Origin of the sequence: Bacillus sp. K2I17, assembly GCF_002209985.1 — a bacterium.
GTDB classification, from domain to species: Bacteria; Bacillota; Bacilli; order Bacillales; family Bacillaceae_G; genus Bacillus_A; species Bacillus_A wiedmannii.
The window spans coordinates 1-57,671 of sequence record NZ_NJGF01000018.1; the positions used below are offsets into that span (position 1 = coordinate 1).

At 33.9% G+C, this 57,671-nt stretch carries 61 protein-coding genes and 3 pseudogenes (1 of these 64 running past the window's edge); 51 read left to right on the forward strand and 13 right to left on the reverse strand.

Features of this window, described 5'->3' with window-relative positions; genetic code table 11:
- Positions 1 to 165: 165 nt before the first annotated feature.
- The 8 genes from CER22_RS19390 to CER22_RS19425 all read left to right on the forward strand — a co-directional run bounded on the left by CER22_RS19390 (position 166) and on the right by CER22_RS19425 (position 9,901).
- The gene (locus tag CER22_RS19390; protein ID WP_088063268.1) at positions 166 to 723 is read left to right on the forward strand and encodes a YdcF family protein; all 558 of its coding nucleotides are present in this window, start codon (positions 166 to 168) and stop codon (positions 721 to 723) included.
- Positions 724 to 823: 100 nt separating this feature from the next.
- On the forward strand, positions 824 to 1,771 hold the full coding sequence (locus CER22_RS19395; RefSeq protein WP_048546583.1) for an ABC transporter ATP-binding protein: 948 nt from the start codon (positions 824 to 826) through the stop codon (positions 1,769 to 1,771).
- Positions 1,772 to 1,774: 3 nt separating this feature from the next.
- Positions 1,775 to 3,286: an ABC transporter permease/substrate-binding protein gene (locus tag CER22_RS19400; protein ID WP_000129146.1), complete on the forward strand. Its 1,512-nt coding sequence runs from the start codon at positions 1,775 to 1,777 to the stop codon at positions 3,284 to 3,286.
- A gap of 213 nt (positions 3,287 to 3,499) precedes the next feature.
- A complete protein-coding gene (locus tag CER22_RS19405) occupies positions 3,500 to 4,927 on the forward strand; it encodes a basic amino acid/polyamine antiporter (RefSeq protein WP_000129474.1) in 1,428 nt (475 codons plus the stop codon).
- A 75-nt stretch (positions 4,928 to 5,002) separates the two neighbouring features.
- Positions 5,003 to 5,263 carry a hypothetical protein gene (locus CER22_RS19410; RefSeq protein ID WP_000391452.1) on the forward strand — a complete coding sequence of 87 codons (261 nt, stop codon included), beginning with the start codon at positions 5,003 to 5,005 and terminating at the stop codon, positions 5,261 to 5,263.
- Between the two features lie 106 nt (positions 5,264 to 5,369).
- Positions 5,370 to 7,190, forward strand: a complete 1,821-nt coding sequence (locus tag CER22_RS19415; protein ID WP_142293513.1) for an AAA family ATPase — start codon at positions 5,370 to 5,372, stop codon at positions 7,188 to 7,190.
- Complete coding sequence (locus CER22_RS19420; RefSeq protein WP_088609388.1) at positions 7,180 to 9,030, forward strand: hypothetical protein; 1,851 nt, start codon at positions 7,180 to 7,182, stop codon at positions 9,028 to 9,030. Before CER22_RS19415 ends, CER22_RS19420 begins: the two co-directional genes overlap by 11 nt.
- A 274-nt stretch (positions 9,031 to 9,304) precedes the next feature.
- Positions 9,305 to 9,901, forward strand: coding sequence for a hypothetical protein (locus tag CER22_RS19425; RefSeq protein ID WP_000487799.1), 597 nt, complete (start codon positions 9,305 to 9,307; stop codon positions 9,899 to 9,901).
- Positions 9,902 to 9,997: 96 nt separating this feature from the next.
- On the opposite strand, the gene racA is transcribed toward CER22_RS19425, so the two are convergent.
- Positions 9,998 to 10,540, reverse strand: coding sequence for a chromosome-anchoring protein RacA (gene racA / locus CER22_RS19430; RefSeq protein ID WP_088609389.1), 543 nt, complete (start codon positions 10,538 to 10,540; stop codon positions 9,998 to 10,000).
- Between the two features lie 353 nt (positions 10,541 to 10,893).
- Between racA and CER22_RS19435 the strand changes: the two genes are divergently transcribed.
- The gene (locus CER22_RS19435) at positions 10,894 to 12,249 is read left to right on the forward strand and encodes a hemolysin family protein (RefSeq protein WP_088609390.1); all 1,356 of its coding nucleotides are present in this window, start codon (positions 10,894 to 10,896) and stop codon (positions 12,247 to 12,249) included.
- Between the two features lie 132 nt (positions 12,250 to 12,381).
- On the forward strand, positions 12,382 to 13,806 hold the full coding sequence (locus CER22_RS19440) for an aldehyde dehydrogenase family protein (protein ID WP_088609391.1): 1,425 nt from the start codon (positions 12,382 to 12,384) through the stop codon (positions 13,804 to 13,806).
- Positions 13,807 to 13,927: 121 nt separating this feature from the next.
- On the opposite strand, the gene CER22_RS19445 is transcribed toward CER22_RS19440, so the two are convergent.
- A complete protein-coding gene (locus CER22_RS19445) occupies positions 13,928 to 14,320 on the reverse strand; it encodes a YueI family protein (protein ID WP_000247570.1) in 393 nt (130 codons plus the stop codon).
- 233 nt (positions 14,321 to 14,553) lie between these two features.
- On the opposite strand from CER22_RS19445, the gene CER22_RS19450 reads away from it, so the two are divergent.
- Positions 14,554 to 15,687: a BA2291 family sporulation histidine kinase gene (locus CER22_RS19450; RefSeq protein WP_000425101.1), complete on the forward strand. Its 1,134-nt coding sequence runs from the start codon at positions 14,554 to 14,556 to the stop codon at positions 15,685 to 15,687.
- A gap of 33 nt (positions 15,688 to 15,720) precedes the next feature.
- On the opposite strand, the gene CER22_RS19455 is transcribed toward CER22_RS19450, so the two are convergent.
- Positions 15,721 to 16,470 carry a DUF4397 domain-containing protein gene (locus tag CER22_RS19455; protein WP_088063273.1) on the reverse strand — a complete coding sequence of 250 codons (750 nt, stop codon included), beginning with the start codon at positions 16,468 to 16,470 and terminating at the stop codon, positions 15,721 to 15,723.
- 1,002 nt (positions 16,471 to 17,472) lie between these two features.
- On the opposite strand from CER22_RS19455, the gene CER22_RS19465 reads away from it, so the two are divergent.
- The 10 genes from CER22_RS19465 (at position 17,473) to CER22_RS19510 (ending at position 26,778) form a co-directional block, all read left to right on the forward strand.
- Entirely contained in the window at positions 17,473 to 18,783 is a 1,311-nt protein-coding gene (locus tag CER22_RS19465) for an aspartate aminotransferase family protein (RefSeq protein ID WP_001205889.1), read from the forward strand.
- Entirely contained in the window at positions 18,780 to 19,478 is a 699-nt protein-coding gene (gene atoD / locus CER22_RS19470) for an acetate CoA-transferase subunit alpha (protein WP_088609392.1), read from the forward strand. Before CER22_RS19465 ends, atoD begins: the two co-directional genes overlap by 4 nt.
- On the forward strand, positions 19,463 to 20,125 hold the full coding sequence (locus CER22_RS19475) for a CoA transferase subunit B (protein WP_000525267.1): 663 nt from the start codon (positions 19,463 to 19,465) through the stop codon (positions 20,123 to 20,125). Before atoD ends, CER22_RS19475 begins: the two co-directional genes overlap by 16 nt.
- 15 nt (positions 20,126 to 20,140) lie before the next feature.
- Complete coding sequence (locus tag CER22_RS19480; protein WP_088063274.1) at positions 20,141 to 21,409, forward strand: peptidase; 1,269 nt, start codon at positions 20,141 to 20,143, stop codon at positions 21,407 to 21,409.
- Positions 21,406 to 22,251, forward strand: a complete 846-nt coding sequence (gene ablB / locus CER22_RS19485; RefSeq protein ID WP_088609393.1) for a putative beta-lysine N-acetyltransferase — start codon at positions 21,406 to 21,408, stop codon at positions 22,249 to 22,251. Before CER22_RS19480 ends, ablB begins: the two co-directional genes overlap by 4 nt.
- Positions 22,252 to 22,350: 99 nt before the next feature.
- Positions 22,351 to 23,736: an arginine utilization transcriptional regulator RocR gene (rocR, locus tag CER22_RS19490; RefSeq protein WP_088609394.1), complete on the forward strand. Its 1,386-nt coding sequence runs from the start codon at positions 22,351 to 22,353 to the stop codon at positions 23,734 to 23,736.
- A 210-nt stretch (positions 23,737 to 23,946) separates the two neighbouring features.
- On the forward strand, positions 23,947 to 25,368 hold the full coding sequence (gene ablA, locus CER22_RS19495; RefSeq protein ID WP_088609395.1) for a lysine 2,3-aminomutase: 1,422 nt from the start codon (positions 23,947 to 23,949) through the stop codon (positions 25,366 to 25,368).
- A complete protein-coding gene (locus tag CER22_RS19500; protein ID WP_000995761.1) occupies positions 25,365 to 25,637 on the forward strand; it encodes a YokU family protein in 273 nt (90 codons plus the stop codon). Before ablA ends, CER22_RS19500 begins: the two co-directional genes overlap by 4 nt.
- Positions 25,638 to 25,709: 72 nt before the next feature.
- Positions 25,710 to 25,925, forward strand: coding sequence for a YozE family protein (locus tag CER22_RS19505; protein ID WP_000750728.1), 216 nt, complete (start codon positions 25,710 to 25,712; stop codon positions 25,923 to 25,925).
- A 190-nt stretch (positions 25,926 to 26,115) separates the two neighbouring features.
- Positions 26,116 to 26,778, forward strand: a complete 663-nt coding sequence (locus CER22_RS19510; RefSeq protein WP_000101496.1) for a hypothetical protein — start codon at positions 26,116 to 26,118, stop codon at positions 26,776 to 26,778.
- Positions 26,779 to 26,782: 4 nt separating this feature from the next.
- Here the strand turns inward: CER22_RS19510 and CER22_RS19515 are convergent, their stop codons facing one another.
- Positions 26,783 to 26,950 (reverse strand): DUF3930 family protein, encoded by a 168-nt coding sequence (locus CER22_RS19515; RefSeq protein ID WP_000456535.1) that lies wholly within the window; start codon positions 26,948 to 26,950, stop codon positions 26,783 to 26,785.
- A 150-nt stretch (positions 26,951 to 27,100) separates the two neighbouring features.
- Here CER22_RS19515 and CER22_RS19520 point away from each other — a divergent pair, with 150 nt between their 5' ends.
- The 5 genes from CER22_RS19520 (at position 27,101) to CER22_RS19540 (ending at position 29,844) form a co-directional block, all read left to right on the forward strand.
- Positions 27,101 to 27,280 carry a YozD family protein gene (locus tag CER22_RS19520; protein ID WP_087982478.1) on the forward strand — a complete coding sequence of 60 codons (180 nt, stop codon included), beginning with the start codon at positions 27,101 to 27,103 and terminating at the stop codon, positions 27,278 to 27,280.
- Between the two features lie 110 nt (positions 27,281 to 27,390).
- On the forward strand, positions 27,391 to 27,573 hold the full coding sequence (locus CER22_RS19525; RefSeq protein ID WP_000473373.1) for a hypothetical protein: 183 nt from the start codon (positions 27,391 to 27,393) through the stop codon (positions 27,571 to 27,573).
- Positions 27,573 to 28,394 (forward strand): serine/threonine protein kinase, encoded by an 822-nt coding sequence (locus CER22_RS19530; RefSeq protein ID WP_088609396.1) that lies wholly within the window; start codon positions 27,573 to 27,575, stop codon positions 28,392 to 28,394. Before CER22_RS19525 ends, CER22_RS19530 begins: the two co-directional genes overlap by 1 nt.
- The gene (locus CER22_RS19535; protein WP_088609397.1) at positions 28,376 to 29,134 is read left to right on the forward strand and encodes a sporulation protein; all 759 of its coding nucleotides are present in this window, start codon (positions 28,376 to 28,378) and stop codon (positions 29,132 to 29,134) included. Before CER22_RS19530 ends, CER22_RS19535 begins: the two co-directional genes overlap by 19 nt.
- Before the next feature lie 74 nt (positions 29,135 to 29,208).
- The gene (locus CER22_RS19540; RefSeq protein WP_142293514.1) at positions 29,209 to 29,844 is read left to right on the forward strand and encodes a phosphatase PAP2 family protein; all 636 of its coding nucleotides are present in this window, start codon (positions 29,209 to 29,211) and stop codon (positions 29,842 to 29,844) included.
- Here CER22_RS19540 and CER22_RS19545 read toward each other — a convergent pair.
- A complete protein-coding gene (locus CER22_RS19545) occupies positions 29,834 to 30,715 on the reverse strand; it encodes a cation diffusion facilitator family transporter (protein ID WP_142293515.1) in 882 nt (293 codons plus the stop codon). The genes CER22_RS19540 and CER22_RS19545 overlap by 11 nt on opposite strands.
- A 295-nt stretch (positions 30,716 to 31,010) precedes the next feature.
- Complete coding sequence (locus CER22_RS19550; RefSeq protein ID WP_000658777.1) at positions 31,011 to 31,325, reverse strand: thioredoxin family protein; 315 nt, start codon at positions 31,323 to 31,325, stop codon at positions 31,011 to 31,013.
- 589 nt (positions 31,326 to 31,914) lie between these two features.
- Here CER22_RS19550 and CER22_RS33130 point away from each other — a divergent pair.
- Positions 31,915 to 32,088, forward strand: a complete 174-nt coding sequence (locus tag CER22_RS33130) for a hypothetical protein (RefSeq protein ID WP_170968428.1) — start codon at positions 31,915 to 31,917, stop codon at positions 32,086 to 32,088.
- Here CER22_RS33130 and CER22_RS19555 read toward each other — a convergent pair.
- Complete coding sequence (locus CER22_RS19555) at positions 32,067 to 32,675, reverse strand: hypothetical protein (RefSeq protein WP_088063281.1); 609 nt, start codon at positions 32,673 to 32,675, stop codon at positions 32,067 to 32,069. The two genes, CER22_RS33130 and CER22_RS19555, sit on opposite strands and share 22 nt — an antisense overlap.
- Positions 32,676 to 32,923: 248 nt before the next feature.
- On the opposite strand from CER22_RS19555, the gene CER22_RS33700 reads away from it, so the two are divergent.
- Together CER22_RS33700 and CER22_RS19560 are read left to right on the forward strand one after the other, a co-directional pair.
- Positions 32,924 to 33,049, forward strand: a complete 126-nt coding sequence (locus tag CER22_RS33700) for a hypothetical protein (RefSeq protein ID WP_255288454.1) — start codon at positions 32,924 to 32,926, stop codon at positions 33,047 to 33,049.
- Between the two features lie 574 nt (positions 33,050 to 33,623).
- The gene (locus CER22_RS19560) at positions 33,624 to 33,977 is read left to right on the forward strand and encodes a hypothetical protein (RefSeq protein WP_088063282.1); all 354 of its coding nucleotides are present in this window, start codon (positions 33,624 to 33,626) and stop codon (positions 33,975 to 33,977) included.
- 219 nt (positions 33,978 to 34,196) lie between these two features.
- Here CER22_RS19560 and CER22_RS19565 read toward each other — a convergent pair whose 3' ends face one another.
- Entirely contained in the window at positions 34,197 to 36,188 is a 1,992-nt protein-coding gene (locus CER22_RS19565) for a collagen-like repeat preface domain-containing protein (RefSeq protein WP_088609399.1), read from the reverse strand.
- Positions 36,189 to 36,503: 315 nt separating this feature from the next.
- Here CER22_RS19565 and CER22_RS34305 point away from each other — a divergent pair.
- Together CER22_RS34305 and CER22_RS19575 are read left to right on the forward strand one after the other, a co-directional pair.
- Positions 36,504 to 36,673, forward strand: a pseudogene (locus CER22_RS34305) (DUF6944 family repetitive protein); the annotation flags it as partial.
- Between the two features lie 236 nt (positions 36,674 to 36,909).
- Complete coding sequence (locus tag CER22_RS19575; RefSeq protein ID WP_000539238.1) at positions 36,910 to 37,188, forward strand: hypothetical protein; 279 nt, start codon at positions 36,910 to 36,912, stop codon at positions 37,186 to 37,188.
- A 121-nt stretch (positions 37,189 to 37,309) separates the two neighbouring features.
- On the opposite strand, the gene CER22_RS19580 is transcribed toward CER22_RS19575, so the two are convergent.
- Complete coding sequence (locus CER22_RS19580; RefSeq protein ID WP_000443219.1) at positions 37,310 to 37,447, reverse strand: DUF3956 family protein; 138 nt, start codon at positions 37,445 to 37,447, stop codon at positions 37,310 to 37,312.
- 201 nt (positions 37,448 to 37,648) lie between these two features.
- Between CER22_RS19580 and CER22_RS19585 the strand changes: the two genes are divergently transcribed.
- The 6 genes from CER22_RS19585 (at position 37,649) to CER22_RS19615 (ending at position 41,832) form a co-directional block, all read left to right on the forward strand.
- The gene (locus tag CER22_RS19585) at positions 37,649 to 38,047 is read left to right on the forward strand and encodes a CHRD domain-containing protein (protein ID WP_000464548.1); all 399 of its coding nucleotides are present in this window, start codon (positions 37,649 to 37,651) and stop codon (positions 38,045 to 38,047) included.
- A gap of 341 nt (positions 38,048 to 38,388) precedes the next feature.
- The gene (locus CER22_RS19590) at positions 38,389 to 38,640 is read left to right on the forward strand and encodes a DUF3947 family protein (RefSeq protein WP_033656336.1); all 252 of its coding nucleotides are present in this window, start codon (positions 38,389 to 38,391) and stop codon (positions 38,638 to 38,640) included.
- 614 nt (positions 38,641 to 39,254) lie between these two features.
- Complete coding sequence (locus CER22_RS19595; RefSeq protein ID WP_088609400.1) at positions 39,255 to 39,755, forward strand: sigma-70 family RNA polymerase sigma factor; 501 nt, start codon at positions 39,255 to 39,257, stop codon at positions 39,753 to 39,755.
- The gene (locus CER22_RS19600) at positions 39,745 to 40,767 is read left to right on the forward strand and encodes an anti-sigma factor (protein WP_088609401.1); all 1,023 of its coding nucleotides are present in this window, start codon (positions 39,745 to 39,747) and stop codon (positions 40,765 to 40,767) included. Before CER22_RS19595 ends, CER22_RS19600 begins: the two co-directional genes overlap by 11 nt.
- Positions 40,749 to 41,060, forward strand: a complete 312-nt coding sequence (locus CER22_RS19605) for a hypothetical protein (protein ID WP_088063285.1) — start codon at positions 40,749 to 40,751, stop codon at positions 41,058 to 41,060. Before CER22_RS19600 ends, CER22_RS19605 begins: the two co-directional genes overlap by 19 nt.
- Before the next feature lie 235 nt (positions 41,061 to 41,295).
- A complete protein-coding gene (locus CER22_RS19615; RefSeq protein WP_088082425.1) occupies positions 41,296 to 41,832 on the forward strand; it encodes a C1q-like domain-containing protein in 537 nt (178 codons plus the stop codon).
- 907 nt (positions 41,833 to 42,739) lie between these two features.
- Here CER22_RS19615 and CER22_RS19620 read toward each other — a convergent pair.
- Entirely contained in the window at positions 42,740 to 42,934 is a 195-nt protein-coding gene (locus tag CER22_RS19620; protein ID WP_060488666.1) for a hypothetical protein, read from the reverse strand.
- Between the two features lie 275 nt (positions 42,935 to 43,209).
- Between CER22_RS19620 and CER22_RS19625 the strand changes: the two genes are divergently transcribed.
- The 6 genes and pseudogenes from CER22_RS19625 (at position 43,210) to CER22_RS19650 (ending at position 48,550) form a co-directional block, all read left to right on the forward strand.
- The gene (locus CER22_RS19625) at positions 43,210 to 43,800 is read left to right on the forward strand and encodes a hypothetical protein (protein ID WP_088609402.1); all 591 of its coding nucleotides are present in this window, start codon (positions 43,210 to 43,212) and stop codon (positions 43,798 to 43,800) included.
- Between the two features lie 555 nt (positions 43,801 to 44,355).
- Positions 44,356 to 45,369 (forward strand): glycoside hydrolase family 25 protein, encoded by a 1,014-nt coding sequence (locus tag CER22_RS19630; protein WP_088609403.1) that lies wholly within the window; start codon positions 44,356 to 44,358, stop codon positions 45,367 to 45,369.
- A 177-nt stretch (positions 45,370 to 45,546) separates the two neighbouring features.
- On the forward strand, positions 45,547 to 46,398 hold the full coding sequence (locus tag CER22_RS19635) for a peptidylprolyl isomerase PrsA (protein WP_088063290.1): 852 nt from the start codon (positions 45,547 to 45,549) through the stop codon (positions 46,396 to 46,398).
- Positions 46,399 to 46,855: 457 nt separating this feature from the next.
- Positions 46,856 to 47,074, forward strand: coding sequence for a hypothetical protein (locus CER22_RS19640; protein WP_087980343.1), 219 nt, complete (start codon positions 46,856 to 46,858; stop codon positions 47,072 to 47,074).
- Between the two features lie 277 nt (positions 47,075 to 47,351).
- Positions 47,352 to 47,757, forward strand: a pseudogene (locus tag CER22_RS34115) (hypothetical protein).
- Positions 47,758 to 48,214: 457 nt separating this feature from the next.
- Positions 48,215 to 48,550, forward strand: a complete 336-nt coding sequence (locus CER22_RS19650) for a YolD-like family protein (RefSeq protein WP_088063291.1) — start codon at positions 48,215 to 48,217, stop codon at positions 48,548 to 48,550.
- A 217-nt stretch (positions 48,551 to 48,767) separates the two neighbouring features.
- Here the strand turns inward: CER22_RS19650 and gerPF are convergent, their stop codons facing one another.
- A complete protein-coding gene (gene gerPF / locus CER22_RS19655; RefSeq protein ID WP_001141565.1) occupies positions 48,768 to 48,983 on the reverse strand; it encodes a spore germination protein GerPF in 216 nt (71 codons plus the stop codon).
- A 209-nt stretch (positions 48,984 to 49,192) separates the two neighbouring features.
- On the opposite strand from gerPF, the gene CER22_RS19660 reads away from it, so the two are divergent.
- The 5 genes and pseudogenes from CER22_RS19660 to CER22_RS19680 all read left to right on the forward strand — a co-directional run bounded on the left by CER22_RS19660 (position 49,193) and on the right by CER22_RS19680 (position 51,893).
- Positions 49,193 to 49,528, forward strand: coding sequence for a hypothetical protein (locus CER22_RS19660; RefSeq protein ID WP_001066867.1), 336 nt, complete (start codon positions 49,193 to 49,195; stop codon positions 49,526 to 49,528).
- Between the two features lie 41 nt (positions 49,529 to 49,569).
- A pseudogene (locus CER22_RS19665) lies at positions 49,570 to 49,763 on the forward strand (hypothetical protein).
- A gap of 132 nt (positions 49,764 to 49,895) precedes the next feature.
- Positions 49,896 to 50,603: an SDR family oxidoreductase gene (locus CER22_RS19670; RefSeq protein WP_088063292.1), complete on the forward strand. Its 708-nt coding sequence runs from the start codon at positions 49,896 to 49,898 to the stop codon at positions 50,601 to 50,603.
- A gap of 209 nt (positions 50,604 to 50,812) precedes the next feature.
- A complete protein-coding gene (locus CER22_RS19675; RefSeq protein ID WP_088063293.1) occupies positions 50,813 to 51,472 on the forward strand; it encodes a DUF6944 family repetitive protein in 660 nt (219 codons plus the stop codon).
- Positions 51,473 to 51,680: 208 nt separating this feature from the next.
- Positions 51,681 to 51,893, forward strand: a complete 213-nt coding sequence (locus CER22_RS19680; RefSeq protein ID WP_000990228.1) for a YqaE/Pmp3 family membrane protein — start codon at positions 51,681 to 51,683, stop codon at positions 51,891 to 51,893.
- Positions 51,894 to 51,961: 68 nt separating this feature from the next.
- Here CER22_RS19680 and CER22_RS19685 read toward each other — a convergent pair whose 3' ends face one another.
- Positions 51,962 to 52,171, reverse strand: a complete 210-nt coding sequence (locus CER22_RS19685) for a KTSC domain-containing protein (protein WP_131933606.1) — start codon at positions 52,169 to 52,171, stop codon at positions 51,962 to 51,964.
- 466 nt (positions 52,172 to 52,637) lie between these two features.
- Between CER22_RS19685 and CER22_RS19690 the strand changes: the two genes are divergently transcribed.
- A complete protein-coding gene (locus CER22_RS19690; RefSeq protein WP_088609404.1) occupies positions 52,638 to 55,166 on the forward strand; it encodes a PBP1A family penicillin-binding protein in 2,529 nt (842 codons plus the stop codon).
- Between the two features lie 78 nt (positions 55,167 to 55,244).
- Here CER22_RS19690 and CER22_RS19695 read toward each other — a convergent pair whose 3' ends face one another.
- Entirely contained in the window at positions 55,245 to 55,526 is a 282-nt protein-coding gene (locus tag CER22_RS19695; RefSeq protein ID WP_060488674.1) for a hypothetical protein, read from the reverse strand.
- Positions 55,527 to 55,763: 237 nt separating this feature from the next.
- Here CER22_RS19695 and CER22_RS19700 point away from each other — a divergent pair, with 237 nt between their 5' ends.
- A complete protein-coding gene (locus CER22_RS19700) occupies positions 55,764 to 56,909 on the forward strand; it encodes an MFS transporter (protein ID WP_088609405.1) in 1,146 nt (381 codons plus the stop codon).
- 634 nt (positions 56,910 to 57,543) lie between these two features.
- Positions 57,544 to 57,671 carry the 5' end (the start) of a citrate synthase gene (gene mmgD / locus CER22_RS19705; RefSeq protein ID WP_137036222.1) on the forward strand. Its footprint extends 994 nt past the window's final position, so only the first 128 of its 1,122 coding nucleotides appear in the window; its start codon is at positions 57,544 to 57,546; its stop codon lies off the right edge, out of view.

A 57,671-nucleotide genomic window follows, 5' to 3' on the forward strand; every position in this document is an offset into this window, starting at 1 on the left:
AAAATAAATGCTTGATAATAGGAGGTAACGATACTGCCTCGTGTGGAGTGTTATACCCCTCGTCCCTTCGGGGTTGCGAGAACACGATGAAGCACTAACTCGTGTAAATTTGATTGAATTGTATAGATTTAGTTAAGTTTATCGTATCGGAGTGCAAACTTATTTATGAACAAATGGATCTTGCTTATAATCTTATTATTTCCACCACTGTACATTCTTTATATGACGTTTCGAATGAAGAAAGTTGCTCGTGAAAAATTGAGTAATCACTCTCCGTACGTTCTTATTTTAGGCGCAAAGTTATTTGGAGATAGACCGTCTTTATCTCTTCAAAACCGTTTGGATGTAGCGTTGGAATATTTACATTCCCATCCTGAAGCGAAAGTAATTGTTTCAGGTGGTCAAGGGGAAGATGAAGATATACCGGAAGCTCATAGTATGAGAAACTATTTAATGGTACATGGTATAGATGAGAGTCGTATTTTAATAGAAGATCAATCTACAAATACGTATGAGAATTTAAAGTTTAGTATGGATTTATATGACGTGAAACATGCGGTAGTTGTAAGTAATACGTATCATTTGTATAGGACCAAAATAATTGCAAAGCGTTTAGGCATGAAGATGGAGGCACTAGCTGCTGAAACACCAATGCGCTCTAAGAAAAAAATGTATGTACGTGAATATGCTGCAATAATGAAAACGATATTGTTCGACCGTTAGAGCTCAAATTTGAGCTCTTTTTTAATTATAAAGCGTATCATTTGAAATGAATGCCGTATTCCATCAAAATAAAGGAAACAACATTAAAGGAGTTGTATTTGTGATTCAATTTAATCATGTGTCAAAAGCGTATGAAGATGGCATGAAAGCAGTGGATTCATTGCATTTAGAAATTAAAAAGGGAGAATTTTTTGTTCTCATTGGTCCGAGTGGTTGCGGGAAAACAACGACAATGAAAATGATTAACCGTTTAATTGAAACGACTGAAGGATCTATTTTAATCGATGGAAAAGATATTCAACAATATAATATTAATGAATTGCGTTGGAATATAGGATACGTATTGCAGCAAATCGCTTTGTTTCCGCATATGACAATTGCAGAAAATATTGCAGTTGTTCCTGAAATGAGAAAATGGAGCAAAGAAAAAATAAAAGCTCGTGTCGATGAGTTGCTACAGATGGTCGGGCTAGACCCAGACGTATATCGCGATCGTATGCCTGATGAATTGTCAGGAGGGCAAAAGCAGCGCGTTGGTGTCGTAAGAGCATTAGCCGCAAACCCGAAAATCGTTCTTATGGATGAACCGTTTAGTGCGTTAGATCCATTAAGTAGGGAACAGCTTCAAAAGGATATTGTACAATTGCAAAAGAAGATTCAAAAAACAATTGTATTCGTAACACATGATATGCAAGAAGCATTATCACTTGGAGATCGTATTTGTATTATGAAAGAAGGAAAAGTAGTTCAATTAGATACACCAGAAGGTATTATACATAATCCGAAAAATGAGTTTGTAGAAGAGTTCATTGGAAATCGTGGACAACCTTGGTATGAGGGGAAAAGTATAGAAGATGTATTGCCACTTGATGAAAGTATACGGGTAGAAGGGGATGCATTATCATTGCATTCTTCTTTACAAGAAGCATTAGTTCGTGTACGAGCTGACGAAGTCGTTCCAGTTGAAGAAAATGGTCAATATGTTGGAGCTTTAACAAGTCGTCATATTGTTAATTACATTGTTGAACAAATGAAGGAAAGAGGCTAAACAGTGACTGATTTTATACAAACGTTCCAAGAGCGAAAAATAGAATTACTAACTGCATTAAGTGAGCATTTACAAATATCGCTTATTTCACTATTTTTTGCAGTAATTATTGCGGTGCCACTTGGCATTTTATTAACGAGAAAACAACGAATGGCTGAATTTATAATAGGAACTTCTGCGGTTATGCAGACAGTGCCATCACTTGCATTACTCGGACTTTTAATTCCGTTAGTAGGAATTGGAAAACTCCCAGCCATTATTGCATTAGTTGTGTATGCACTATTACCTATTTTACGAAACACATATACAGGAATAAGGGAGTTAGATGAATCTTTAATCGAAGCAGCGAGAGCTATGGGGATGAATAGCTGGAGAAGACTGTGGAAGGTAGAGCTTCCTCTTGCATTACCAATTATTATGGCCGGTATTCGTACGGCGATGGTATTAATTGTTGGAACAGCTACATTAGCAGCTCTTATAGGTGCTGGTGGGCTCGGAAAACTCATATTACTTGGTATCGATCGAAATGATCATGCGCTTATCATTTTAGGGGCCGTACCAGCCGCGTTACTCGCTTTATTCTTTGATGTAGTACTTCGAGTGCTTGAGAGTCCAAAACGCTCTTCTAAGCGTATTATATTGACGATATGTATTACTTGTATAATGATTGCTTCTCCCTTTCTTTGGAACACACAAAAGAAAGATATTGTTATTGCCGGAAAACTTGGATCAGAACCTGAAATTTTAATTCAAATGTATAAGCAGCTTATTGAACAGGATACCGATTTACACGTAGAATTAAAACCAGGTCTTGGAAAAACAGCATTTGTATTTGAAGCATTGAAATCAGGAGAAGTAGATATATACCCTGAGTTTTCGGGAACAGCTTTATCTACTTTTGTGAAAGAAGAGCCAAAAAGCACAAATCGGGATGAAGTATATGAGCAGGCTCGCATTGGAATGGAAAAGAAATATAATATGGTTATGTTGAAGCCGATGGAGTATAACAATACATATGCACTAGCTATGCCGAAAAAAATAGCAGATCAAAATAATATAAATACAATTTCTGATTTAGGAAAAATGGCACAGGATGCTAAAGTAGGATTCACATTAGAATTTGCTGATCGTGAAGACGGTTATAAAGGAATGCAAAAATTATATAACTATAAGTTTTTAAATGTGAAAACGATGGAACCGAAACTACGTTATAGTGCAATTCAATCAGGGGATGTTAACGTAATCGATGCATATTCAACTGATAGTGAACTTGAGCAGTATGGACTGAAAGTGCTAAAAGATGATAAAGGGTTATTCCCACCGTACCAAGGTGCACCATTATTAAGAAAAGAGACGTTACAGAAATATCCTGAACTTGAAAAAGTATTAAATACATTATCTGGGAAGATTACAGATGAAGAAATGCGAAAAATGAATTATGAAGTAAATGTGAATGGAAAAAGTAGTGAAGAAGTTGCGAAACAATTTTTACAAAAAGAGAATTTACTTCGTTAATTTTACAAGAAATATACAAATTTATATGTATGAAATGACCGTTCATTACAAAATGAACGGTTTTTTTGTGCATACTTATACATTTTTTCAAAAAAGTATTCCATTTTTCTTCATTTTCTTTTAGAATAAGTAATGTTTTCCTGAAAAAATATAAGAGAAACGTCTATTAGAGAAAAAGGTGACTTTAATAGTTGAACGAACATAACACCTAGAATGACAGATGGGGTGGTACAAATAGAAAAGAAGTTAGGGTTTTTTCCATTAATTGCATTAGTAGTCGGAACGATGGTTGGTGGCGGTGTTTTTAGTTTACCGCATGATTTAGCAGTAGGAGCAAATAGCGGCTCTATAATAATTGGTTGGTGTATTACAGCGATGGGAATGATTCCACTCGCGCTCGTATATCAAACGTTAGCAAGACAAAAACCGGAGCTTGAGGGCGGAATTTATAGTTATGCACGTGCTGGTTTCGGAGAATATATCGGATTTAACAGTGCTTGGGGATATTGGCTAGCAGGAATTTTAGGAAACGTTGCAACAATCATGTTACTGTTTAGTACATTAGGTTATTTCTTCCCCATTTTTAAAGGTGGAAATAATGTTGCGTCTATCGTTGGTGCATCACTTTTATTATGGACACTTCATTTTCTAATTTTATTTGGAATTCGTGAAGCATCTATTATGAATGTTATTGCAACGATAGGGAAATTAGTTCCAATCGTATTATTTATTGTTGTAATGGTAACAGCGTTTCGCTGGGATACATTTACACATGATTTTTGGGGAGAAGGAACTATATCAGTTTCCTCTATACTTGGTCAGGTGAAAAATACAATGCTTGTAACTCTTTGGGTTTTCATTGGGGTTGAAGGAGCGGTTGTATTATCTGGTAGAGCGAAAAATAGCCGAGATGTTGGTAAAGCGACAGTACTTGGACTTATTTTAGTAATGTCTATTTATATTTTAATTTCTGTCTTGTCTATGGGAGCGATGACAAGAGGAGAGCTTTCCGTGTTAGAAACCCCGTCAATGGGACATGTATTAGAACATGTTGTTGGGACATGGGGCGCCGTTGCGATTAACATTGGGTTAGTTGCTTCACTTGTAGGTACATTAATAGGCTGGTTTTTACTTGTTTCTGAAATTTCCCACGTAGCAGGAAAAGATGGCGTGTTTCCGAAAGTCTTTACGAAAACAAATAAAAAACAAACGCCACATATGGCATTATGGATCTCAAATGGCGTTGCCCAAATTATATTTATAATCGTTCTGTTTTCAGAATCAACATATCAAATTATGTATTTTATTGCTTCAACATCAATTTTAGTACCATATTTATTATCAGCGTTATTCCAATTTAAATTAGTTATTACAAACGAACTAAAAGATGCAAAAGTAAAAAACGGTTCGTTAGCTTTAATTGCTTCTACTTATTCTGTATGGCTTCTATATGCAGCAGGTTTGAAAAATTTATTACTTGTTTCAATCGTGTATGGAATTGGGATTATTGTTTACATGTATGCAAGAAAAGAAAAAGGAAATCGTTGTTTTAAAGGTATTGAGAGATATGTAATGTGGGCAATTGTTATCGCAGCTATCACATCACTTTATATGTTATTAACTGGAAATATAAAAATGTAAAAGTCCTTTTAAATAAAGGGCTTTTTTCTTTGTCTAGAGAATATTTAATACATAAGATATTCAGGAGGGATGAAAATGGAAGAAAAAGAACAGTTAACCAGAATTGTTGATTTAGCGAGTGAAGTAAGGAAAGTATTAGTGCAAGAATCCTTTTTTAATCATCATCCTGAACTACGAGGAGTGATTGAAAATTTAGCGAGTGCTGTAGAGAATTTGGCGGAATTACAGCAAAATACAGATGAAAACGCTGAAGATCGATTACGATATGTACTTGCTAAAATGAAAATTGCTCATAATGCCATTTTACAAGAGAAAAAAGCATTTCCATCTCATTAATATACGTTTTAATTTTGAACCTGGCGGATAACGTCAGGTTTTTTGTTTCTAGTTTTTCGTTTCTTTCATACACTAAGAATAGTATGAAAAAAAGAAGGTGACGAAGGTGAGATTACATAAAGCTCTTCAGCCAAGTTTTATAAAAAGAATGTACTATATGAGGTTTATCGGAAAGTTTACAAAAGTAGAGAGAGAGAAGAATGGAGAGAACTTCTTTGTACAATGCCTATCGCCAATACCATTCACGTTACAAGAGCAATTAAAAAATGAACCATACGTATTTGAAGGTTTATGTAGCAATAAAAAGAATGAAAAAGTCTTTTCGGAATTAAAGAAAAGAAAATTAGAAAAGCAATTGGTTATGTTTCGTCTCTATTATGAAAGAGGGCATATATACGTGGAGTTAATTTGTGCAGAAGAACCACGAGAAATGGCCAATGGCTATAAAATGATTCCAGTACCTAAAGTTTCCGAATACAAAAAAGGAGAGTCTTTAGAAAGAAAACTTGGAAATGGCTATTTGTCATTTCTAATGCCAAAATATCCGAAAGACTTTGAGCCTCCCGAATTATTGTGGCACGATGGAAGGTTATATGGAAATATATCTTTAAAGTCATCATCAATTAGTTCAATCGCATATTTTGAACAGCAGCGGGAATGTAAGTATATAGACTTAAATGACTGGATGAAGTATGTGGAAATAGCGGTAGAAGATCAATTGTATTTTGTAAGCAATCACATGTATGAGCAATTAAAAAAACGAATGACTGAAGAAGGTAAGCATGTAGAAGTAGAGGAAATAAAAGTGCACAAGGATGAATGGGAATGGGATGAGCGTGAATCCGTCTTTTTACAGTATGTAAAAAGTTTTGTACGTAATAAAGGGCTATATTTGGATGAAACGGACATTTATAATTTCCATATAAGTGCGAAAACAAATATGTTGACGATTCTAGGTGGTATACCAGGCGCTGGGAAATCCCGATTTGTGCAAGCTTATGCAGAAGCACTTGGATTACAGTATGGGGAAGAATTGGTTTGGATTCCGATTTCACCATCGTATCAAGAACCACATGATTTACTTGGTTACCTTCACCCAAATGGTACTTTTATTGAAAGTGAAACAAAATTAGTTAGGGCGTTAATGAAGGCAAAAGAAAATCAAAATCAACTATATATAATCGTTTTTGATGAAATGAATATGTCACATATTGAGCATTGGTTTACTCCATTTCTATCTGTTCTTCAACTTGAAAAGCAAAACCGTATTCTAAATTTATATGAAGGTGTACAAGAAAAAGAAAATCCAATTCCATCAACAATTGAAATTGGTGAAAATATTATATTTGTAGGTACAGTAAATTTTGATGAAACAACGAAAGAACTCTCAGATCGATTATTAGATCGGACGAATTTAATAACGTTACAAAAGATTCCGTTTTGTGAGATGTGTATGGAACAAGAGAAAATTGTATTACAACCACCTCTGAAAGTAACTGCAGGAGAATTTCGTATAAGCTGGGTCAGGAATAAAGCGATGATTGAGGTGTTTTCTGAAGAAGAGTTAGAACTATTAGATAAGTTACATGTTGTATTGTCATCACATGATATGTCAAAGGGAATTTCATTTCGATGTGCAAACGCAATCGCTACTTACTTGCAAAATATACCGTTCCAAAATAATCATTCCTATATGATCAGTAGAGAAGAGGGATTTGATTTACAAATCAAGCAACGTGTATTGACGAAAATAAGAGGTACTGAAATGATGGTTGGGTCTTTACTTTCTGAAGACGTAAAAAGGGGGGCGACATTACTACCTCTTTTGCAATCGCCACTTGCAAACAGAGTATCTACATTTGAACACTCTTTAGCATATATAAGAGAAAAGCGTAGAGAACTGGAGCTGTATGGCTATGCAAAATGAAGGGCGATATGAAACAGAAATCGTTGATACGAAAGAAACACTCCCTTTTGTATTAAAGTTAATCATTGGAACTGAGGCAAAGGGGGAATATATTTTATTAAATCGTCTTTGTACATCTACTACAGCATTAGTTCAATGTATTTATAAAGTACAAGAATTAAAACCAATTAGATTGCATTACCATTATGAAAATCCAATGAATATTACTTTTATATGGAATAAAGTATATGAGGGACAGAAAAATATAAAAGAGTCAAAATATGAAATAAATGAAAAAAAACAAAAGGTATTAATATATGAACATGGAAAAACGGAATTCTTTTATCCATGGCGTTGTGGATTATATCATTTTGAAGTGAATATAGAAGATAGAACGTATTATGGCGCATTTCAAATCGTTCCCAAAAATTTTTTTGATGATCAATTTGAAATGATTCAAAACTATGTAAAGTCAATTTTGAATGAGTTGATTTTAGATAGAGGTTATTATAAAAAGACTTTCTCTGCACTTAGTGATATTGAAGATTCTTCTTATTTAGTGTTACTTAGAAAGTTGCCGCAAAAAATGAAAAAGATAAAGCAAATTTTTAAGAAAATAGAATCGAGTTCAAAATTTATACATGAATATAAATGGGAAGAAAAAGAGCGGAAAGCAACGAGAAAAGGAGCCATAGTGGCGGAAAGAAAACCGTATGCAAAATATTATAATCGTAAGTTTATAGAACAAAAAAATAGTAAGGAAAATGCATTTCTTAAATTTAAAGCGATGCAATTTTATTTCTATTTACTTGAAGCTGAAAGTTTTTTGCGCCAAACAATTGAAATATTAGAAAGAGCAAAAAGGAAGAAATCAGAAGAATTTCAAGCTGTAAAAACGATTATACAAACAATTGAGCGTAATGGATCAGTGACCGATAGAGAGAAACAAAAATATAAAAATATTCATTTACTAAAAGAGGCGGATTTGCGAAAAAGCTCTATGAAGATACAAGAATATAAAATATTAGCGCACTTTGTACATGAAAGTGTACAATACTTTCAAACTTTAATGCATTCTCCATTTTGGAGAGAAGTTTCCGAAACAGGTAACATGTACTCACATAATTTACCGATACCACATCAACAACTACTACAGCATTTAGATGTACTTCCACAATATACAGAACAATCTCCATCTTTATTATTTGTTTATAAACCAACATTTTTAGTGTATGAATATTACGCTTTTTTTATCGTTATTTCCATGTTAGCGCAAATTGGTTTTGAGGCTAGAAATTCCATTCGTGAACAAATTCAAGAACATTTTTATGTAGATGGATTACAGGATGGAACGACAGTAGTTTTACACCGAGATGATATTAGAGTACATGTCGCATTTAATGATTTAATTGAAACTCATCCCCTTATTGCATTAAGTAAAGGGAGTAATTTTTATAATGGAGAAGATACGAAGAAGCCAGACATTCGCTTAGACTGTTATGTAAAGGAAGAAGGAAAATACGTATATCAATCTTCTATTATTATTGAAGTGAAGTATAGCCCAATGTACAACATTTTTCAGCACGTTGGAAATACGAAGGCAACTGAGCAAATGTATAAGTACTGGTCTATAAAATATGTAGAAGAACAGGATGGAAAGAGAGTCTATTATCGAAGGGCCATTTATGAAGTTATTTGTGTATATCCAGGAAGTCATATGCATAGTAAAAAAATTGAGTCTGGATGTGGTGTGTTCTTGCAATTATATCCATATAAAACGAAACAAGGGGAAGAGAAATTAGCCGGAAAACATGGAATGGTACAAATTTTTGAGAAGTGGTTAAAAAGCATGAAGAAGTAAAAAAATCCTTTTTTATAAAGGATTTTTTTAGATTAAGAAGAAATATATGCTGTATGGAAGACAGCTTTATACGATTTGAATTTGAAAGTAATATAAATATATTGTTAGAAGAACGGTACATGAGGGATAAAAGACGATTAAGATGGAATTTAATTCGTTTTGCAGAATATAATAAGTCATAAATATTTTTAGTTGCATACGAAGATTTGTTCTTATATGATAGATAGTGAAAGCGTTATCAAAAACAGAGCGGCGATGGGAAAGGCGGGTAAATATGTTCCAGCGTGTTCAAACAAAAGAAGAACATTTTTGGTTCGAGCAACTATGGGGAGATTTTTGTGAAGAAAGAAACTTAATGTTCGTAGAACGTAATTTAAATCCATCACGATTTTTATTAATAGAAGATGAACATCATATTGGTACAGTAGAATGTATTAAGTATACGGAACCAGAGCAATCGAATTCTGAGTTTTTCTATCCGTTTTCTAAAAATGATTTAGTGAAAGATTTAAAAAATGTGTATGAAATAGGCAAGTTGAGTATTGCGAAAACGTCTCGTGGGAGAGGACACTTCAAAAGACTAACAGCTATTTTATTTATGCATGCATTAGAAACGAAAGCAGAATGGTATATTGCAGCAGTGACAAAAAGAATGTATATGTATTTATTAACACTCGGTTTCCCAATTGAACCGGTAGATAAGCCATTTCAGTTTCATGATACTTTACAAGGTGTACCAGTGCGAATTCATGCCCGAAAAGGGGCTACGCATTTGTATTCTTTAAAAGAATTTCGAGATGTGATTCAAGGGAATGCTCATGCACAGGCATTAATCGCAGAATACAGTAAGAATATTATGTTAACAAAATAAAGCGAAATGAATATATATAATAAAAAGAATACTATTTTAATATGAAGTCATTCTTCATGAAAAAAGACCCTTATTATTTTAATAAGGGTCTAAAAATTATAATCCAAATATACTAAAAATCATTTTGCGGCGCTTCGGCTTCTTTTCTCGTTCATATGTTGGTTTTGAATCGGGAGTAATATATATTGGTTCTTCTTTCTTGAGGGAAGCTTCTAGCTTTTGAATTCGCTCTAACATTTCCTCCATTTCACGGCGATGTTGTAAAAGTTGGTACGTAACAACATCATTTGCCTTATCTTGCATTTGTTCTTCCATTCGATCTAGCCTTCTCGTAATAGTGTTTAATTGAGCTGCTAATTGCTCAAATTCATGTGATGATTTGTTTTGAACGATTGTATTTACTGGAGTTTTTAATTCTTCAACATCATTTGATGATGTTTTTTGAGTAGGGTGAGAGTTTTGAGACTGCTCTATTTGTGAAAGATGGAATTCTAACATTTGATCTAAATCTTCTTGTGTGAAAATAAAGTGACCATATTTATTTTTTTCTATCGTAAGATCTAATTGTTGTGCAATCCGGACAACAGCCTTTGGGCTAACACCTAATTTTTTTGCGATAAATGGTGTTTTATATTCCAAAATAATCCCTCCTATATATATCCTGTTGAATGATTTCGATCTATGAAGGAAGTTCCCTTCTAGTGTGACAAAAGAAGTGTGGAATCGGCAAAGAAAGTGTTTTTTCACGAAATGAACCTGTGAAGAATATATCGTTTATATAAAATGTTTTATCTTAAGATTTAGAACTATTTGACTAAGGGAAATGAATTAGATTATCATAATGATAAATATCTTTTTTATGTATGCATATAATATATAAAAAGGTGGTTGCTAATGTAGAATTTTTTTAGAGTATTAGAATGCTTACTTCACTTGAATAAAATTAAGTAGGAGGTGGCTTCCTTGCTTACAATGTAAGTAAGGAGAAGTATTTGGACATATATAGTATAAGTATAGTGATTGTTTTAATTGCCTTAACGGCATTTTTCGTCGCAGCAGAATTTGCAATTGTTAAAGTGCGAAGTTCACGAATTGACTATTTAATTGCAGAAGGAAATAATCGCGCAACATCTGTCAAAACAGTCATTACAAACTTAGACGAATATTTATCTGCTTGTCAGCTAGGAATAACAGTTACAGCTCTGGGGATTGGGTGGTTTGGTAAACCGGCGTTAAAGCAAATGTTTGAAACGCTTTTTGTAAATTTGAACATTTCTACTCAACTAGCAGACATTTTTGCTGTAATTTTAGTGTTTTTGTTTATTACATTTTTACATGTTGTAATAGGGGAATTGGCCCCAAAAACATTCGCGATTCAAAAAGCTGAACAAGTGAGTTTGTTTGTTGCTAAACCGTTAATTTTCTTTTATCGTATGGCGTTTCCATTTATTTGGATCCTAAATGGATCAGCTCGAATTATTACGAAGTTGTTAGGGCTGAAACCACCGAAAGGGCACGATGAGGTTCATTCAGAAGAAGAATTACGGTTGTTAGTTTCAGAAAGTTACAAAAATGGAGAGATTAATCAATCTGAATATAAATATGTAAATAAAATTTTTGAATTTGATGATCGTATAGCGAAAGAAATAATGGTCCCCCGAACTGAGATGCATATTATAAGTAAAGAAATGCCTGCTGAAGAAGCTTTGCAAAAAATGTCTCGGGAAAAATATACGAGATATCCAGTTGTAGATGGGGACAAAGATCACGTAATAGGCTTTGTAAACTTTAAAGATATTTTCACAGATTTTGTGCAGCATAATGCAGTAAGTAATAAGAAAGTAGAGCAATATATTAGGCCAATCATTTTAGTTATCGACTCTATCCCAATACACGACTTATTTTTAAAAATGCAAAAAGAAAGAACGCATATTGCTATATTGATAGATGAATATGGTGGTACGTCTGGACTTGTTACAGTTGAAGACATTTTAGAAGAAATAGTGGGAGATATTCAAGATGAGTTTGATACGGATGAACAGCCAGAAATTCAACAAGTTAGTGAAACGAAAACAATACTAGAGGGAAAAGTACTTGTTAGTGAAGTGAATACGTTATTAGGTTTAACAATTGATGATAATGGTGTTGATACAATCGGTGGTTGGATTTTAACGAAGAATATAGAAATTGCTGAAGAGGATTTCATTGAAATTGAAAATTATAAGTTTTGTGTAAAAGAATTAGATGGACACTATATAAAGAGATTAGAAGTTACAAAAACTGTAGAATCAATTGTTATTTTAGAAGATGAAAAACAAATTCCATTTCAAGAACAAATTAGTTCGTAGACTCTGCTATATGGCAGGGTTTTTTTGAGCATAATATTTTTGGCAGAATAAGGGCTATGATACAATGGCATAAGCCAGACCTTTCACTAGGTGAAATATTGTTGTATACATATATTTGGAAGGAGAAGATTTATGAAAAAGCATTTATATATAAATGGAGATTGGAAGTCTGTAAACACTTATAAACCATTATACGCACCATATTCTGAAGAAACGTTAGCGGAAATTGCACAAGGAACGGAAGAAGATGTACAAGAGGCTGTTACTGCTGCAAAAAATACAATGAAAAAAATGAATACATTATCTGCATATGATCGTGCGACTATTTTAGAGAAGGTTGCACAAAAAATGGATGAAAGAAGAGAAGAATTTGCAGAGATTATTGCAAAAGAGGCTGCAAAACCAATTCGTGCTGCGAGGGGAGAAGTAGATCGTACCGTTCAGACATACAAATTTGCAGCGGAAGAAGCGAAGCGTATATACGGCGAGACACTGCCACTTGATGCAGCACCTGGTGCAGATGGGCGTATTGCATACACAATACGAAAACCGATAGGGGTTATAGGAGCTATTACACCATTTAATTTCCCATTAAATTTAGTGGCACATAAAGTCGGCCCTGCAATTGCTGCCGGAAATACAGTTGTGTTAAAACCAGCTGATCAAACGCCATTATCGTCTTACGCATTAGTTGAATTATTTGAAGAGGCAGGATTGCCAAAAGGAGCTTTAAATATTATTTCTGGTCCCGGTTCAACTGTAGGTGAGGCGATAGTTACAAATGATGATGTTGCTTCCATTACTTTTACGGGAAGTCCGAAAGTTGGAATTGGAATTAAGGCAAAGGCTGGGTTAAAGCGAGTTACGTTGGAACTGGGATCAAATGCTGCTGTTATTATTGATGAAGATGTAGAATTAACAGATGAAGTAATTGAACGTGTAAAATGGGGAGCATATGTAAACAATGGACAAGTTTGTATTTCGGTACAACGTGTTTTTGTACATGAAAAGAGAATGGATGAATTTCTTTCAAAGCTAAAGATAGCGATGGAAACAGTTATTGTTGGTGATCCATTGCTGGAAGAAACGGACGTATCGGCTTTAATTTCGAAAAAAGATGTAGAGCGAATAGAAATGTGGGTGCAGGAAGCTATTAAGGAAGGTGCTACTGTTTTATACGGTGGTAAGAAACGTGATGCAAGGATTTTTGAACCAACTGTATTAACAAATGTTCCAGAGTATGTATCTGTTCAGTGCCAAGAAGTATTTGGTCCACTCATGACAGTAAATACATTTAAAGAATTTGATGAGGCAATTGAGCAAGTAAATCATTCACGTTACGGTCTACAAGCAGGTGTGTTTACAAATAATTTGTTTAAAGCAATGCGTGCAATTGATGAGCTAGAGGTTGGTGGTGTCATGATTAATGATATTCCAACGTTTAGGGTAGATCATATGCCTTACGGTGGTGTTAAGGAAAGTGGTACGGGGCGTGAAGGAATTAAATATGCAATAGAAGAAATGACAGAAATGAAATTAGTGTGTATTAAAAAATAAAGTAGAGCGAGCTTAAATATCCTAATAAAAAACGAGCTGGAAATGTTTACGCTTCCATACTCGTTTTTTTATTGTTTGTTTTACGTTTCTCGGAACGATTTAATTTAACCAAGTGTACCTTTTACTTCATTTCTTGTTTGAAAATAGCATCTTCTACATAAATTTGTTCTTTGTCAACAGCAGTGCTATGAGATAATACTAAACCGATTGGTGTTTCTATACCTTTATTTTGAACAATTGTAAAAGGAACATTTTTTTCATTTGCTAATTTAATGTATTTTGATAAATGTGGGTAAGCAATGCCACCATTTAGGAATATTTGTAATGATTGAGAAGAGCGCATGCTACTAGCTACTTCAGAATATACATTACTTTGCATTACTTGACCGATAGTTAAAGCGATTTCTACACGCTCACGTAACGTAGTTAAATACATATTACGTTCTTCTGGTTTGTTCTGCTTTTGGCCGTAAATGCCTTCTTGGAGATAATCTTCCACATTTTTATTTACCATATTTTTCACACCTTTCATTTTCTATTGTACGAAAGAATGAAGCAGGATGCAAAAAAAGTCGCATCGAATGTAAAAAATTTTGAATGAAAGGAAGGAAAATGGAATGTATCAATCTAAACAATTAATAAGGACATTAAAAATTTTATCAACACATATTAACAAAATGTGACAATAATCTATTAACGAATCGCATTTTTTGTGTTAATATTCAAAATATAAAGGGTGTTCGTCGCATGGAAATGGAGGGAATGGGGGTTTTTCCAATCGATAAGGATATTAAAGAAGTATTTTGTTCGCACTTGAAAAACAACAGGCACCAATTCGTTGAGAACTGGAAAAACAAAATGATAATTTCCGATAAAGATCCATTTAAACTAGAAGCAGTTCAAAATGGAGAGGATTTATTAGAGTTAATTATCGAACTTACTATGGAAGAAAAAGATATAGATTATCTTCAGCCATTATGCGAGAAAATTGCTATTGAACGTGCAGGGGCAGATGCGAATATTGGAGACTTTGTTTATAATGCAAATGTGGGAAGAAATGAACTTTTCGAAGCGATGTGTGAATTAGATGTTAGCGCACGTGAATTGAAACCGATTATGGCCCAAATACATACTTGTTTTGATAAATTAATTTATTATACTGTTTTAAAATACTCGGAAATTATATCAAAAAATTTAGAGGAAAAACAGCAATATATTAACGAAACACATAAAGAAAGGCTGACGATTTTAGGGCAAATGTCAGCAAGTTTTGTACATGAATTCCGTAACCCACTCACTTCAATTATGGGATTTGTTAAATTATTAAAGGCAGATCATCCAAGTTTATCTTATTTAGATATTATTTCGCATGAATTAGACCAATTAAATTTTCGTATTTCGCAATTTTTACTCGTATCGAAAAAAGAAATGTGGAATAAATCAGAACAATTTTGGCTTAATGATTTGTTTCAAGATATTATACAGTTCTTATATCCGAGTTTGGTCAATGCAAATGTTTCGATTGAAAAGAATTTACCGTATCCAATTCCACTTGTTGGCTATCGGAGTGAAGTGAGACAAGTATTTTTAAATATATTAATGAACTCAATTGACGCTCTAGAATCAATGAAAGAAGAACGGAAAATTATCATTGATGTATTTGAAGAAGATCAATCGATTCGAATTGTGATAAAAAATAATGGGCCAATGATTCCAGCTGAAAGTGTAGAAATGATTTTCGAACCATTTGTAACTACTAAAAAGTTAGGAACTGGTATTGGATTATTTGTATGTAAACAAATTGTAGAAAAACATAATGGGTCCATCATGTGCCGTTCAGATAACGAATGGACAGAATTTCAAATTGTATTTCAAAAATAAACAGTCTACACCAAATGAATGGTGTAGACTGTTTTAATTCGTAAGTATAACGGCTTCTAATTTAGGATCTTTAGTTGAATAACCTAAAAGTGAAATTGTATATATGATGTTCGGTTCGACTTTGAAATTCGGTATAGTTAGTAAGACGCTGGGATTATCGGCGAGTGAAACTTCAATATCTGCTGTACCAGGACTAACTTCCAAAAAATCTGTTATTTGTTTAAAGAGTACATTTTCAAATAAATGATCTCCACCTTTTAAATCTACATTTACAACAGGGGTATCTGGAGAAAAATGTGCAAAGCGTATTTTTGCTTGACCAGCTGGTAAATGTGTATTATCAAGCATAGGTTGTAATTGTAGATGATTGTCACTATTTATTGCGGCAAAAGTATAAGTGTGATTCCCCATTATTGGTACTAAAGCTGAAAAGATGGGAGTTTCATCTCCAACAGGGACAATATCTATACGGTATTTACCTTGCACTAATGTTAAATAGGGACTAAATTGTTTAAATGAAATATTTTTAATAACCTTTTGCCCGTTTACTAAAATGTCAACCGCAGGTGTATTGGAAGCAGAGTGAAAAAAACGTATGTGTGACGGTAAAGCAGCTTCTTGTGAATCTCTTTTTTCATATGCCTGTACAAGTTTCGTAAGCGCATCGTAATATTTCATATATAGTTCTACATATTTTTTCGGATTTTTAAATTGATAGTAACGAGCGAGCTGTTCGTAACGTGCAGCTTCTTGTCCATATTTTTCGATTTCAGATTGAGACATGAATATTCCTCCTTTGTCATCATTAAAACTATATGCTTAACAAGAAAGAGGTTATGCGAAAAAATTGTTTTTTGAAGGAGAAAAGTTGAAAATTAATAAAGAGTATTGCTTAAGGATAAGTGTTTTTTAGGCGAAAGAGCCTTATAATTTTCTAGAGTATACAGCAATATATCATCTATGTTAGATGATGATGTACCGATTACAATGTATATTTCGAAATAAAAAACCTTAAGAGCGTATGAAGTAACATATCGAAAACATGTCCAAAAATCCTTAGGAAACTAGGGATTTTTTTAATAATGGGCAAATACACATACAAAGTGATAATTGTCCTACATAAATTATAAAGGAAAGGTAGTTTAAACATAAGGAAAGGAATAAAATATTGGGATGGGGATATCCAAAAAGGAATTGTGAATGGAGTTATGGACGATTTTGTGCTTTACGATGTAGGATGAATTTTGAATTTGTAACATTATTTTTCTATTTACGTTAGCAAGTGGCAGTATTAACCGATAAAAGAGCGTCGTGCCGAACTGATTAATGTGGTTAATCGGTTCTTTTTTTATTGTATAAAACGGAGGAGAATGTATGTAAAATATAGGTTTCTATAAAAATAATTGCTATGTATTTAGTAGGATTAATTGTCGATATTTGTTTGAAAATATGCAATATAAAGTAGGAGAATAGGAAGGAGTTTAAAGGGAGTTTCGTCGAAGTTTACACAATGTCGGCAATTGAGGGAAGCTGATATTATGTTAAGAAAATATGTAGTGAAGCGTTTATTTTATATAAAGGAGGGTTATTGGAGCGTATAGATAAGGGTTGGTCTTCGTTTTAAGTTCTGAATTTTCTGTTTTCTAAATTAATATTTAGTACTCATTTGTATATTTTATAATAGTTTTTTGATAAAATCACTGCTTTCGCAGAGGGTTCTTTTTTATGAAAGAAACGTCAATTTTCTTCATATATATATACAAATTGGAGAAATGGGGGAGCGCTATGCGCGATTACTTAATTAAACCACTTGTTGGTCAGCCGTATCCAATGATTTCACATGGAAAAGGTGTGTATTTGTATGATCAAAACGGAAATAAATATTTTGATGGCTCGTCAGGGGCAATTACGGCAGGTATTGGGCATGGCGTAAAGGAGATTGCAGATGTTATAAAAAAGCAAGCAGAGGAGATTGCTTTCGTTTATAGATCACAGTTTACGAGTGAACCAGCTGAAAAATTAGCGAAGAAATTAAGCGATTTAAGTGTAGGAGATTTGAACTGGAGCTTTTTTGTAAATAGTGGTACGGAAGCAAATGAAACAGCTATGAAAATTGCAATCCAGCATTTTCAAGAGCGAGGTATTCAAGGGAAGCATAAAATTTTGTCACGATGGATGAGTTATCACGGTATTACGATGGGAGCCTTATCAATGTCTGGGCATCCACTGCGCAGACAACGTTTCGTGTCAATTTTAGAAGATTATCCAACTATTCCAGCTCCATATTGTTTTAGATGTCCGGTGCAAAAGGTATATCCAACTTGTCAGCTTGCTTGTGCGACTGAACTAGAAAGATCAATTGAAAGAATTGGTGCAGAACATATCGCAGCTTTTATCGCTGAACCGATTATAGGAGCAGCTGGAGGCGCAGTCGTTCCGCCGAAAGAATATTATAAAGTCATTAAAGATATTTGTAGTCATTACGATATTTTATTTATTGCTGATGAAGTAATGACAGGGCTTGGTCGTACTGGCGCATGGTTTGCGATGGAGCATTGGGGTGTAGAACCGGATATTATGACTCTTGGTAAAGGTTTAGGAGCTGGATATACACCGATGGCAGCGACGATTGTAAGTGACCGTGTTATGGAGCCAATTTTACGTGGATCGCGTTCTGTAATGAGTGGGCATACGTTAAGTGCAAATCCATTATCTGCAGCAACAGCTCTAGCTGTTATTGAATATATGGAGAAACATAATCTACCTGAAAAAACAGCAGAAAAGGGAGAGTATTTAATAAAAGGACTACAGAAAGTTCAGCAACAATCGACAATCATTGCTGATGTGCGCGGAAAAGGGTTGCTGATTGGTGTAGAATTGCAACCGTTTACAAAAGCGTCGGAACTTATTTCGGTTGCAGCTAAAAATGGTCTTCTTTTATACCAAGCTGTTTCAGGGCAAGCAGGAAAAGAAGATAGTGCACTGCTTGTAGCACCGCCGATGACAACTACATATTCCGAGTTAGATGAATTACTTTCAATTTTTGCAAAAAGTGTAGAAGAAATGATGCAAAAAGGAGGGCATAGTATCGCATGACAACTATTACGAATACATTCGATAAATTAAAAGAGATAGAGGAAGTAATTTCTTTGTTCCACGATGATATGACATTAATGTTTGGAGGATTTGGGGGGATTGGATCCCCTCCATCTTTAATACAGGCGATTTTAGAAAAAGGAGTTACAAATTTAAATTTAATAGGAAATGACACGGGATTTCCTGATGTAGGAATCGGTCGTCTTGTTACGAATGAAAGAGTAAAATCATTAATTACTTCACATATTGGTTCAAATCCAAATGCAGGAAGACAGCTAAACGAAGGAAGGTTACAAATCGAGTTTTCTCCTCAAGGAACATTAGCAGAGCGTATTCGTGCTGGTGGTGTAGGACTTGGAGGTGTATTAGTTGATGTAGGTGTTGATACGATTGTAGAAGAGGGAAAACGTACAGTTGAAATGAATGGCAAGGCATATTTAGTTGAAACAGCATTAACTGCTGAGGTTGCGATTGTATATGCGAAAAAAGCGGATCCGTTTGGTAATCTTGTGTTTAATAAAAGTGCTCGTAATATGAATCCTCACGTAGCTATGGCAGGGGATATAACGATTGTAGAAGCAGAAGAAATCGTTCCACTTGGAAGTTTAGATCCAGAAGAAATTGTTGTCCCAGGAGTATTTGTAAATTATATCGTACCGTCGGAAGGAGTGAATTGGAAATGGGTATGGGCGTAGAAGTGAGAGATAAGATTGCTAGGCGTGCGGCGAAAGAAATACAAAATGGTATGATTGTAAATTTAGGTATTGGTATACCATCGCTTGTACCGAATCATCTTCCTGACGATATAAACGTTATGTTTCATGCGGAAAATGGAATTGTAGGTATGGGACCTACGCCAAGAAAAGGGAATGAAGACGAAAATTTATGTAACGCAGCAGGTTTACCGACTTCTCTAATTACAGGAGCGAGTTATTTTGATAGTTGCACAGCGTTTGGGATGATTCGAAAAGGTTTATTAGACATAACGATTCTTGGTTCATTACAAGTAAGTGAGAATGGTGATTTAGCAAACTGGATTGTACCAGGAAAACGCGTTCCAGGTATTGGGGGAGCGATGGATTTGGCACAAAAAGCGAAGCGGGTCGTTGTTGTGATGAATCATGTCGATAAATACGGAAATGCAAAGATTGTTTCGGAGTGTACATTACCATTAACTTCAAAGAAATGTGTAGATTTAATTATTACGGATATGGCAGTTATGGAAGTGACGCAGGGTGGACTCGTTTTACAAGAATTAATGAGTCCATACACAGTGGAAGATATAAAACAACATACAGAAGCTGATTTCAAAATTGGCTCTAACTTACTAGTAATCGAATGAGGGGAGATGTAATATATGGAGCAATTAAAAAAGAAAATTTGTGATTATATCGAGAGTCATGAAGAGGAAAGCGTAAAATTTTTAAAACGATTAATTCAAGAAAAAAGCGTATCTGGTGATGAAAGTGGTGCGCAGGCAATTGTGATTGAAAAATTACGTGAGCTAGGTTTAGATCTTGATATTTGGGAACCTTCATTTTCTAAAATGAAAGATCATCCTTATTTTGTATCACCGCGTACAAGTTTTTCAGATAGTCCGAACATAGTGGCAACTTTAAAAGGAAGTGGCGACGGGAAATCTATGATATTAAATGGACATATTGATGTCGTACCAGAAGGAGATGTGAATCAGTGGGACCATCACCCTTATAGTGGTGAGCAAATAGGGAATCGTATATATGGTCGTGGAACAACGGATATGAAAGGCGGCAATGTCGCACTGATGCTTGCGATGGAAGCTATTATTGAATCTGGTATTGAATTAAAAGGAGATATTTATTTCCAAAGTGTAATTGAAGAAGAAAGTGGCGGGGCAGGAACATTAGCGACTATATTACGAGGATATAAAGCAGATGGTGTCATTATTCCAGAACCAACAAATATGAAGTTTTTCCCGAAACAACAAGGGTCCATGTGGTTTCGTCTACATGTGAAAGGCAAAGCAGCACACGGTGGAACGCGTTATGAAGGAGTAAGTGCAATTGAAAAAAGTATGTTTGTTGTAGATCATTTGAGAAAATTGGAAGTGAAGAGAAATGACCGAATTACAGACCCGTTATTTAAAGGAATCCCCATTCCAATTCCAATTAATATTGGGAAAATTGAAGGTGGGAGTTGGCCAAGTTCTGTTCCTGATTCATTAAATTTAGAAGGAAGATATGGTATTGCGCCGAATGAGACTATAGAGGCAGCAAAAGAAGAGTTCGAGAATTGGATCGCTGAATTAAATAATGTAGACAATTGGTTTGTTGAAAATCCTGTAGAAGTAGAATGGTTTGGAGCGAGATGGGTTCCTGGTGAACTAGAAGAAAATCATGAGTTAATTACGACACTAGAGCATAACTTTGTTGAAATCGAAGGGAATGAACCGATTATTGAAGCATCTCCGTGGGGGACTGATGGAGGTTTATTTACACAAATCTCAGGTGTACCAACGATAGTATTTGGTCCAGGAGAGACGAAAGTAGCACATTATCCAAACGAATATATAGAAGTTGATAAAATGATAGCTGCCGCAAAAATTATTGCATGTACATTACTAGATTGGTGTGAGGTGAAAAAATGAAATACTATGAATCTTTTAGAGAACAGACGAATGGCTATACAGTAGAAGGCGTTTTAGACTATTTTAATAAACGTATTCGAGTAGACCACTACACAGGAAATATTCAGAGGATTATCCAAACAATTGACGAATTAGCAGAGAAGCATTCTTTCACTAAATGTATTATTAAAGGAAAGGGAGAGCATGTTTCTACATGGCTCTCTTTCGGTTTTTTATTGGAAGCAACAATACCGCATTATTTTCAAGGTCACGATGCATACTTCTTCGTGAAATTTATTAATGATGAAAGACGAAATAGTATTCATTGGGCTGAGGAAGATACCATTTTAAGCGGTGTTAAAGCAAAAGAAGTAAAGGAAAAAATAGTACCAGAGAAATTTTTATTAAGAAAAGCGACAGAAGAGGATGCGGAAGAATTAGCGGCTGTCTTTGGAAAAGTATTTGAAGTTTATCCGACTCCTTTAAACGAAGCGAGTTATGTAAAACAAACGATGAAGGAAGACGATACAATATACTATGTGTACGAATTCGAGGGGAAAATAATTAGTACAGCATCTGCAGAAATGAATATAAAAGAAGGAAATGCAGAATTAACGAATTGTGCTACTTTACCCGAATATCGTAAGCATGGGTTTATGAAAAGTTTACTAATTAAGTTAGAAGAAGAACTGCAAGAAAAATCGATTTTCTGCTCCTATACAATTGCTCGATCGCTTTCTTTCGGAATGAATGCGGCCTTTCATCAGTTAGGTTATACGTATACAGGAAGACTGGCGAACAACTGCTACATTTTCGATAAGCTGGAAGATATGAATATATGGGTGAAAGATTTGTCTAAATAGTACGGTATAAAAAATAGAACGGAATCGTAATGCTTATAATCGCATATAGGTATGCCGAAAATTCGGCATGCGATTGCTGAATTTTCGGCGAAAGGGGGGATGACATTGCTAGCAGTTTCGACACAAGAAGTCATTGAAGCGATTTTGGGCAGTATTGATGAGGCTATACACGCAGTAGATGAAAATGGTATTACAATTTTCTATAATACTGTAGCTGCAAAACACGATGGATCAAAAATTGAAAAAGTGTTAGGAAAACATTTGTTAGAAGCGTTTCCTTCTTTATCTAGGGAAACGAGTACGTTAATGAAAGTGTTAGATACAAAAAAACCAATCGTTCATCAAGTTCAGCATTATCAAAATTTAAATGGGGAAGACATTTGTACAGTAAATACGACGTTACCTATTTTTATAGATGGAAATATTGCTGGGGCTGTTGAAATTGCAAAGGATTATTCCACAGTTCAAAAACTTACGGATACAATTGTAGATTTGCAGTCAAAAATAAAGCGGTCATCTAGAAAAAAAGCAATTAAAAAGCATGTTGCATTTGAGACGATTGTGACGGATGATGCTCGATTTAAACAGACGAAAGAATTAGCACAAAAAGTAGCGCCAACTGATGCAAATGTTTTAATATATGGGGAAACAGGAACAGGGAAAGAGTTATTTGTACAAGCGATTCATGAAGCTTCTAAACGGAAGAACAAGCCATTTATTGCACAAAACTGCGCAGCTTTGCCAGAGTCGCTATTAGAAAGTTTATTGTTCGGAACGACGAAAGGTAGCTATACTGGGGCAATTGAACGAGCGGGATTATTTGAACTTGTAGATGGTGGGACATTGTTTTTAGACGAACTGAATTCAATGCCTCTCGATTTACAAGCGAAAATGCTACGTGTATTAGAAGATGGTGTTATTCGTCGAATTGGTGATAATAAGACGAGAAAAGTAGATGTTCGCGTTATTACTGCAATGAATCAGCCACCAGAAATATGTTTAAGAGAGAATAAAATTCGTACTGATTTATATTATCGATTAAATGTCTTTTCATTGTATATTCCGCCGCTACGTGAAAGAACTGAGGATGTCTTATTATTAGCGTCTTATTTTTTGAACGAATATAATAAAAGTTATAAAAAAGGTGTACTTCAAATAGATAAGGAAGCGAAAGAAAGACTACAAGCTTATCAATGGCCTGGCAATGTTCGTGAGCTAAAACATACGATTGAACATGCTGTCATTATTGCAGAAGGGGATACACTAACAGCCAATTGTTTACCGCGTACATTTCGGAAAGAGAATCTGCCAAAGAATAAGAGTATATTGCCACTTAGAGAAGCACTTCATCAAACGGAAAAGGAATTAATAGATCAAGCGTTAATTGAAACGGAAGGGAATATATTACAAGCTGCAAAAATGTTAGGTATCCCTCGCCAAACGCTTCAATATAAATTGAGTAAGTACGACAAAACCGCCGAATAATTGGCGGTTTTTGTGTGTTTGCACCAATAAAAGAGCGTTTACATATATAAAAAGTAATGAATATGATAGTATGTATGGATTTTATACAGTGCTTACAAATATTTTTTCGTTTATGTAATAGCGTTCACCGTACATTTACTTATCAATAATGTAAAGTTGGCATAACTATTGCTTATATAAAGGATGAGCGTATAAAAAGGGGGAATAGCAATGTTACATGATGTATACAAACCAAATCGTCACTGGAAGGATATCGAGTTGTGGAAGGATGTTACTGAAGAGCAATGGAATGACTGGGTTTGGCAATTAACGAATACGATCAAAACTTTGGATGACTTAAAGAAAGTGATTAATTTAATACCTGAAGAAGAAGAAGGCGTTAAAATTTCAACAAAAACGATCCCGTTAAATATTACACCGTACTATGCTTGGCTAATGAATCCTGATGACCCACGCTGTCCGATTCGGATGCAATCTGTACCGATCTCGGAAGAGTTATATAAAACAAAATATGATTTAGAAGATCCGCTTCATGAAGATGAAGATTCACCAGTTCCAGGTCTAACACATCGTTACCCAGACCGCGTATTGTTCTTAGTAACGAATCAATGTTCTATGTATTGTCGTTACTGTACACGCCGTCGTTTTAGTGGACAAATTGGAATGGGTGTGCCGAAGAAACAATTAGATGATGCAATTGGTTACATTCGTGATACACCACAAGTACGAGATGTATTAATTTCTGGTGGAGACGGTCTTCTTATTAACGATAAAATTTTAGAATATGTATTAAAAAATTTACGAGAGATTCCGCATGTCGAGATTATTCGTATCGGAACGAGAGCGCCGGTAGTATTCCCGCAGCGTATTACAGAAAACTTATGTAACATTATTAAAAAATACCATCCAGTATGGTTAAATACACATTTCAATACTTCTATTGAAATTACAGAGGAATCGAAAAAAGCATGTGAAATGCTAGCGAATGCTGGTGTTCCAGTCGGAAACCAAGCAGTAATTTTAGCTGGTATTAACGACAGCGTTCCAATTATGAAAAAACTTATGCATGACTTAGTAAAAATCCGTGTACGTCCATACTACATTTATCAATGTGATCTATCTGAAGGTATTGGTCATTTCCGTGCACCAGTATCTAAAGGTCTTGAAATTATTGAAGGTTTACGCGGTCATACATCTGGTTATGCGGTTCCAACATTCGTTGTAGATGCACCAGGAGGCGGCGGGAAAATTGCGCTTCAACCAAACTATTTAATTTCGCAAAGTGCAGATAAAGTTGTGCTTCGTAACTTTGAAGGTGTTATTACAACGTATCCAGAGCCAGAGAGCTATATCCCAGGAAGAGCAGAAGGGTACTTTAAAGAAATCTATCCAAACTACGAAGAAAAACGTTCAGATGTTGGTATTGCAGGTCTTATGAGTGATAAGAAATTTAACCTTGTTCCAGACGACTTACAGCGTATGAGCCGTCGTAAAGACTATGAAGATAATGACACTCATGCATCACTAAAAGATAAACGTGATAAGCGTGATCAACTTAAAGATAAAAAGTATCAATCGCAAATGGCTAAATTAGAAGAAGACGACAAAAAAAATGAGGGTGATGCAGTATGAATTGTATGTGGTGTGACAGTACAGAAGCGAAAGAAAGCTTGAATACTGTATATTGGGAATTACCAGATGGTACGAAAGCCATTGAAATCCAAGAGACACCATGCATTTCTTGTTCCTCATGTGGTATGGACTATCAAGCAGATCAAACAGTGAAAGAAATAGAAGATCAATTGTTTCTAATTTATACGAAAGATTTACCAAAACAACTAACATATGAAGAATTAATGGGAAGACCACGTCTATTAAAAAGAAATTATTTCGACTTTTAACCAGCTTTTATGCTGGTTTTTTTCTTTTTTGCCTTGTATAATGTATCCAAGTTAGAAAGGCAGGGAATATTTTTGAAAAAGACATTTTACCACTATATGATGAAGCATCGTGCAGCTTTATTTAGTAATGAAGTATCGAATTTAGCAGAAGCAATGTATGATGATTTAAGCTTTCCAAAGCAATCTGAAGATTATGATGAAATTAGTTCATACTTAGAGTTAAGTGGATTGCTAGAAAGTATGTCTATATTTGATGAAGCTTGGGATTTATACATACAAGAGAGATAAGAACTATATGAATTTTTTGACGTGAAGCTAGTCTATTTGCTAGCTTTTTTTTACGTTGTAAATAATTTTTTTATACGGTGATATTTTTTATTGAAAAAATTTATGAATATACGCTTCTGTGATAAGCGTTTTTATGTAGGTTGCATATACTGTTATCAAAATCACGACGTCAAAAAAAGGAGAGATATAGATGGCGAGAAAAAAGCAACCTAAATATAACGTAGGGGACATAGTCGTGATTACGCTATATGGAACCGTTGGTAAAATCACAAATATGAAGGTTTTAGATGGAGTTTACGTTTACGAAGTCAATAATCACGATGGGTTTTACGTAGAGCAAACGTTGCAGCACGTTTCAGAGCAAGATATGAAAAAAGGTGAAACTGAGTGGATTGAATTAAATTATAATTTCACATTTGGTGATCTCGTGCAAGTAACAGGATACGATAAAGATGTGTTTCGAATTGTTGGTTTTCGTACAGAAGTATGGAGATATAAAAATGACGCATGGGAAGATACTATATACGAATTGTCACGAATTACGGATGGTGAATGGTTAGAAGCGGATGAGTCAGATTTAACGTTACTTGCTAATGCTCAAACGGCAAATGCAATTTTGAAGAAAATGAAACAAGATAAAGCTGGTATGAATAAATTAGATTTAGGAAAATTAAAGTCAATTAACAACTCAAAAAAAGTGAGTGTTAAGACAAATCGTCAAGAGATCATTGATGGATTACTTGATATTTATAACGATTATCAATTGTTATTCGATACATTTAAAGATGAAGAATACAAAATTGTTATGGATGTTGTTCATAATTATTTAGTTAAATTGACAGAGAAAAAATAGTTAACTAGAAAGAGAGAATGAATTGAACAACAACATATGCAGTATAAGGTATGCCTACAATTATTAAAAAAATAAAAAGCCATTTAATAAGAGAGTCTGCCCATTGATCTTCATGCATGAACTCTTCTTTTGTTTGCCCTACTTCTTGTTCTACCTCATATTGGTATTCCATAATTAAATCCCCCTTTTTGATAGCTTGTACTACCATCGTATGCATCTCGTCCAAAGGATATGACCTATAAAAAAAGAAAAACTATTTTTCTAATCTCATATACATAATTTTGAGATTTTTTCATAAAACAGAAATAAAGGAGTGATGCTCATGAAGGAAATTGAGGTCGTAATTGATACGGAAGAGATTGCGGAGTTTTTTTATGAGCAACTAATTGAAAGAGGGTACGTCCCAAAACGAGAAGAAATTGAAGATCTCGCAGATATTACATTTGAGTATTTATTAGAGAAATGTATGATTGATGAAGTTTTTGATGAAGATGATGAGTGAAAGTAACGGCGGGCTTAACTCGTCGTTTTTTACTCTTTACAAACTTGTCACAAATATAGTCGGAAATTATTGGTATAATTAAAAGAAAATTTTACTCAAGAGGTGAAGGGATGTTCAAAAAAATTATTGATTCTTTATTAGGTAGGAAAAAAAATCGTTCGTATTCTAGTAGTGATTATCGCCATAGAGGTCGCTCTTATTCAAGTAGCGATTATAAACGACGTTCATCTGGTTATGGGCATCAACATTATAAAAGAAAACGTAAAAGTCGTAGCTTCTTTTCAAGTAGCTGATGAAATGGCGTCGTATACTAGCTTTATTTGATAGACCACTGCGAAAAAATACAATCGTTGCAGAACGTTATAAAATTGAATCAGTAATTGGAATGGGCAGTTATGGGGTTACATATGTCGTTAATGATTTACAAATAAATAGAAATAAAGTCTTAAAACAATTAAGACAGAGTAAACAAAGGTATGAGTCAGGTAGAAAATCATTTGAACAAGAGAAAATGATTTTACAAACATTAAATCATCATGCAATTCCTAGTTTATATGATCATTTCGTATGGGAGAAAAAAAGTTTTTTCGTGATGGAATATATGCCTGGTAAAAATTTCGAAGATTATATTTTCTTAGATGGGCATGTATATACAGAACGTGAAGTTTTAAAAATTTTATATGAAATATTAGAAATTGTATCGGTGTTTCATAATAATGGTATAGTTCACCGAGATTTACGCATTCCAAACATATTAATGAAAGAAAACCAAATTAGTATTATTGATTTTGGATTAGCTAAATTGAAGGGTGAGGGTGATGAACGAGCTACAGCTTATGAAGGTGAACAAGCTTTGATGCGAGAAGTTCACTTTCGTAGCGATTTTTATGCGCTTGGTCATTTCTCGTTATTTTTATTATATGCAGGCTATGAATCTAATGAAAAACATGAAAAACCATGGTATGACGAATTAACTTTGGAAAATTATAACCGTGAAATGCTTATGCGAATGTTACAAATAAAAACGCCGTACTATGAGAATGTACAAGATTTAAAAAAAGATATAGCTTTTGCTTTAGAAAGGATGGAGGTTCCGTGTTTCAAAAGTTTTTAGCAAGTGTTGGTATTGGTAATGCAAAAGTAGATACAGTTCTTGAAAAAGATGAGTATATTGTTGGAGAAGAGATACTAGGGAAGGTTCATATAACTGGTGGTTCAGTTAGCCAACAAATTGAAAGCATTTACTTAACATTATCGACGTCGTATGTACGAGAAGTGGATGATAAAAAAGTAACAGCAACATATGATTTAGAACGAGTTCGTTTAACAGAACCTTTTTCTGTTGAGCCGAATGAAAAAAAAGAAATTCCATTTTCATTTATAATGCCAGTTGAAACCCCGCTTACAATTGGAATGAAAACAGTTTGGGTGCATACAGGTCTTGATATTAAACGCAGTATAGATCCAAGTGATCGTGATTACATTCAAGTGTTGCCCAATGCACTATTAAATAGTGTGTTAGAGAGTGTAAATCAATTAGGTTTTAAAGCGCGTCATATAGAATGTGAAGAATTACCGTATCGATTACGTAAGCAAGTTCCGTTTGCACAAGAATTTGAGTTTGTTCCTGTTTCCGGAGAGTATTATGGGAAATTAGATGAACTAGAATTATTAATCTTACCAAGCGCTTACGATCGCCTAGAGATTATTATGGAAGTAGACAGAAAATCTCGCGGATTAGCAGGTTTATTTGCAGAAGCGCTTGATCTTGACGAGAAAGTGATTCGCTTTACAGTAACGAATGAAGATATTCAAACAATGCAAGAAAAAATTAACAATTATATTTTTAAATAAACTATGCATAAAAAAGAAATGGAGAGGAAAACTAAAACAACCGCTCCATTTTTTTGTATAGTGAGGTTATGTATGTGAAACGATATCGACATTTATACTTGTTAAGTTTTACGCTACTCATTTGTTTTGTCGTATTATCACTTTCGTATCATACCGCTTGTATTGAGAAATTTGACAATATAGTCGCGCATTTTATTCAAAGCTTTCGAAACGATTACTTGACAGCCTACTTTACTTGGGTATCTTTTATCGGTTCCAAAAGAATATATTTTCCGTTACTCATCATTCTTGTAATGTATTTTCTCGTTAGAAAAAAGTTGCTTAGTGCATTACTTCTAACAATTAATTATTATGGATCTCGTTATTTAAACAGTATGCTTAAACTATGGTACGAACGAGCAAGACCTGATGTAACGCAGCTTGTTACTGTAACTGGATATAGTTTTCCGAGCGGTCATACGATGAATGCTACTGCTTTTTTAGGATTTATTGCATACGTCACAATTACTGAAGAACGTATTACATTGCATAAAAAATTGTTGATTATTTTTATAGCGAGCTTTGTTGTATTATCTATTTCAGTTAGCCGAATATATCTTGGCGTTCACTATCCATCTGACATATTAGCAGGATGGGCAGCTGGCGGTAGCTGGCTCGTTTTATGTGTTATATTTCATAAAGCGTTCATGAAAAAAGAACCTATGTCATAATAGGTTCTTTTTCCATTGGTTCAACATGAATGTGTGCATGGTAAATGCCAAACTTTTTCCGGAGCATAGCCTCGATGTTATCAGTAATACAATGACTTTCACCAACATCCATACGAGCATCTACTTCGATTGTAATATCAACGTACGTTTGATTCCCGTACATACGAGCGCGAATATCTACGATGTTTTCCACGCCACCAATATGTTCAATAGCACCAGCGTACTCTTCCATCTTATCTGGATCGATTCCATCCGTTAACATATGAGAAGCTTCTACGAAAATCTCCCATGCAGTTTTACAAATAATAAGGCCGACAAGTAAAGCGGCAATAGGATCTAAAATAGGCATTTGGAACTGCGAACCGACAATACCTACTACTGTACCGATACTTACGAGAGCATCTGATAAATTATCCTTTGCAGCGGCTTCTAATGATTTGCTTTTTGTGCGCGCTGCAATCTTTTTCGTATACAAATACACAAAGTACATAACGACAGCAGAAAATAAGGCTACCCATGCAGCAAGTACATTAGGCGCTACTTGTTTCGGATTTAAAAAAGATTGAATAGCACTAATAATAACTTCTAATCCGACCGTTGCCATAATAAAAGAAGCAACAAGTGATGCAATTTGTTCTGCGCGTGAATGCCCATAAGGATGATCTGGGTCACGAGGTTTACGAGAGATTTTTAGACCAATTAATATCGCTAAAGAAGCACCGATATCCGTTAAGTTATTTAAACCGTCAGCACGTAATGCGCTAGAGAGGGTAATATAACTGATGATAATTTTCATAGAGGATAAAAATATGTAGGCCATAATGCTGACAATAGCACCTTTATCAGCTTCTTTATGAGAAAGAGTATCCATTTTAATCACTCACCTTTCTACAAGGAATTTCTTTCTATAAATAGAGTACCAAACGAAACTCGTGTGGGTCTATACAAACATTGTTGACGTTTTTTAGGTTTTTAAGAAGGGGATAACAAAGTTTCGTGAAGGAAAAATATGTTGTAAAGTGCAAAGTTAGGGTGTGAACGCGATTTGGATCGAGGGGATAGGGAAAAGGATAGATGTATTATGATGAATCCGTATACTACACCGCTCAAAGGTGATTGGGCAAAATAAAAACCCTCTAGAAAATATATTTTAGAGGGTCTTCATCTTAGTATGCTTCTAAAAACTCAGTAACTTGCTCTTCAGTTTTTGCGTTAGCACTATGTAAGTGGCCTAGCTTCTCACCATTTTGATATACAAGTAAACTTGGAATACCCATTACTTGATACTCTTCAGCGATACTTGGGAACTCATCTTTATTAATAGAATACCATTCAAACTTATTGAACTCTTCCATTACATCTCCGATAAAGTTGTCCATACGCACACAATCTGGGCACCATGTAGTAAAGAACTTAACAACTACTGGCTCCTCACTTGCGATAATGTCTTTGAATTCCTGTTCAGATTTGATTTCTTTCATGTCTTGTTTCTCCTTTTTCACTATTAATATTTTAGGTTGGAACCTCACTTTTCTTTATAAGCTTTTTCTAGGGTTGTGTCAAACTTCTGAATTGTAAGGTTACTATTATAAGTAGGGTAATTCAAATTGTATTCATGATAGCCATTGCTATAACGTTCTTTTTTTCCTCACATATTTTTATGAGATGTTTATGAAGCGACTGAAATGTAATGTCGGATAAAACAAGCAATCTCTTTCTGGTACTTAGAGAAGGTAAACGGTGGATAATCATTACTCATAAATTTTATGAGTGAATGAAACAACAAGCAGGAAATTCAAAAAAAGATGTAGGGGATGCATGTATGAATTTAGAGGAATCGTTATAAGAACGTATTCGTGAAGTTGTGAGAGAAGAGATTAGGGCGGCGTTATATGAGTTCCAGCAATAATCACAACCCCAAAAAGTAATATGGGTGAAAGAAGCGTGACTAACAAGAGGGGAAATTGCTGCACTGTATAGAGTGAAAGAAAAAACATGATGTGGAACGCGAAAGGGATCATAAGAACATCTTAGGAATTATTTAGCGGTTAAGAAGTCAGGGGAATTAGGATGTTGAAATGGGTGAAGAAACAAAAACGCCCACCTTGCATTGTTTGTGAGAAACAAGAAGGTGAGCTTCAATTAAAAGAAACGAATTGGATTTGTGAAAATTGTGCCCAAATTACGCATGAACAAGGTATTGAAAGAGATACCTATACCCTTTATATCTTATTCCATAAATAACAAAGCTGGTGGGCTTCTGATTCAAGAGCTATTAAATGATCATTATTAATAGAGTTATTCGTATACATTCTGTTCTTTTGGATGTTAAGGACAGTATAATTCACATCGTTATATTTATTTGAAAATGTTGATTCATTTAATAATGTCAGTGTTGAGTTGATGTTATATTTATCAATTCGCTCTTTTTTTCCTTTGAAAAATAGTTTAATAAGATGCGGCTCATCATTAATGAGCAAACCGAGTTCAGGTGATGAGCGGACGATTAAATTATCTGATAACCAATGTGATTTACCTGGATCAAACCAAGAGACTTCTTTGTTTTTAATAAATTTTTTGTACTGCTTTATAACATCAATGTAGTTTTGCTTTTTCTTCTGATCAACAGTTTGTACTAATGTTTCAAAACAATCAAAAGGTAGTTCGTTTTTATGAAATTTAATAACAGTTTCTCGTAATTGTTTCCAGTAATCAAAAACCGGGTGATATTCAGGTTGAGATTTTAAATTCTTTACAAAATTTGTTTTAGCTGCACTACTTTTCAGTGTGAAGTCTAAAAATTGTGTAAGTCCCACTTTAATTTCCGCCATGTTACACCTCCTTTCCAAATGTTACTAATTCAATATTGGAAAGGGAAATCCTGCATTTTTAAGGAGGTGAACTAGATGCTAGAAAAACCGATGTTCATACACAATGGTAATTGTAAAGCTGATTCGCAAAAATGACGAAAATCCCAATTTATTTTATATATTCAGCCACGGTGTGTGAGTGCTGTGGCTTTTGTATTTCTTATTGAGCTTGGTATTCATGGAATACTTTCTAAGAGGAGGAAACTGGAATGGATCTACACCCACTAAATGATAATAATCCGAAAAAAGCATTGGAAGGGTTTTTAAAAGCAGTGGAGAAAGCCCAGAAAGAAGAGAATGAAAAATCAAAGAAAGCAAATAAAGAAGATGAGTGAAGCGCGCTATCGTTAAAATGACGAATAACGTGCTTTTTTATTTTTTTCATAAAGCGCATGCATATTCATGGATTTACAGATATTTGTTACGTGGGCATAGTGTTTTTGATAAATAATATTATGGAAATAAACGGAAATGCAATTATATGAAAAAAGGTCCTGTTGTTTCCAACAGGACCTTTTCTAAAATGGCAAAGAGTAACTCTTACCTTACTCTTCTCGTATATAATACATGAAAAAGATAGATGTGTATACAACAAGAAATTCCAATATAATTATTTGAATATAGTGTTTAAGAATAATAAGATGGAATTTTAAATAAGGAATTAAATTACAAATGTTGATTTGTCAGGTGATTCAAATGAATTTCTATCAAATTGTAGTTAATAAAGTGATATTGAGATAATAAGATATGTAATTTTGCATACCAGATTTTTAAAGCGAACAAGGGTATGGAATATTTAAATAATACGGAAGTTGAGGGAGAGTAATACTAAAATTTCATTTGTTTTTTACTGTAATAAATAAATTTATTTGAATAGAAGCGAAAAATAGAGGTTTGCCTTAGTCATTTATGAAAGTCAAGAATATTTATAACCATAGGAGTAAATACACAGGTCCGATTTTTGTAATGATGGAGGGCATTGATATGGACATAACTCAAAGTATGGCAAGAATAGTGGTAAATGGAAAGGATCTTCCGTTTATTTCAGTTAGAACTTCTGTATGGAATCAAGGACCTGTAAATGATTTAATTGTTTCGACAAACTTGAGAGCCGAGGAGCTTTATCAGTTTATGTGGTCACAAGTGCCAGTAATGCTTGCGATGTATTTTCTTCAAGGAGCGGACTTAATGCGGTTTGCTAGAATTAATGGGATTAATCAAAGTGTAACGGGAGAATATATATATCATTTCTCTTGGGGATAAAACGAATGTAAAGTAGCTTAACAGCTGCTTTTTTATTTTATAAAAGAATTTTAGAAGATTAGAAAATATGATTAGAGCGTGATATAGATAATTTGTGACTGTTTTTCACGTTCGTAAAGTTAAGCAGTTACTTCATTTCATACAAGGGGGACTTTGAATATGAAGTTTTTAAGGAACGAAAAAAACAGAGAGACATATATTTTTGTCTCTCTGTTTTTTTTATTCACAAATAGTTCCAGTTGCTATACCAGTTGGAGCAACGCCTACTGGAACAGTATCTATAACCATATTTGTAGCAGTATTGATAACAGAAACAGTATTGCTACCTTGGTTTGTAACGTAGGCGAGAGTGCCATCTGGTATGATGGTTACTTGATCCGGGGATAAGGCAACAGGAATTGTATTAATTACAGTATTTGTCGCCACGCTTATTACTGATACATTATTACTAACTTTATTTACAACGTAAATACGTGTGCCATCTGGTGTAATATCTATACCAACCGGTTCAGTACCTACGTTAATTGTATTAATTACGGAATTAGTAGCGGTGTCAATAACAGAAACAGTATTGCTGTTTTGATTTGTGACATAGGCACGAGTGCCATCTAGTGTAAAGACGATTATTCTAGGACGAATGCCAACAGGAATAGTAGCGCTAACTGTATTAGTAGCAGTATTAATAACAGAAATTGTGTTGCTTAATTCGTTTGCGACATATGCAAAGGTTCCATTTGGAGAAACGGTGATTCCTTGCGGAGCGTTACCAACAGGAATGGTAGCAACAACTGTGTTAGTAGCAGCATTTATAACAGAAACAGTATTATTACCGTGATTTCCAACATAAACAGTTGTATTATTTGGAGAAACAGCTACACCAATCGGGTCGCTTCCAACAGGAATGGTAGCGATAACAGAATTTGTAGAAGTATTAATAACGGATACGGTATCAGAAAAAATATTAGTAACATAAGCGCGAGTCCCATTTGGTGAAACGGTTACTTCAAGAGGAGCATTATCTACAGTAATTGTAGCAACAACTGTATTTGTTCCGGTATTAATTACAGATACTGTATCATCTGTGGGATCGTCTATGGCTCCTGCGTTTGTAACATAAACAAGGAAATTACATGCAGGTCCAGTGGGGCCGGTTGGCCCAGTCGGTCCCGTAGGTCCTGTTGGACACTCACAATCTCCAGTCGGTCCTGGTGGTCCTTCCGGTCCTTGAATACCTTGCACACCTTGAGGTCCAGTCGGCCCTTCTGGTCCTTCCGGTCCTTGAATACCTTGCACACCTTGAGGTCCAGTCGGCCCTTCGAGTCCTTCCGGCCCTTGAATGCCTTGCACACCTTGAGGTCCAGTAGCTCCTTCTGGTCCTTCCGGCCCTTGAATACCTTGTACTCCCTGAGGTCCAGTCGGTCCTGGTGGTCCAGGAACTCCCATTCCAGTCCCAGAGCCAGTGGGTCCAGGTGGTCCAGGTGGTCCTTGAAGCCCTTGCACACCTTGGGGTCCAGTCGGTCCTTCCGGTCCTTCTGGCCCTTGAAGCCCTTCCACGCCTTGAGGTCCAGTAGCTCCTGCAAGTCCTTCCGGTCCTTGAAGCCCTTGCACACCTTGAGGACCAGTAGCTCCTTCTGGTCCTTCTGGCCCTTGAATTCCTTGCACACCTTGAGGACCAGTAGCTCCTTTAGGTCCTGAAAATCCTCTAGGTCCTGTCGCTCCAGTAGGACCGGGTATTCCGATAATATTTAATAGAGAACTATTCAATATTCCTTGCAAAATTAAGTTGAATGTTTGTTGTAACAATGGGTCCGATATATTGGAACAACTAATGAGCGAAGATAAATTTTGGAATAGAAATTGGAATAACGCAGAGATTTGAGTAAGAGATGCAGTGGGCAAAGAATTGATTAATTGAGTGATAGTTCGTATAACTAAATTTTTATTTGGAGTATTTGGTTGTACTGCAATGATTAAATCATTTAACGCTTGTAATGATGATTGGAGTATTTGTATAGTTGTCGGATTTGGCGTGGTAAAGAAAGAAAGGATAGCTTGATTTAATTGGTTAATTAGGGACAATAATTCTTGTTGCTGAGAAAATGAGAAAAAAACAGGTGTACAACAATTACTTTGATCACAAGGGGATATAGAAATAAAACAGGGAAATTGGAATTTTTTGCACGGATCGTTTGAGTTTTGATTATTTTTCATAATTACCTCCTTTTTAAAATTTTATCATAGTTAAGTATGCTTTAAGTGTTTGTATTTTCTTCTGCATTTAAAGGATTTGTAAGTATTTGTGTAATGTTCAGGAATATTTTTCTTCTAAGTATATGCTTAGAAAATCGAGACGTTCTTATGGGACGTATAATCAATACTTGGTTATTAAAAGGAAGTGTAAGTAAGAAGAGAAAACAAAATGGAAATATATTTTTATTAACTTAAAACATAAAAAGATTAATTTATTAAGTGTTCTAGTGAAGAAATCATCTATTTGCAAAAACTACTTTGTTTTATAGGAAAAGTAATATAAATGGAAAAAATTTAAACAATCAAGTAAATAGCGAACCGAATGAAAAAATAAAGGAAGACAGCTGATAGAAATAGCAGGAAGTTGGATACAAGCCGTAGGTTCCGTAATTTTATTAATTGGACAAATACGTGAAGAAAATGAAGAGTTGGAAGGGAGCGATTGATAGACTAGTTTAAAAAATTAAAATGTAACTATTTTCTAAAATGACAAGGAGTAATTTTCACCTTGTTTTTTGATGAACCATTTTTATATGAAAATCATATAATATATTGTAGGACAAGCAACCAGTTTATAATCTATTAAATACTCCAAGAGCTTACCTTTTATATATCTTCGCATCTACTGATCTAGATGCTCTTTTTTATTGAACAAAACACCCATTTGGAAAGGAGGTTAATAATGGGAGTGACATTAGAAGAATTAGAAAAGTGTTATAATAAAGCCTTTATTGAGGGAGCAGAGTACGTAGCTGTTCAGATTGAAATGGATGGATTTCATAGCGATGAAGTAATTATTAACGACAAATACAGTATAGATTCTAAATTAAAGTATTATAAGAAAACATACAATGAAAATTTAGAACATAGATGGATTCCAGGGATTCGTATTGTAGGTTTTGCATATGGCTATTCGTTCTCAGAAATTCTACATGAATTAGGGTTGCTAGTGAAGAAATGATTAAACAAATAGCAGTTATTTTACGCGATGCCGTGCTTTTAGTGGTGTCTTTTTTTGTTGTGAAGGAAAGATATAAATAAAAAAGAGAGCCTAAGCTCTCTTTTGAATAGATACCTAACGTTTATGCACAGATTGGAATTCCTAATGCTATTAAGGTCAATGCTACTTGAAGAGAAAGTTCTAATCTAGCAATTTCGATTCCAGCGACTGAGACCACTAAAAGAGGTTGTCCATTAACGAACAAAACACAGCTTTCCATACTTTCGCCTCCTTCCGAGTAATCTAATATAGTATATGAATAAAATTCAAATACGTAATAGTCAGATTAATGAATTTAATAGAAATTGATAATTTAACCTATGGTATAAAAAAATTAAGTAGACTAATACCTGATTTATTAACACTATATATGAAGGACAAGAATATATTAGGAGTATATAACAACGTAGGAGTGGTAAATATGTTCTTTGCAAAGTTACGCGGTAGGAATGAAGTTCCACCAGTAGAAACAGGTGCTCGAGGAGAGGCTTTCTTTAAATTAAGCCCGGACAAGCTTAGCTTAAAATTCAAGCTAGATTTATTCGATATAGAGGATGTAGTAGCTGCCCATCTGCATCTTGGGTCAAAAGGAACGAACGGTCCTGTTGTAGCTTTTTTATTTGGACCTATAACAAATCCAGTTTCAATAGAGTGTGCAACTCTTACGGGAATGATTACTCAAGAAGATTTGGTCGGGCCGTTAGCGGGTCAAACATTAGGTACTCTTGTAAATGAAATCATATCTGGAAACATATATATTAATGTTCATACAGTACAACATTCTAATGGTGAAATACGAGGACAATTGAATTATTGTTAATGAATAAAAGTAGTGAAAAATAAAGCATCCGTTTAGGGTGTTTTTATTTTGTGAAGGTTGTATAGATAAGTAATCTATTTTTAGTAATCTTAAACATTCATTTCTAAAATTTTGAAAGTAGTCGAATTTAAAAAATAGTTATCAGAAACTTGTTAATGAAATGCCTCTTCAAAAATTAAATTAGTATTAGTAGATGAACCTTGTAAATGAAATATGAAAGTGTAACAGATAATAAAAATCTTTAAACCTAATCAAAGCTAATAGATTAACTCTCCGCACCCACTGAAATAAAGAATCATAACATAACTTGTAATTACTTTTAGGGAAGTGAGATGAAAGTAATGTTTTATTCTTATTTTGCTACTCAAGCTGGTATGCGACCAGCGTATGGTACATCAATAACGTTTAGTGGAGCACAAAGTACAGTTCAAGCTGTTCAACAAGCATTACAAATGCAACAACAAATGCAAATGCAGCAACAAGGTATCCAGCCGTATTATTCATCTATGGAGTATTTTTACCCAGTGCATCAAATCACACCGTATGGAAGTTCTTTTCTTACTATCCCATATGGAACTGTATTTAATCTATAAATTGAAAGTTTAATCAGTAGGGGGCAGGTATCCCAAACCGATTATTAGTCCTCGCCAATTGGACATATACGGACGATCTGGCTCCTACCTACCTTTCTTGCATGTTCCGAAATTTTTTTGGAGTCTTATTACCCACAAATGGAGAGGGGGATATGTAAGCGTCAAATAGTCCTCACCTACAATTTGTAAATAGCCGATGAGATAATCTCCGTACATACTACAAATGTTTTTTGATGAGATGATACCGATTAAAGAAAAAGTGGGGATTAATTTATCATGAAAAATGATGGTTAGTGGCTCTGTATGAAAGGATACATGAACATTTATTTACGCGGACCAGATTCAGATGTAACAACGAAGTCCTATCTGCGGGTATATCGTACAGGATGATTGTCATATAACTATCAACTTACAAAAAGCAGGAGAACATCTGAATCGTTTTTTTACTGGTTTTGAAAGATATTTACAGCCATAATATCTAGTATTTTGTTTATAATTGTAAATAGTTATTAAAATGTATAAAAGATGTTTTTTTATAAATAAAAAAGAAAAAAGGAAAAACAATGCAACTTTTGAATTTGTTTATTCGTGTTATATATGAAAGGAGGAGGGGGATGGAGATTGAAGAAATATATAAGGTTTATATAAACGATGTGTACCGGTATTTATTTTCCCTTTCTCGTAGCCATCACGTAGCGGAGGACTTGATGCAAGAGACTTTTTATCGAGCGTATCTTTATTTAGAAGACTATGAAAATCAAAAGGTAAAATCATGGCTTTTTAAAGTGGCATATCATACGTTTATTGATTATGTTAGGAAAGAGAAAAAAGTAACCTTTGTAGGAACGGAGGAATTAGAGACAATACAAGCGGAGGAATCTACAGAAGAGTATGTAGTCGCAAAAAATAGTTATGAAAAGTTAATTCAGATTATTCATACTTTACCGGTAATAGAGGCACAAGCTATTTTATTATGTGACGTACATCAATTAACGTACGAAGAGGGTGCTTCTGTATTAGATTTAAAGTTAAATACGTATAAAAGTCACATGTTTCGCGGGAGAAAGAGATTAAAAGAATTGTTAAAGGAGGAAAAGAGTCAAAATGACAAATGATAAACCTCATTCTGAACAAGATGATTATAAAGAACTGTTACAAGAAGCTATTCATCAAAGACCGGCTTCACTATCTGATGGAAAACAAGAGCAATTGTTGAAAATAGGTAAAAAAAGAGCACGTATTACGAATGTTTTAATTGTATTTACTTTTTTATTACTTATTCAACCTATTATATATATATCAACACTCTTATATTATACATTGGCACCTACAAACGCAATGGAGATACGGAATGTAGTAAATCAAACGTTAAGTGTAACAGAACCAAATGTATTTTTGAAAGATAGGGACATGGAGCAAACGTTGTTACCGCTTAGTTTGCAATTGCATTTTGATTTGTATAAAAGAGTAGGAAAGAAAGATATTCGAATAGGAGAAGAGAAAACAGATTATGTATTTAGTAGAGCAACGAAAGTAAGCCGTGAATATACAACAGATGAAAAAATTCCGGAAATCCCGTATATAGACAACGAAGTATTGTCTCATCCTAATAATTATAATGCGTCCTATAATAGTAGCGAAGAAGCGCAAGTATTAAAGGGTCTTCCGCAAGAATCTGTTGTAGAAGCATTTGTATCTTTTAGAGAATTATTAAGTGTACAAGAGGTAACGGATATGTTTCCTACTATTGATATTGTGTGGTATGCCATTAATACAGGATTAGAGGAGAAGCAAACGAATGAAGAGGGTATGTATGTAGCCCCGATTGGCTTTCCAGCAGAAATGATTTCAAGGCCAAGTGGTGCTTTTGAAAGTGATTCACCTCATGAGGAACAATTTATTGATGTTTTAAAGTCATTACAGAAGCATGAAGATTTAGCTGTGAAGCTATCTAGAGCGAAAGTATTAGAGTTGTCAAAGCGTATTTCTTTCCTTGAAAAAAATGGGGTGAAAACATACGGGGCAGTTGTAACTGGGCCTAAAGTAGAAGTTGAAAAATTGATGAGCCACGAAAAAGTTAGAAAATTGAAAGTAGGTGAAGCGAGGTTATGGAATTGGCATTCTTAAAAAAAAGAAAGAATCATATGTATAAACAGGAAACGTGGATGGGGACTATTTCATTAATTATTGCCTTTCTAGCGTTATTGTATTTGAACATTATATTGCTTACTCAAGAAACATTTATAGGTAAAGGTTTTCTGCAAATAGTTGGTATTGGCGTGGTGTGCTCAGTCGTAGGTATGATCACAAAAAGCAAAAGTCGAAAATATGCATTGTGGGCATGTAGTTTATTTGTTTTTATGCTGTTGTTTGCTGTATTTGGATTTATGTTAGGTTGGATGATAAGCTTTGGGCCATAAAAAAAGAGCGAATGTAGATTCGCTCTTTTTTGTATTGAAAGTGAAATAGCTAAGTGAAGAATCCATTAAATTTGAATGGATTGCACGATACATCTAGGTTGTGTTTTTATTAATATGTTTTCCTCTCAAGTGTATATAAATAGGCGATAAGTATAGTGCTAAAACAATAGCTCGTCCAAACATTGCGAATCCCCCTTACATAATATGTAGTAATAAGCATGAAAGGGGAACTAGCATGTCTTGCTATTACTACTGTAAGTATTGTAAAGAGTATAAAAAGAAACAGCATGATTGTTGTAAGAGCACGAATAAGTGTAATGACAACGAGGAGAAGCTTGTTAGGGCATCTGCATTTAGAGCTAGAAATACGGTGAATCAAACGGTTCCTGCCAATACTTTTGTAAAGGTATTGTTCCAAAATGAACAATTTGATTTAGCAAATGAGTATAATCCAGTAACGTCTATTTTTATTCCGAAGACTAGGGGAGTTTACTCTATTATTGGAACGATTGGTTTCTTTCCAAACGATCCTAGTTTAAATTATAGAGCTCGTGTAGAAATTCGTGTAAATGGAAACGCAGCAATAGCTATAGATAATGACTTTTTCGGTCCAATAGGTTTTGGAAATGTAGTAAGTGTTTCGACGATTATTCAATTGAATGAAGGAGATCAAGTTGAGGTTTATGCACAAAGTAGCATAGACGGAGTTTTAAGTCCTTCAGAAGACGGCTCACATTTTGAAGCTGCAAGATTCCCTTCTCCAATTAAATAACGAAGAGAATAAAATACTTTTCAGTAGGTTTAGTTAATCCCCTACACCAAATGGTGGGGGATTATTATTATTTTTCTAAAATATATAAGTAAATAGGCTAAATATAGTTTGTTTCAGGAGAATTTTACATGCTAGGATGTAAGGTTGAAAGTGCTAGCTTATTATGAGTATTAGATATTCTGCAGGTAATAAAAAGAGTACAACGAAACAAGTAACATGGTTGTGAAAGTTCTTAGGCATTACATTTGCTAGTAGTCTTATGGAATAGAAAAGATATCTAAATTTATTAATACATAAAAGGCCGTATAATTACGGGCTTTTTCTTTACTATATAGAAATTACATATTTAACATAGGTTTGTGTAGGTATTGCTATTGTATAGAAAGGAAAAACATTAAGACGATTACACTATATAAAAATAAAATAAATCCTAAGATGAGTAGTATGGGATGCAACTTGAACATTTTTGACCTCCTTGAGTATATAAAGAATTTTAATACATATTTGGTCAATTTAGAAGGGGAATATATTAATGAATGATGATTGAATCAATACACTAATTTAACAGAATAGTGAACGTATAATAAATAAAGGAGTATTGTTGATTACACATTGATTAAATTGTTTATAAGCAGCAGATAGGTTGATCGCCCGTGAAATATAAAAGTGAGCAGGTTTATGTGTACAGAATGCGAGATAAATAAAAAAAAGAGCATACATAAAAAGTACGCTCTAAAGAAAGATAGGTTTTATGAATGGATAATTTTCATACGATAATATATGCTCGGTTAATAAAAACGTGTGAAAAATCAATAGATTATCAATGGAATAACATGAAATGAGTAATTTTGGTCCATTCCCGTAGTCGCGGAGCTAACCAAATTGTAAGGATTGTGAATAGAATGGATTAACAACTGGATAATGATCGTACTTCAGTTTCGTATTTCTTATAGTTTGGATATTGCGTAATAGTTTGACACTTAGGTGTGGAAAGTTGGTTAATTATAGAAACATTTGTAATTACCTCGTTACATGGACCGAAAAATGTGATTTTTAGTTTTGAGTTTGGTGGAACTTTAACCACGATAGGTTTTTTTTTCATAAAATCAGCTCCTCATATGCAGCATCTTATTATGCACTTTTTCGTTCAGATTATAAAGGCGTATTAATATAATATGAAATTTTAGTTGAGTTGATAATAATATGGGGTTTTATGCCGTGGTGAAAATGTGGGAAATGCATAGGAAACTGAGAATGTTCTATAAAATGTTTAATCGATATAATAGGTAAAAGCAAAAAATAAGTAATTTATCTAATACACTTTTTTCCTTGATACATATTATAGTAGTAAGAATTGTATTAGGAGGTAATGAAAGAGTGCAAGAAAATGTACAAGCTCAGCTTTCACCACCGTGGATCACATATTTCAATGAGTTAAAAAATTCAATTGGTGCTGATCCAACTGTTTCAGTTGGTCCGCTAATTCCAGTTGGCGGGAATTATATTATTTTAGTGCATGCGTTAAGTAATGAAAAAGCGATAGCGTTAGCAACGCTTCTAAAATCTTTTGTAGAATTTGGGAATGTAAGTGTAACAGTTATTGTAACTAATAATGAAAATAACATTGTAAATCCACTTCCATGTCCACTAGATGCATTTGAAATTGCTCATTTATTTCAAGTGGCGTTAGAAAATAATCCTTATTTTGAACAAGTTGTTGTACAGCCGCAGCTTCCTGGTGGATCAAATGTTGTCTTTCCAGTTTTTACTGCGCAAGTGATTCAATTTTTTAATGATGATATTTCAAATTTATGTCAAACATTTACTGATGTTGCTGCAAATGTATTTCATGATGTAATGAACGATGACATTTGTGATATCCCAATTTTATTCTCCACAAGCTGTGTTCCGAGCGGTGAGAGTGCACAATTACAAAATACAGAGTTGACACCAAAACTGTTTTACTAAATTGTAAGAAGACATTTTCATTAATAGAAAATGTCTTTTTTGTATGCATAAACGTTACTTTGTCTAGCTAATTACAGGTTAACAAGCTGTGAATAATGAACGAAACTGCCACTGATGAAAGAGTTACAGAATTTCATATAGTATGTAAAAGTAGTCTGTTTGAATTGAAAATATATAAGAAATGTGAGGGAAATCATTTTCGTGAATATAGAATAATCGCAAGAAACACAGTAAGTTAGCTGTCATACATTTGTTTATTAGTCTAAAGAAGATTAATATCGATGAGTAGTAATAATGAAAACGTTTCTAATAATAGCGCTAATGAAAGGTTAATTAATTGATATTATTTACTAATAGATGATAGTGCATATCTCGAATTTGTGAATGAGCTGTATGAAAAATAAATAAAATTAGTGGAAGTTTAATTAAAAGATTATATGTTTTGAAAAATAATATAGATTCTCCTTATTTATATTATAGATAGCTAGTATTAGGCATAAGGGGCTTTCAATAAGACAAGCTTTGAATATGATATTAAAAAGGGGATGAATTGTAGTGGGGTATATTATCGATATTTCAAAATGGAATGGAACTATTGATTGGGATATTGCAGCATCTCGGCTAGATTTAGTTATTGCTAGAGTTCAAGATGGCTCGAATACGGTAGATTTTATGTATCAAAATTATGTGAATGAAATGAAGAAACACAGTATTCCATTTGGTAATTATGCATTTTGTCGCTTTATATCTATTGCTGATGCAAGGAAAGAGGCACAAGATTTTTGGAGTCGTGGCGATAAATCTGCTAAGTTTTGGGTGGTGGACGTAGAAATTCAAACGATGATGGATATGCAAGGGGGGACACAAGCGTTTATAGATGAATTACGCCGTTTAGGTGCGAAAAAAGTAGGGCTATACGTGGGGCATCACACGTATGTATCATTTGGAGCACGTAATATTGAAGTTGATTTTGTATGGATTCCTCGTTATGGAGGAAATAAGCCAGCATATCCGTGTGATATTTGGCAATATACTGATGCGGGAAATGTTCCTGGTATTGGGAAATGTGATTTAAATCAATTAATAGGAAATAAGTCGCTTTCTTGGTTTATAGGTTCGGATCAAGTAAATCAATCTATTCAATTTAACAAAGAGAATACACAGCAATCAAATGGTATTGGTATTGCAGTTTCAAAATATCCTGATGGATATGGCATAAACGTATATGAAAATCCTACGAATCCTCAGTTTACAGGTACAATCACTCAAAAAAATCCATATTTAGTCTTACATGGTTATTGGGAAGACGCAGATAAAGATATGATTTGCTTAGGCAATGATAAACAGTGGGTATATGTAAAACATTTTGATGTAGAATGGTTTTATGCAGTTTCAAAATATCCTGTTGGGTATGGAGTGAATTATTATGCAGAGCCTGAATGTATAAATTATAAAGGAAATATTGATGGATCAAAATCTTTTCGTGTGTGGGGAAGAGCCAAAAATGCAGTAGATATCGGGCAAAATAATTGGATACTGGAAGAACATGTAACTATTAAGAATCTATAGGAATACGTAAAGGGTCATTTTACTGATAAATAGTAAGATGACCTTTAATATTTGAACAAAAAAGAACAAGATACATAGTTTATTCAAATGAAATGAATTACATGTGGAAAACACATTGTTAACACAAGTACATTGTATAGTTATTCTTATATAATAATAAAAGTGAGGTATTTTGAATTGAAAAAGAAAAAGCTATTTTTAGGAACAATTATTTCATGCGTACTACTGGCATTATCGGCATGTGGTTCCTCAGACAATGTAGTAACATCAAAAGTAGGAAATGTTACAGAGAAAGAGTTAAGTAAAGAATTAAGACAAAAATATGGGGAAAGTACTTTATACCAAATGGTGTTAAGTAAGGCGTTGCTAGATAAATATAAAGTTTCAGATGAGGAAGCAAAAAAACAAGTAGAAGAAGCAAAAGATAAAATGGGTGACAACTTCAAATCGACTTTAGAGCAAGTTGGATTGAAAAATGAAGATGAATTAAAAGAAAAAATGAAGCCAGAAATCGCATTTGAGAAAGCGATTAAAGCGACTGTCACAGAAAAAGATGTAAAAGATAACTATAAACCAGAAATGAAGGTAAGTCACATTTTAGTGAAAGATGAAAAGACTGCTAAAGAAGTGAAAGAGAAAGTAAATAATGGAGAAGATTTTGCAGCTTTAGCGAAGCAATATTCAGAGGATACTGGTTCAAAAGAACAAGGTGGGGAAATAACTGGTTTTGCTCCAGGGCAAACGGTGAAAGAATTTGAGGAAGCTGCATATAAATTAAATGCAGGACAAGTAAGTGAGTCAGTAAAAACAACTTACGGGTACCATATTATTAAAGTGACAGATAAAAAAGAATTGAAGCCATTTGATGAAGTAAAAGATCAAATTCGTAAAGATTTAGAACAGCAAAGACTACAAGATACGACAGGTAAATGGAAACAGCAAGTAGTTAATGATTTATTGAAAGATGCTGGTATTAAAGTGAATGATAAAGAATTTAAAAATACATTTGAATTTCTAGAAAAGAAATAATGATTGTAATTAGAAAAGGGAACCTATATAGGTTCCCTTTTCTAGTTAGTGTGTGTGTTATAAATAGATAGTAAGACAATATAATATTACATTTAAATATTAAGAATTTCAATGGGAATTTATGTATTTTTTAAAAATTGGAATGATCAATGCTTCATAGAATGTTGATATTATAATGTTTCGTTTGCTTAATTTCATTCCACTATTTGCATGTAGTCTGATTGGCGCGGGCTAATTAAAACCTGAAGTGATTTAAGTTTTTCTTTATTGAAGTGGATAAACATAATTTGCAGAATGAAACATACAATAGTATTGAAAAAATATTGATGTTAAATGAAGTGAAAAGCAGAGCATTCTACTAAAAAAGAATGTTCTTTTTAGTATGAAATTTTCAGAGGAAAGAATGCTTTTAAAGAAATTATTTAATAGATAAATATATTACGTAGGAGGAGAAAATATGAAAGTAATTTTTCAAAGAGAAGGTGGAGGGAAGGTTTTTGAATCGTATGATGAAGATATAAGCAACTTATTAGCTATTTTAAAAGAAACGAAAGGGATCAAGATTGGGATGGTTGAGTATGAAGTATTAAAATACGAATTAGAGTATTTTCGTAACCCAAAAAAAGCAGTAACAGAGAGGGAGTTACATATAATAGTACAACCAAAATATATGTAATAATAAGGGGCAATTATTTATAAATAGTTTTATACATTATGTACGAAAAGAGAGTGTTTAAATTGCTCTCTTTTCATAGAAATTCATAAGGAATGAATTGTGGTTCGTTATAAATTCCTTAAATTTTGTGAGTTCGTTCTTTATAATATATGCTTTCATTTATAGTTGGTTAATAAACTTGAAAAATTAAAACTTTTTAGTTTAGGCAGGGATTTTATATTCGAGCAGATAAATATTCATATAAAGTATTTTGTATATGAATATTGGAGGAGTAAAAATGAGTTTAGCAAGTTATATAGGGTGCAATGTAGAAATTCCGTTAACGGATCCAGATTCTAATGATGTAATTGTTTTTGGGTCGTGCTTTTCAGATGAAAGTATGCTTGAAATTGTACAAGAGTTTCAATTTCAAACAAGTTACACGTATGAAGTTTCAACGAGCTGGGGCATTGAACTTGTTGAGTGGCAAAGTGAAAAGGAGAAGAAAGAAGCTAAAAAAAGCTATTAGCTTTATGCTCGATTATGGAAGGTTATTTAAATGAGGGGGACTATTTTGAATTATTCAGTTGTTGGGTTGGTGATGAAGATCAGGAACGAGTGGGAGAATTAAATTAAAAATAAATCATTTTAATATAGATGAGATTTGTATCCCGGAAAGAACGCTTGTCAGGATAGAAAAGTAAATATGGAAATATACGTTATTAGAAAAAAGCGACTTCACTTTGTATGAAGTCGCTTTTTCTGTTGATATGTGGACGGCCTATTATATAAGAAGTGAAAAGCTCACTTGATGAAGAAAAAATAAATGATGGATAAAAATATAATTTAAATCATTCCAAAAGAACGTAGGTTCGTGTATAATTAGAACGAATGTTCTTGTATGTGTAGATAGTATACGAATAAGAAATAAAGTGAAACTTTAATAAGCAGGGTGTTCATCGTCCGTTATTTATTAGCTTTCACCAATTAAGCGTTAACGGGCAGTTGATTTTCGTCTTACCTCCTCGCATATAGCGGATTTTGAGGTAGGAGCTTCACTACTTGTTAATGCCGGATAAATATGAGCCTAGCATTATGAAAGAATAATTGAGTACCATTATGTGTGAAATTGAATGGATAAATGATCAAGGAGATAAAGAAATGAATGATGTAAAGGTGCAGAAAATAGAAAGAGAATGGGTTCCATTTACAGTAATGTCGGAACAGTTGTTAAGTTTGCGAAAGGTTATTGGAGAGAAGTTTAAAGTACAAAAACCGCTCTTAACAAACGAAGCAAAAGAGAGAATTTCTGATAAATTATTAACGTCATTATTGTCTGAGAAAGAAATATTGGTGACATATTTTGAAGATGGTTACATCCTTACAAGTTATATGACAGTAGTGCATATAAACCCGCTAAAGCGCATTGTAATATGTACGGACGCATTTTATAAAACTTACGTATTTAATACTTCTGATATTATTGAAATAACGTAAAGGAAGCTGAAATTTCAATTTTAGCTTCCTTTACGTTATTTTAGATGAGGGATATAAATAATGAAACGAAAAAGCAGCTAGCTTCATACTAGCTGCTGAGCCCCAGGGAAAGGGAGAAAAAGATAGGGTACTCCAAAAATCAATAATAGCTGTGTAACAGCCTAATTATAGTATAGACAAATTTAAAATTCCTAAACAGAACGATGAAAAAATAGGATTAGGCTGTACCCACTTGGTTTTGATCTGCAAGGTCAGAATCAAACGTATTAGTCGCGCTCACGCCATTAAAAGTATTAACAACAAAACCAACGTTTGAAGCACCAGATCCATTATAAGCCTTCGTATTTTCTTTCGGAGAAACGTTGTAGAAATCGCCTAAGTTAAATGAACCGTTACTATTTTGTACAACTAAATTCCCTACAACTGAGGGCATAGTTTTCACCCGCTTTACAATCATTTGTTAACATTACTATATGGCCTTATAGTCCAAATGGTTCATGTAACAAAAATTGTGGAATAGTAAAACGTTTGAAGTGTAGCTTAATCCTACAATAAAAGTATGTTAAAATTAATGTAAGGTCGATTAATTTAAAAAAACAATTGTATAATTAATATATACAAAATCAAAGGAGGCAAAATGTAATGAATAATGTTATAAAAAAAGTAGATTTAACAGATGCAAAATCAAGTAATCTTGTTGCACTTATTTATAGCAATGAAGTTATATTGGTTGAAGAAGCATTTTGTCCAAATGAAATAAAATTAAAGTTTAATGAAATTGCAATTTTATCGGCTATTAAAACAGCACATATAATGAAAGTATCCATCAGAAAAGAACTGGAAGCAATTTTTCATGACACTGGTGTTTTATTTGTGAAGCATAGTGTTGATTATGGAAATAGTCAATCTATCACTATGCATTTTGAACAATTCAAAAAGTTGCAAAATGAGATTGAGAATTTAAATAAAAATCGGTAATCAGAATAGATGAAGATTCTTTCATAGAGGTTAACTGTTCTATGTTGAAAAAATGGTTTAAAATTTTTTTAGATGAATCTCACTGTAAGCATAAATATGGTTTTATTAAGGATAATGAAGATTTTAAAAGAGGTAATCTAGGTGTAACTTTTATATATTGTGTGAGAAATGCGGGAAAGAGAAGCTGAAATATAAAAGCAATAACGAAATAAATAATGACTTTTTTGATATATAAGCAAGAGTAACTGTTATGGTTACTCTTTTTGCTTACATAAAAACTCCTACTAAAGTATGAAATGAGTTGATACTTTAGTAAATGGCTGAATGAAAAGGGAGAGTGTAAAATTTTATAAAGGAGGAGAGGTATATGCAGCGAAACGAAACTGGAAAAGTTGTAATGATTACAGGAGTGACGCAAGGATTAGGTCGTGCAATGGTTGATCGATTTCATGAATTGGGATGGAATATATATGGCTGTGGACGTTCAAAAGATAAAATTGAAGAATTGAAAAAATATTACGGTAATATACATGATTTTCAAATAATCGATGTTTCAGACTCCCAGCAAGTAAGTAATTGGGCGAGTTATATACTTCATAGATATAGAGCACCTGACTTGTTAATAAATAATGCATCGATTGTTAATAAAAATGCGCCACTGTGGAAAGTAACAGCTCAAGAATTCGAAAATGTAATGAATGTAAACGTAAATGGTGTAGTAAATGTAATTAGGGCATTTGTCCCAGCGATGGTAGCTAGGAAAGAAGGAATGATTATTAATATGAGTTCTAGTTGGGGCCGAGAGGGAGAAGCTGAGCTGGCGCCATATTGTGCCTCAAAGTTTGCAATTGAAGGTATCACGAAATCTATGGCACTTGAATTACCCTATGGTATGGCTGTAGTTGCTTTAGATCCGGGCGGAAGTATTAGGAGCCCAATGCTGTATTCATGTGCACCACAGTATGTAAATGAATCACCCACACCTGAAATGTGGTCACATCATGCGATTCAATATATATTAAATATAACAATAGATAAAAATGGAGCTTCATTGACATGCCCAGAATGTATGTAAATATATTTTGAATTGTATACGTATCTTTTAATTAGCATATTTTCAGTGATATACGCTTTGTCTAAAAAAAGTACCTTAAAGGTGCTTTTTTGTATGATTAACACATTTTAGAATGCACAAAATTACATATAGAAAATAAATATGAGATAAAGGATGTCATTTGTGTATGGCGAAAAAAGCACTAGAAAATTTCTAAATAGGTGATAAAAATGAATCCAAGCGGTTTAAAAGTGACAGGAGCATGGTTTCAAGTAGGAGGAAATCTTACTGCGGCTATTGGGACGACAAGAGGATTTATTGGAGAAGAGAAAGTTGAATCAGATCTTGTAATTGTAGGAAGCTCATTACAAGCCCTCGGTTATATATTACAAATAATAGCGAGTAATGATACCGGAAATGAAGCTGAAAGAGAAAATCAAAATATGTGTTTGGAGAATAAAAGTGAAATGCTTGATAAAATGGGCATTGAATTATTAGCATTAGGGAATATATCAAATGTAATAGGAACATATTTTAATATAAATAAACAATTGAAAGAGAATGATTATCTCATAATTATCGGGAACAGTTTACAATCGATTGGTGCTTTTTTAGGAGTAGAAGCAGCTTTACTTCAGATGAAAGCAATACAGAGAATTATAATACTAGGTAATTCTTTGCAAAGTTTAGGTGCTGGACTTCAAGCGTATCAAGGTATTATTAATGTATCAAAGAACGAAATAGAAAATGAAGGCAGTATGGTTGATAAGAAGAATGAGAAGATAATAGCACTCATTGGTATTTGGATACAAGCAATAGGAACTATTATTTCTGCGATTGGATTAACTATAATAGAGAAAGAAGACAGATTAGAAAAAATAAAAATATGAAAATACACATTTGATAAAGGAAGGGGGATTTTAATTTTACATACGTGGTAAGATTGAAGTAGTAGGTTTTTAGGCATTTGAATAGAATATATAAGAGTAGAAAAGTTTTTCATGCTTAATTGGAATTTATGAAATATAAAAATAATTGGTTTTGTGAGCGTATGAAAAGAAGAGAGATAAAAAATACAAAACAAGGAGTTTTCAAGAGATGATGTATTTATTGGCAATTCTACTACCACCAGTAGCCGTATTATTTTGTGGAAAACCATTTCAAGCAATAATTAACTTCCTATTAACATTAATATTTTGGGTTCCAGGAGTTATACATGCGATATTAGTTGTACATGATAAAAAAGCAGACCGGAGATTAAAAAAACAAATTGAAGCATATGATGAAATGAATAAGAGGAATAGAAGATAGCTAAGTCTTGAAATGATTGTAAAAAGAAAGGGGGACTACCTCCTTTCTTTTTTTCATTCTGTTTAAGTTTAAATTTTAGTATAGCGGTAAGAATTTTTAATATAAGTATTGTGATAATTAGTTTTAGATTGTGCGCTTAATAAACCGGTGTAAATGTTTTCAGGCACGTTAAAGAAATCATACATTCCATTCTTTAATTGAATGCGCAAAATCATAGAAAAAGGATTATAGCCAACAGCAACTATATTTTTTGAAATCACGGGAGATAGTTTCATCATTACGCAACTCCTCACTTCTCATTTTTAATAATTTCTTGTAGATGTTGAGGTTGTGGTGTTGAAATCCTTATAATTAAAGAGGTATTATACTTATATGCAATATATTAAATGTTCGTTATACGTAATTATAAGGAAGTTCACACGAAGTACATATCGTTGTGCTATTTTTATTTCACCTTTGATTTATAAATAAGAAAATATTGACCATTTGAAAAAAAGGTATATTATTTATACGAGGTATTAAAAATTCACTTTTTACATTCTATGCTTAAAGGGGCAGCATTATTAGGAAAAATAGAAGTGAAAATAGTTTGTATAAGAAGTATTCTAAAATTTATAATCTGTGAATTAGGAAAATATTGAATGCTCCAGGTCGATATACTTTCTTAATTAACTTCAGTTTAGAAAGTGACCTCAATATTTTTAAGTAAATCAACGGGAGAATTGAAAGGCAGGAGAAAGTAACATGTCAGAAAATTATCGTTCTCGAGAGGAACGACGACAAGTTAAAAAGAAAAAACAGCCAGCTTCTAAAACACAAAAACCAAAAGGGAAAACTTCATTCTTTCGTAAGTTTTTAATTACTTGTTTATTACTTGGTATTGTTGGTTTAGTGGCGGGGGTTGCTACCTTCTTCGTAATGATTAAGGATGCACCAAAACTTGAGAAAGCAAAACTTGTTAATCCGTTATCCTCAAAAATTTATGATAAAAATGGCGATTTGGTATATGAATACGGGAAAGAAAAACGGACGAATGTTACGTATGATCAAATTCCTAAATTAGTAGAAAATGCATTTTTAGCAACAGAAGATTCACGTTTTTATGAGCATAGTGGAGTAGACTTTAAAGGTACTGCCCGTGCTGTGTTGGTGAGCCTTAAAGGAGATTACGGCTCACAAGGTGGAAGTACAATAACGCAACAGGTTATTAAAAACTATTTCTTATCGATGGAAAAAACATCAAAACGTAAAGTTCAGGAAATATATTTAGCGTATAAGCTAGAACAACAGTATTCAAAACATGAAATTTTAGAAATGTATTTAAATAAAATTAATTTAGGAAACCGTTCATATGGTATCGCAACAGCAGCACAAAACTACTATGGTAAAGAATTAAAAGAGTTAACATTACCAGAAGTTGCGATGCTTGCAGGTTTACCGAAAGCACCGAATAACTATGATCCAACGAAAACGGACAATATTCAAAGAGCAACAGAAAGAAGAGATGTTGTACTAAAATTAATGAATCGACATGGTTATATTACGAAGGCAGAAATGGAAGAAGCTTCGAAAGTTAAAGTAACAGATGGACTTAAAACTGCAACTGTTCAGGCAATGCCATATCCTGCATTTATGGATGCGGTTGTGAAAGAAGTTGAAAAAGAATTGCCAGATGCTAACATTGGTTCTGACGGTTTAGAAATTTATACAACTTTAGACCGAGATGCACAGAAGTCTGCTGATAGGATATTAAATGAAAATATTATTAATTATCCAAATGATAAATTCCAAGGTGCTTTCACATTTATGGATACGAAAACAGGTGAGGTTCGTGCTATAGGTAGTGGGCGCGGTGAAAATAAAGCAGTATTTAAAGGGCATAATATGGCAATTGAATTAGATCGTGCAGCTGGTTCAACGATGAAGCCAATCTTTGATTACGGTCCTGCTATTGAATATTTAAAATGGGCTACGTACCATCAAATTGATGATTCTCCATTTAAATATTCAACTGGACAAGAACTTCGAAATGCGGACAGAAGTCATTTAGGCCCAATTACTATGCGTGAAGCATTAAAAATGTCACGTAACGTTCCAGCAGTTAAAACTGCAAAAGAAGTAGGACTTAATAAATCAAAGGAATTCTCTGAGAAATTAGGTATTACATTTAATAAACCGCCGGCAGAATCTACCGCTATTGGTACAAACGAAGTATCACCAACTGAAATGGCGGGTGCTTATGCGACATTTGGTAATGGTGGAAAGTATGCAAAACCGCATTTTGTTAAGAAAGTAGTTTATCCAGACGGCAAGTCACAAAGTTTTGAGCAAAAACCAAAACAAGTTATAGCTGACTCTACAGCATATATGATTACTGATATGCTTCGTTCAGTAGTAACATCTGGTACTGGTACAGCAGCAAATATTAGTTCTTTAGATGTAGCTGGTAAAACAGGTACAACAAACTATGATTCAAAACAACTAGCTCAATATAAAATTCCAGAAAGTGCGACTCGTGATAGTTGGTTTGCAGGTTATACGCCGCAATATACGATGGCGGTATGGACTGGATATATGAAAGATGGTAAAGACGAGTATATTAGTAGTAAAAATACGAAAATTGCACAGTTGATCTTTAAAGAAATGATGAGTGAGTTTGCTACTGACAAATCACGCTTTAAAATGCCAAGTAGTGTTATTCAAGAAGGTAGTGAGCTACGTATAAAAGGTGAAAAACGTGATTCTTCACCAAATACGAGCGTACCGGATACAACGGAACAACCAAAACCAGATCAAAAGCAAAAAACTGAAGAAGAGAAAAACAAAGAAGAAGAAAAGAAACAAGAAGAGCTTAAAAAACAAGAAGAACAAAAGCAACAAGAGGAACTGAAGAAGCAAGAAGAACAAAAGAAACAAGAAGAAGAAAAGAAACAAAATGAACAAAATAATGGAAATGGCCAAGGAACGACACCTCCAGCGAATAATGGAGGAGGCCAAGGAAATACAACACCTCCAGCAAATAATGGAGGAGGCCAAGGAAATACGACACCTCCAGCGAATAACGGAGGAGGCCAAGGAAATACGACACCTCCAGCGAATAATGGAGGAGGCCAAGGAAATACAACACCTCCAGCGAATAATGGAGGAGGCCAAGGAAATACAACACCTCCAGCAAATAATGGAGGAGGTCAAGGAAATACAACACCTCCAGCGACCACACAACCAGATACTGGCGGGAATGCAGGAGAAGCCCCTGTCAATAATGGACAATAAGAGAAGTTAATAAAAAGTACAAAAAAGCACTTAAGATTTGTAAAAATTACAATCTTAAGTGCTTTTTATCGTTTAAATTTAAATGTTAAAAGTACCGTAGAAATTTTGAAAATAAATTGATGGAAAATGATAAAAAACTTGAGCCTGAGGCAATGGAGTATAACTGGGGTTGTAAAAGGTAGTACTACTTGGATGTGCGCCATGATGCCAAAATGAGGGAGTAACTTGACCTGGAATTTGATATTGTTGCCAAGTTGCAGGAAGTTCAATTCCTACATCGGAACTAGCTGTATGAACGGCTGGAACGTGTATCCCAGGAGTCGAAGGAACGACGGCTGTTACTCTTGAAGATACCCACATAACATAATCACTCCTAAGTTGTGATAATAAAATAGTATATTCTTTTCACGCGTATAAAGGTACATATAGATAGGACTTTAGGCTAATGTATACTTATAAAGTTGTAAGACCAATTTATATTGATGGTGGACCATTTATTATAAAAAGTTACGTCTATTTACGGAGGGAAAAGGGACTAAGAAAATGTAAAATGGAGGTGTTAATTGCAAGAATATACGTGTTTATGGAGGAATTTTAATGGAACGATTATGGACGAAATCATTTATTCAAATGACTTTCGCAATGTTATTTTTATTTACAGGATTTTATTTACTTGTACCAACGCTCCCGCTCTTTATTAAAGAGATAGGCGGCAATGAATCACAAGTTGGACTTATGATGGGAATGTTTACAATAGCAGCAGTTGTAATACGACCGATTATCGGAGGAATGTTAGATCAATATGGGAGAAGATCTTTTATTATTTTCGGACTCGTCTTTTTTGGGATAACGATGTATTCTTATAATTTAGCATCGACTATTGTTCTTTTAGCTGTTTTACGGGTTATTCATGGCGTGACATGGGCTGTTTCTACAACAGCTGTTGGAACAGCGATAACTGATATTATTCCAGATTCACGCCGTGGTGAAGGTATGGGTTGGTACGGGATGGCTATGACAATTGCAATGGCGATCGGCCCAATGATTGGATTATCGGTTGTACAACATTATTCATTTCACGGCCTATTCTTGTTGGCAACTCTTTTATCCTTTATGGCAGTCCTATTATCGTTCATGACGAAAATGCCATTCACACCACAAAAAGAAAAAGGGAAAATGCAGTTGTTTGAAAAATCGGTTCTCTCCATTACAATTGTAGTTTTCTTTTTATCATTTGCATATGGAGGAATTACGACGTTTTTACCGCTATTTGCATCTTCAATCGATGTGAATCCTGGGACATTCTTTCTTGTATATGCAGTTGCTTTAACGATTGTAAGACCAATTTCAGGAAAACTATTAGATAAGTATGGAGAAGTATTTATTATACTCCCGGCACTATGTATTACGATTATCGCGATAGTTGTATTAACGATTTCAAATAGTTTAATAGGGGTAGTTATCGCAGCTGCATTATACGGTGTTGGATTCGGTTCAGCACAGCCCGCATTACAAGCAGCGATGCTTACAATTATTGATCCGAGTAAAAGAGGAGTTGCTAACGCTTCATTCTTTACCGCATTTGATTTAGGGATTGGACTTGGTGCGATTTTACTTGGAGTTGTTTCGCAAATGTTCGGTTACCGTATTTTATTTGCAGGTAGTGCAATTTCAGGACTAATCGCTTTCATTATTTTTGTCATTTTTGTAAAACAGCGATTAGGTAAAAAAGAATTTGCGTAAACGAGAGGAACAAAGATCAAAATTTCAATTGAACATGACGCTCTACAATGGTTTAAGGAAGAATTCTGAATATAGCATGTTAATAGTCCAATTCAGCCTGGATATTCTTTAGGAATAGTCTTTAGGAAATTATATGGTAAATTATGTAAGTTGATGATCTTTAGCACTTTCAAAACTATCATTTAGTTGTAGGTTAGTACGGGGAAACGTAGGAATTTAATTTAATTATGTAAAATAATAACTTTTTTAAAAGTAAATAAGTTTTATATAAGAATTATATTGAAGAGATAGTGAAATAAATATTATGAAGAAACGAGTTGTATATGTGTACAGCTCGTTTTTTTTATTTTCTTAAAAAAAATGGGAGAATGATATGTTCTGTAGGATTTTCTGATTCATCCTTATATTTTGTTTTAATAAGGCGAACAAAGAAGTCTGTCCTTTCTTTATAAAATATGAAAATTATTTTTGAAAAATTGTATTGTTACATCGGTAAAAGTATAGGAAACTTATCATTATAAAATAAATTGAAATCTTCTAAAAACTCTGATACATTGAAATAGAAATGTAGTTTCACGATTTTGTAAAGGCTTACAGTTATGTGCACGAAGATCTATTAGGATTGGAGGAAATAATGATGAAAGCTGAAGAAAAATTTTCCCCGGGATTAGATGGTATAGTGGCAGCGGAGACGAAAATTTCGTTTCTTGACACAGTGAAAGGTGAAATTGTAATTCAAGGGTATGATTTAATCGAACTCTC

What these genes read in the sequence shown, in the direction of transcription:
- CER22_RS19550 (WP_000658777.1), bottom strand. Translation starts at nt 31,325, where the DNA reads ATGAAAGAAATCAAATCTGAACAGGAATTCAAAGACATTATCGCAAGT.
- CER22_RS19420 (WP_088609388.1), top strand. Translation starts at nt 7,180, where the DNA reads ATGCAAAATGAAGGGCGATATGAAACAGAAATCGTTGATACGAAAGAA.
- CER22_RS19585 (WP_000464548.1), top strand. Translation starts at nt 37,649, where the DNA reads ATGTTCTTTGCAAAGTTACGCGGTAGGAATGAAGTTCCACCAGTAGAA.
- CER22_RS19525 (WP_000473373.1), top strand. Translation starts at nt 27,391, where the DNA reads ATGTTCAAAAAAATTATTGATTCTTTATTAGGTAGGAAAAAAAATCGT.
- CER22_RS19690 (WP_088609404.1), top strand. Translation starts at nt 52,638, where the DNA reads ATGTCAGAAAATTATCGTTCTCGAGAGGAACGACGACAAGTTAAAAAG.
- CER22_RS19560 (WP_088063282.1), top strand. Translation starts at nt 33,624, where the DNA reads ATGAAAGTCAAGAATATTTATAACCATAGGAGTAAATACACAGGTCCG.
- CER22_RS19405 (WP_000129474.1), top strand. Translation starts at nt 3,500, where the DNA reads ATGACAGATGGGGTGGTACAAATAGAAAAGAAGTTAGGGTTTTTTCCA.
- CER22_RS19575 (WP_000539238.1), top strand. Translation starts at nt 36,910, where the DNA reads ATGGGAGTGACATTAGAAGAATTAGAAAAGTGTTATAATAAAGCCTTT.
- CER22_RS19530 (WP_088609396.1), top strand. Translation starts at nt 27,573, where the DNA reads ATGAAATGGCGTCGTATACTAGCTTTATTTGATAGACCACTGCGAAAA.
- CER22_RS19680 (WP_000990228.1), top strand. Translation starts at nt 51,681, where the DNA reads ATGATGTATTTATTGGCAATTCTACTACCACCAGTAGCCGTATTATTT.
- CER22_RS19600 (WP_088609401.1), top strand. Translation starts at nt 39,745, where the DNA reads ATGACAAATGATAAACCTCATTCTGAACAAGATGATTATAAAGAACTG.
- CER22_RS19685 (WP_131933606.1), bottom strand. Translation starts at nt 52,171, where the DNA reads ATGATGAAACTATCTCCCGTGATTTCAAAAAATATAGTTGCTGTTGGC.
- CER22_RS19605 (WP_088063285.1), top strand. Translation starts at nt 40,749, where the DNA reads ATGGAATTGGCATTCTTAAAAAAAAGAAAGAATCATATGTATAAACAG.
- CER22_RS19660 (WP_001066867.1), top strand. Translation starts at nt 49,193, where the DNA reads ATGAATAATGTTATAAAAAAAGTAGATTTAACAGATGCAAAATCAAGT.
- CER22_RS19595 (WP_088609400.1), top strand. Translation starts at nt 39,255, where the DNA reads ATGGAGATTGAAGAAATATATAAGGTTTATATAAACGATGTGTACCGG.
- CER22_RS19670 (WP_088063292.1), top strand. Translation starts at nt 49,896, where the DNA reads ATGCAGCGAAACGAAACTGGAAAAGTTGTAATGATTACAGGAGTGACG.
- CER22_RS19480 (WP_088063274.1), top strand. Translation starts at nt 20,141, where the DNA reads ATGGAGCAATTAAAAAAGAAAATTTGTGATTATATCGAGAGTCATGAA.
- rocR (WP_088609394.1), top strand. Translation starts at nt 22,351, where the DNA reads ATGACATTGCTAGCAGTTTCGACACAAGAAGTCATTGAAGCGATTTTG.
- CER22_RS19440 (WP_088609391.1), top strand. Translation starts at nt 12,382, where the DNA reads ATGAAAAAGCATTTATATATAAATGGAGATTGGAAGTCTGTAAACACT.
- CER22_RS19565 (WP_088609399.1), bottom strand. Translation starts at nt 36,188, where the DNA reads ATGAAAAATAATCAAAACTCAAACGATCCGTGCAAAAAATTCCAATTT.
- CER22_RS19450 (WP_000425101.1), top strand. Translation starts at nt 14,554, where the DNA reads ATGGAAATGGAGGGAATGGGGGTTTTTCCAATCGATAAGGATATTAAA.
- CER22_RS19675 (WP_088063293.1), top strand. Translation starts at nt 50,813, where the DNA reads ATGAATCCAAGCGGTTTAAAAGTGACAGGAGCATGGTTTCAAGTAGGA.
- CER22_RS33130 (WP_170968428.1), top strand. Translation starts at nt 31,915, where the DNA reads ATGTTGAAATGGGTGAAGAAACAAAAACGCCCACCTTGCATTGTTTGT.
- CER22_RS19590 (WP_033656336.1), top strand. Translation starts at nt 38,389, where the DNA reads ATGTTTTATTCTTATTTTGCTACTCAAGCTGGTATGCGACCAGCGTAT.
- CER22_RS19390 (WP_088063268.1), top strand. Translation starts at nt 166, where the DNA reads ATGAACAAATGGATCTTGCTTATAATCTTATTATTTCCACCACTGTAC.
- CER22_RS19640 (WP_087980343.1), top strand. Translation starts at nt 46,856, where the DNA reads ATGAAAGTAATTTTTCAAAGAGAAGGTGGAGGGAAGGTTTTTGAATCG.
- CER22_RS19695 (WP_060488674.1), bottom strand. Translation starts at nt 55,526, where the DNA reads ATGTGGGTATCTTCAAGAGTAACAGCCGTCGTTCCTTCGACTCCTGGG.
- CER22_RS19700 (WP_088609405.1), top strand. Translation starts at nt 55,764, where the DNA reads ATGGAACGATTATGGACGAAATCATTTATTCAAATGACTTTCGCAATG.
- CER22_RS19465 (WP_001205889.1), top strand. Translation starts at nt 17,473, where the DNA reads ATGCGCGATTACTTAATTAAACCACTTGTTGGTCAGCCGTATCCAATG.
- ablB (WP_088609393.1), top strand. Translation starts at nt 21,406, where the DNA reads ATGAAATACTATGAATCTTTTAGAGAACAGACGAATGGCTATACAGTA.
- CER22_RS19650 (WP_088063291.1), top strand. Translation starts at nt 48,215, where the DNA reads ATGAATGATGTAAAGGTGCAGAAAATAGAAAGAGAATGGGTTCCATTT.
- CER22_RS19510 (WP_000101496.1), top strand. Translation starts at nt 26,116, where the DNA reads ATGGCGAGAAAAAAGCAACCTAAATATAACGTAGGGGACATAGTCGTG.
- CER22_RS19515 (WP_000456535.1), bottom strand. Translation starts at nt 26,950, where the DNA reads ATGGAATACCAATATGAGGTAGAACAAGAAGTAGGGCAAACAAAAGAA.
- CER22_RS19455 (WP_088063273.1), bottom strand. Translation starts at nt 16,470, where the DNA reads ATGTCTCAATCTGAAATCGAAAAATATGGACAAGAAGCTGCACGTTAC.
- ablA (WP_088609395.1), top strand. Translation starts at nt 23,947, where the DNA reads ATGTTACATGATGTATACAAACCAAATCGTCACTGGAAGGATATCGAG.
- atoD (WP_088609392.1), top strand. Translation starts at nt 18,780, where the DNA reads ATGACAACTATTACGAATACATTCGATAAATTAAAAGAGATAGAGGAA.
- CER22_RS19445 (WP_000247570.1), bottom strand. Translation starts at nt 14,320, where the DNA reads ATGGTAAATAAAAATGTGGAAGATTATCTCCAAGAAGGCATTTACGGC.
- CER22_RS33700 (WP_255288454.1), top strand. Translation starts at nt 32,924, where the DNA reads ATGGATCTACACCCACTAAATGATAATAATCCGAAAAAAGCATTGGAA.
- gerPF (WP_001141565.1), bottom strand. Translation starts at nt 48,983, where the DNA reads ATGCCCTCAGTTGTAGGGAATTTAGTTGTACAAAATAGTAACGGTTCA.
- CER22_RS19500 (WP_000995761.1), top strand. Translation starts at nt 25,365, where the DNA reads ATGAATTGTATGTGGTGTGACAGTACAGAAGCGAAAGAAAGCTTGAAT.
- CER22_RS19580 (WP_000443219.1), bottom strand. Translation starts at nt 37,447, where the DNA reads ATGGAAAGCTGTGTTTTGTTCGTTAATGGACAACCTCTTTTAGTGGTC.
- CER22_RS19410 (WP_000391452.1), top strand. Translation starts at nt 5,003, where the DNA reads ATGGAAGAAAAAGAACAGTTAACCAGAATTGTTGATTTAGCGAGTGAA.
- CER22_RS19520 (WP_087982478.1), top strand. Translation starts at nt 27,101, where the DNA reads ATGAAGGAAATTGAGGTCGTAATTGATACGGAAGAGATTGCGGAGTTT.
- CER22_RS19425 (WP_000487799.1), top strand. Translation starts at nt 9,305, where the DNA reads ATGTTCCAGCGTGTTCAAACAAAAGAAGAACATTTTTGGTTCGAGCAA.
- CER22_RS19545 (WP_142293515.1), bottom strand. Translation starts at nt 30,715, where the DNA reads ATGGATACTCTTTCTCATAAAGAAGCTGATAAAGGTGCTATTGTCAGC.
- CER22_RS19620 (WP_060488666.1), bottom strand. Translation starts at nt 42,934, where the DNA reads ATGAAAAAAAAACCTATCGTGGTTAAAGTTCCACCAAACTCAAAACTA.
- CER22_RS19555 (WP_088063281.1), bottom strand. Translation starts at nt 32,675, where the DNA reads ATGGCGGAAATTAAAGTGGGACTTACACAATTTTTAGACTTCACACTG.
- CER22_RS19475 (WP_000525267.1), top strand. Translation starts at nt 19,463, where the DNA reads ATGGGTATGGGCGTAGAAGTGAGAGATAAGATTGCTAGGCGTGCGGCG.
- CER22_RS19615 (WP_088082425.1), top strand. Translation starts at nt 41,296, where the DNA reads ATGTCTTGCTATTACTACTGTAAGTATTGTAAAGAGTATAAAAAGAAA.